The sequence below is a fragment of the Methylobacterium sp. B4 genome, assembly GCF_003201865.1.
GTDB lineage: Bacteria > Pseudomonadota > Alphaproteobacteria > Rhizobiales > Beijerinckiaceae > Methylobacterium.
This window is the reverse complement of the sequence record NZ_QJJJ01000008.1, coordinates 55370-112072: the sequence shown is the minus strand read 5'-3', so window position 1 is coordinate 112072 and position 56703 is coordinate 55370. Positions and strand designations below refer to the sequence as shown.

Sequence of the window (56703 nt, the reverse complement as noted above, 5' to 3'; positions counted from 1 at the left end):
AGGGCGATGGATCTCAACACGGTCGATGCGGTCCTCCGGCCCGGCGCGCGCGCCGAACTGCCCTCCTGGCGGCCGGGCGATGCGTGGCTCGGCGGCGGCACCTGGCTGTTCTCCGAGCCGCAACCCGCCCTGAATCGGCTGATCGACCTCGCCGGCCTCGGCTGGCCGCCGCTGACGGCGACGGAGGACGGCCTCACGATCGCCGCCACCTGCACCCTCGCCGGGCTCGATCGCTTCGAGCCGCCCGCCGCCTGGAGCGCGACGGGACTGATCGGCCCGTGCTGCCGGGCCCTGCTCGGCTCGTTCAAGATCGGCAACGTCGCCACCGTCGGCGGCAACCTCTGCCTCGCGCTGCCCGCCGGGCCGATGATCGCGCTCACCGCCGCCCTGGATGGGGTCTGCACCCTCTGGACGCCCGAGGGCGGCGAGCGGCGCCTCGGCGTCCTCGACTTCGTGGAGGGACCGCAGGAGACGGCCCTGCGCCCGGGCGAGGTTCTTCGAAGTATCACTCTCCCCGTACAGGCCCTGACCCGCCGCGCGGCATTCCGGCGGGTGTCGCTCACGCCGGGCGGGCGCTCGGGCGCGCTCGTCATCGGCACGCTCGACGCGGGCGGCGCCTTCGCGCTGACCGTCACGGCCTCCGTCCGCCGACCGCTGCGGATCGCCTTTCCGGCCCTGCCGGACGACGGCGCGCTGCGCGCCGCCCTCGACGACCACATCCCCGAGGACGCGATCTACGACGACGTGCACGGCGCGCCGGCCTGGCGCCGCCACATGACGCGGGAGCTCTCCCGCGCGATCCGCGGCGAACTCGCCGGGGAGAGCACTCCGTGAGGCTCACCGTCAACGGCCTGACCCAGGAGGCGGCGGCCCGGCCGGGCCAGTGCCTGCGCACGCTGTTGCGCGATCTCGGCTGGTTCGGGGTCAAGAAGGGCTGCGATGCGGGCGATTGCGGCGCCTGCACCGTCTATCTCGACGGCGAACCGATCCATTCCTGCCTCATGCCCGCCTTCCGGGCGGAGGGGCGCAGCGTCACCACCATCGAGGGTCTGTCCGGCCCCTGCGCGCCCGGAGAGGGCGTGCCGGCGCAATTCCATCCGATGCAGGCGGCGTTCCTTGCCGCGCAGGGCTTCCAGTGCGGCTTCTGCACACCCGGCATGATCATGACCGCGGCCGCCCTCGACCCGAGCCGGCGGCGGGATCTCGGGACGGCGCTGAAAGGCAATCTCTGCCGCTGCACCGGCTACCGGGCGATCCGCGACGCGGTGGCCGGGGTCACCCATGTCGATGCGGGGGCCGAGGGCGATCCGGTCGGCCGCAACCTGCCGGCACCGGCCGCCGCCGAGACCGTGAGCGGGCGCGCCCGCTTCACCTTCGACACGGCGGTGGAGGGCCTGCTCCACCTCAAGGTGCTGCGCTCGCCCCACCCGCATGCGCGCATCGTCGCCATCGACCGGGCGGCGGCGCTCGCCCTGCCCGGCGTGGTGGCGGTGTTCACCCATGCCGACGTGCCGGGCCGCCGCTTCTCCACCGGCCGCCACGAGGACCCGCGGGACGACGCCGCCGACACGCTGATCCTCGATTCCGTCGTCCGTTTCGTCGGCCAGCGGGTGGCGGCGGTGGTGGCCGAGAGCGAGGCGGCGGCGGAAGCCGGCTGCGCCGCGCTCGCCGTCACCTACGCGGTTCGGCCCGCCGTCACCGACCCGGATCTGGCGCTCGGCCCGGGCGCGCCCCTCGTCCATGACAGCGCCGACCGGCCCGGCGCGGACGCACCCCCGCTCCACGTCCATCCGAACCTCGCCGCGGAGGTCCACGGCGAGGTCGGCGACGTGGCCGCAGGCCTCGCGCAGGCCGACCACGTCTACGAGGGCGTGTACCATTCGCAACGGGTGCAGCACGTCCATCTGGAGACCCATGGCTGCCTCGGCCAGATCGACGCGGACGGGCGCCTGAGCGTACGCAGCTCCACGCAGGTACCCTTCCTGACCCGCGACGCGCTCTGCACCCTGTTCGATCTGCCCCGCGACTGGGTGCGGGTCTCCTGCGGCCGGGTCGGCGGCGGCTTCGGCGGTAAGCAGGAGATGCTGACCGAGGATCTCGTGGCGCTGGCCGTGCTGCGGCTCGGCCGCCCGGTGAAGTGGGAGCTGACCCGCCAGGAGCAGTTCATCGGCACCACCACCCGCCATCCCATGCGGGTCCGGGTGCGGCTCGGCGCCACCCGCGACGGGCGGCTGACGGCGATGGCGCTGGACGTGCTCTCGAACACCGGCGCCTACGGCAACCATGCCGGCGGGGTGATCCATCACGGCTGCAACGAGGTGCTGGCCGCCTATACCTGCCCGAACAAGCGGGTCGACGGCTACGCCGTCTACACCCACACCCTGCCGGCCGGGGCGTTTCGCGGCTACGGCCTGAGCCAGACCGTTTTCGCCATGGAATCCGCCCTCGACGAACTGGGGCGGATGGTAGGCCTCGACCCGTACGAACTGCGCCGCCGCAACGCGATCCGGCCGGGCGAGCCGATGGTCTCCAACAGCCTGGAGCCGCACGACGTCGCGATCGGTTCCTACGGCCTCGACCAGTGCCTCGATGGCGTGGAGGCGGCGATGAAGGCCGATGCGGGGCAAGCCCCGCCGGGGCCGGACTGGCGGGTCGGCACCGGCATGGCCATGGCGATGATCGACACGATCCCGCCCCGTGGCCACGTCTCCGACGCCCGCCTTCTCCTGGAGCCCGACGGCACCTACACCGGGCGCGTCGGCACCGCGGAGTTCGGCAACGGCACCGCGACGGTCCACCGCCAGATCGCCGCGAGCGCGCTCGGCGCCGCGCCGGAGCGGGTGCGGATCGTCGGTGCCGACACGGATCACGTCGCGCACGATACCGGCGCCTACGGCAGCACCGGCACGGTGGTCGGCGGTCAGGCCGTGTTGAGGGCGGCGCAGGCCCTCGCGCAGGCGATCCTCTCCGCGGCCGCCGCGCGGATGGGCGCCGACCCGGCCGCCTGCCGGCTCGCGGCGGATCGGGTCGAGACCCCCGCCGGGCCGGTGCCGCTCGCGGATCTCGGGCCGATCGCCGCGGAGGGCCGGGCCGAGGGCAGCCCGCGCTCGGTCTCCTTCAACGTCCAGGCGTTTCGCGTGGCCGTCCATCCACGCAGCGGCGCGATCCGCATCCTCAGAAGCGTCCACGCGGCGGATGCGGGCACCGTGATCAACCCGATGCAGTGCCGCGGCCAGATCGAGGGCGGCGTCGCCCAGGCGCTCGGCGCCGCGCTCCACGAGGAGGTGATCGTGGATGGCGACGGCCGCGTGGTCACGCAATCCTTGCGCGGCTACCCCATCCCGGCCTGCGCCGACGTGCCGGAGACCGAGGTGCTGTTCGCCGACACCCACGATCAGGTCGGGCCGCTCGGCGCCAAGTCGATGAGCGAGGCCCCCTTCAACCCGGTCGCCGCCGCGTTGGCCAACGCCATCCGCGACGCCACCGGCGCCCGGCTCACCGCCACGCCCTTCCGGCCGGACCGGATCTTTGGAGCGGTGATGGCAGCTTTGGGGGAAGATGCTTGCGCGTGAGGCGCCGAGCCTTCCCCACCGTCCGGGCAAGGTTGCCGGCGCGTGCGGGCCGCGCCGCACTGCCGCTTTCCGTCCTGCCGCTGGATTGCTTCGGCTTCGCCTCGCAAGGACGGAGAGGATGTCTCAGCTCCAGGCGTGGAGCGGCGGGTTCACCCCGTTGAGGGCGTGGTTGCCGATGATCGCGTATTTCCAGCGCACGGGGTCGTGAAGGGTGTGGGTCCGGGCGTTGCGCCAGTGGCGGTCGAGGTTGTGCTCGGCCAGCGTCGAGCGGGTGCCGGAGAGTTCGAACAGGGTGTTGGCGGCCGCCAGCGCGGTCTCGGTGGTCAGCACCTTGGCCTCGGCGACCGCGATCTGGGCCGCGGCCACGCTCTCGGCCGTCGGGTTCGCCACCGCCGCGTCGATGGCCAGCCCCGCCCGGTCGAGCAGCGCTTCCGCCGCGTGCTGGCGGATCGTCAGGTCGCCGATGGCGCGGATGGTGTAGGGGTCGTCGGAGGCGCGCGCCTGCCCGCTGTCGATCCAGGGGCGGGCCTTCTCGCGCACGAAGTCGATGGTGTCGGCCAGCGCCTCGCGGCCGATCCCGGCATCGACGGCGGCCTGGATGATCTGGAAGATGGCGGCGTCCGCCCGCGGCGCCTCGTAGGCGCGGTAGCCCGGCACGAGATGGCTCTTTTCGACCCGCACGTCCTCGATGAGGACGGTGCCGCTCGCCGTGCCCCGCTGCCCGAAGGCCGACCAGTCGTCGATCACGGTGAGCCCGGCCGCGTCGCGCCCGGCGATGGCGTACCAGGCGCGGCCCTGCTCATCGAGGGCGACGACCGGCACGAGATGGGCGAGGAGCGCGCCCGAGGAATAGAACTTCTGCCCCCGCACGATGACGTGGTCGCCGTGATCGGTGAAGCGGGTCTCGAACTCGGCGGCGCGCCGGGTGCCGCGCTCCGAGAAGGCGTTGCCGAAGCGGGTGCCCTTCAGGACTTGCCCGAACAGAAGCGCCTGCTGCTCGGGGTCCGAGACGGTGCGGATCGCCGCGACGATGCCGAGATGGTTCTGCGCGATCTGCGCGATGGAGGGATCGGCCGCGGCGATGATCGCGATCACCTGCGCCAGCGTCCTGTAGGAGACCTCCGGCCCGCCATGGGCCCGCGGCACGTTGATCGACCAGAGGCCGCTCTGGGAGAAGGCGTCGAGTTCGGCGAGCGGGCGGGCGTTGGTGCGGTCGCGCTCGGACGCGCCCTGGCGGAATTCCTCTGCCAGTTCGTGGGCGATGCGGATCGCCTCGGCGTCGTCGCGGACGACGTGGGCCGGGGTCGCGGGGCGCGCAGGCCCCGGCACGCCCTGCGGCCGGCTGCCAGCCTCGGCCGTGGTGGGAATGACGGCGATGGTCATGGGCGGTCTCCGAAGGAAGGGGATCGGAAGGAATCGATCCCACCCTTCCCCCTCATCCCGAGGCGGCGGCGCGAAGCGGCGCCCTCGAAGGATCCTCCAGGGATCGCGCGGGATCCGGAGGATCCTTCGAGGCTGCTGCGCCGCACCTCAGGATGAGGATGCGGGTGGGGCGGGCGTGAAGGTCAGGCCGCCTCGGCCCGGCGCTCGCGGGCAGCCTCCAGCGCGCGCACCCGCGGGATCACCTGCTCGCCGAAAGACTGCACCTCCTCCTGGAAGTGCAGGAAGGCGAGCAGCGCGAGATCCGCGCCGGCATCCTTGAGGGCGAGGATGCGCTCGGCGATCTGGTCCGGCGTGCCGATCAGCCCCGTCTTGAAGCCGTCATTGTACTGCACGAGATCCTCGAAGCTGGACTTTGCCCAGTTGCCCTCGCCTTCGGGCGAAGCCTTGCCGGCGTTCTTCACCTCGTGGCCGAAGGCCTTCACCGCGTCCGGATCGGCGTTCTCGATGATCTCCTGAAGGACGGCGCGGGCCTCCTCCTCCGTCTCGCGGGCGATGACGAAGGCGTTGACGCCGACCTTCACGGAATGGCCGTTCGCCTGCGCCTTGGCGCGCAGATCCTCGACCTGCGTCCGCACGCCGTCGGGCGTGTTGCCGTTGGTGAAGTACCAATCGGAGACGCGGGCGGCCATGTCGCGGGCGGCGCGCGAGGAGCCGCCCTGGAAGATCTCCGGCAGGTTGGGCCCCGGCTTCGGCTTCAGGGTGTAGTTCGTGTAGCGGTAGAAATCGCCGCGGAAGCTGAAGGCGTCCTGCGTCCAGATTCCGCGCAAGGACCGGATGAACTCCTCCGAGCGGCGGTAGCGCTCGTCGTGGTCGAGCCAGGGCTCGCCGATCGCCCTGAACTCGCCGGAGAACCAGCCCGAGACGATGTTGACCGCGATCCGCCCCTCCGTGAGCCCGGAGATCGTGGCGATCTGCTTGGCCGCGAGCGTCGGGTTCCAGGGGCCGGGCAGGATCGCGGCGATCACCGTCAGCCGGGTCGTGGCGGCGGCCAGCGCGTGGCTGAAGGCGACCGATTCATGCTGGTACTCGGCGCCGTAGCCGGCGGTGAAGCGGATCTGGGTCAGCGCGTAGTCGAAGCCCGCCGCCTCGGCGATCTGTGCGAGCTTGCGGTTATAATCCGCGTCCCAGCTCGTGCGCTGCTCGATCTTGCTGATGACGAGGCCGCCCGAGACGTTGGGCACCCAGTAGGCGAAGCGGATCGGCTCGGGCGAGGCAGGTTCGGTCCGGACAGGCATGGCGGCGCGTCGCTCGTCTTCGAGGAAGGTGATCTGAAGCAATCGGCGATCATTCTCAGTCTTGCTGCGATGTCGCCTTGGCGTTTCAAATCATCGCCGCGAAAAGATCCTTCGTCAAAGGAATGATCGGGCGTTTTTTCAGTCTGAAAGAAAACGCCCTTCTTCAGGGTGCGGCCGCCGCCGAAGATCGGTGTCGTTGGATACGATCCACCAAGCCAGGGCCTCGAAACGAAAAGAGCCGCCCGGGTGGGGGCGGCTCCGTTTCGATGGGTCGGGTCGGTTCCGTCAGTAGACCCCGCCGGCCTGGGCGGCGGCGCCGGCATCCGGCGGCACAGCCGCGGGGGCGGCCGGGGCGACGTAGGCGTCCGGCGGGGCGGTGCCGGGCTTGAACGCCTCCAGGATGGTGCCGCCGCCCTCGCCCGAGCCGGCGCGGGTGCCGGACGCGACGTTGACGCGGATCAGCTTGATCCCCGGCGGCACGCGGAAGGGCGTCGGCGGCTTGTCCTTGAGTGCGACCTTCAGGAAGTCGAGGGCGATGGGCGCGGCCAGCCCGCCGCCGGTCGCCCGGTCGCCCAGCGAGCGCGGCTTGTCGAAGCCGAGATAGACGCCGACCGCGAGATCGGGGGAGAAGCCCACGAACCACGCATCCTTGGCGTCGTTGGTGGTGCCGGTCTTGCCGGCCAGCGGCTTGCCGACCTGCTTGAGGATCGTCGCGGTGCCGCGCTGGACCACGCCCTCCATGATCGAGACCATCTGGTAGGCGGTCAGCGGGTCGAGCACCTGCTCGGATTCGTCCACGAGCTTGGGCTCGTCCTGGCCCGACCACTTCTCCGCGTCGCAGCCGACGCATTTGCGGTTGTCGTGCCGGTAGATCGTCTCGCCGACCCGGTCCTGGATGCGGTCGATCAGGGTCGGGCGGATGCGCCTGCCCCCGTTGGCGAGCATCGAGTAGGCGGTGACCATGCGCATCACCGTGGTCTCGCCGGCACCGAGCGACATCGGCAGCACGGGGAGCAGGTCGTCGTAGACGCCGAAGCGGCGGGAATACTCGGCGATCAGCGGCATGCCGATGTCCTTGGCGAGCCGCACCGTCATCAGGTTCTTCGAGTGCTCGATGCCGTAGCGCAGGGTGTGCGGGCCGCCGGCCTTGCCGTCGTAGTTCGAGGGCGACCACGCCTCCTGGCCGGGGCCGGCCTCGATGGTGATCGGCGAATCCTGCACCACCGAGGAGGGGGTGTAGCCGTTGTCGAGCGCCGCCGAGTAGACGATCGGCTTGAACGACGAGCCGGGCTGGCGCATCGCCTGCGTGGCGCGGTTGAACTCGGATTCCTCGTAGGAGAAGCCGCCGACCATGGCGTGGACGCGGCCCGTATAGGGGTCCATCGCGACGATGGCGCCCGACACCTCGGGCTTCTGGCGCAGGCGGTAGGTGCCCTTACCGGCGTCGATCGCCTCGACATAGACCACGTCGCCGGGCTTGACCGCGGTGGCGACGGCGCGGCCGGTCCACTTCACGCCCTCGGCGGTGATCGAGCCGGTCTCGCGGTCCTTCGAGACGGTGCCGGAGGCCTCGCGCCGGGGCTGGAGGCCGATCTGCGCCACGCCGCCATTGGTGTTCAGCACCACCGCGAGCCGCCAGGGGGCGATATCGCCCAGCGCCGGCATCTCGGAGACGGCGAGGCCCCAGTCGCGGCCGGTGAGATCGACCTTGTGCTCGGCCCCGCGCCAGCCGCGGGCCTGATCGTAGCGCACGAGCCCGTCGATGAGGGACTTGCGGGCCCAGGCCTGCATCTTCGGATCGAGGGTGGCGCGCACGGAGAGGCCGCCCTCGTAGAGCTTGGTCTGGCCGTAGCGCTCGGAGATCTCGCGGCGGACCTCTTCCGTGAAGTAGTTGGCGTTGGCCGCGTTCGGGAAGGCGACGCGCGGGTTGACGCCGAGCGGCAGCTTCTTGGCCTCCGTGCCCTCCTCGGCGGTGATGTAGCCGTTCTGGGCCATCAGGCCGATGATCTCGTTGCGCCGCGAGAGCGCCGCCTGGGTCTTGCGGTAGGGGTGGTAGTTGTTCGGGCCCTTCGGCAGGGCGGCGAGATAGGCCGCCTCGTTGATGGTCAACTCGTGGACCGATTTGCCGAAGTAATCCAACGCCGCCGCGGCGACCCCGTGCAGGTTGCGCCCCGGGACGATGGTGCCCAGAAAAATCTCGTTGAGGTAGAGTTCGAGGATCTTGTCCTTCGAATAGGCCGCCTCGATCCGCAGGGCGATCAGCGCCTCCTTGATCTTGCGGTCGTAGGTCTGCTCGTTGGAGAGCAGGAAGTTCTTGGCGACCTGCTGCGTGATCGTCGAGGCGCCCTGCTTCTTGCCGGACTGGGCGTTGGTGAGGATCGCGCGCACGATGCCTTCGGGATCGATGCCGCCGTGCTTGTAGAAGTTCTTGTCCTCCGCCGAGAGGAAGGCGGCGACCACGATCTTGGGCATCGCCTGGATCGGCAGGTAGAGGCGCCGCTCGTGGGCGTACTCGGCCAGCAGCGAGCCGTCGGAGGCGTGGACGCGGGTCATCACCGGCGGCTCGTAATTGGCGAGCGCGGCGTGGTCCGGCAGGTCCTGGCTGTACTTCCAGTAGAAGAACGCGCCGACCGCGGCGGCGATGCAGAACACCACCGCACCGGCCGAGAACAGGAAGGCGAAGAATCGCAGGATGAAACGCATCCGGGGTCCGTTCCGTCGCTCGTCCGCTGCGCACCGATGGGCTCGGCAGGGAGCCTTATCGGCAAGAAGCCACCGCGGCGAGGGCTTGCCGAGGGCTCCGGTGAGGCCCCGCGCGGCCGCGCTTTTCGTTCAAGCGGACGGGGGGCTCGTCGAGCCCCGTATCGACACCGGCTCTATGGTGAAACTGGGGCGATGGCCGCGGCCTTGCGCGGCGGGACCGGCGCGGGGCGGGAGAGGGTGGCGCGGCCGGAGAAGAACAGGTCCACGGCCTTGGCCATCGATCCGGTCACCCGCATGCGCCATTCCTCCGATTGCAGCTTCTCCAGATCGCTCTTGCTCGACAGGTAGCCGAGTTCGATCAGCACGGAGGGCACGTCGGGGGAGCGCAGCACCTTGAAGCCCGCCTCGCGGTGAGGCTTGGCACTCATCTCCATCACCGGCGAGAGCTGGCCCATCAGGCGGCCCGCGAAGCCCGTCGAGAAGCCGCGGGTCTCGCGCAAGGTAAGTTCCTGGAGGATGTCGGCCACATCCGCCGGGGCCTCGCCCGAATCCGTGCCGGCGGCGGCGTCGGCCCGGTTCTCGCGCTCGGCCAGCCGGGCCGATTCGCCGTCGGTCGCCTTCTCGGAGCCCGTGTAGATCGTGGCGCCCTTCACCTGCGGCGCGGCGGAGATCGAGTCGGCGTGGATCGAGACGAACAGGTCGGCCTTGGCGTCGCGGGCGATGCGCACGCGCTCGGCCAGCGGCACGAACACGTCCCGGTCGCGGGTCAGCAGCAGGCGGTAGCGGCCGGTCTGCTCCAGGCGCTCGGCGAAGGACTGGGCGAAGCCGAACACGATGTCCTTCTCGAACACCCCCGTGGCGGCGATCGCCCCCGGATCGGTGCCCCCGTGCCCGGCATCGATGACGATGAGCGGGCGCGTGTCGGCGCTCTCGCGGGCGGGCGCCGCCTTGGCCGTCGAAGGGCTCGGATCACCCGCCACCGCCGCCTTGCGGAAGGTGTCGCGATCGACCTTGCGGAAGGGGATGGAGAGCAGCACCGCGCCCTCGCGGGTCGTCGTCGTCTCGATGGCGCCGACCACGGCGGGGCCGGCGAGATCGACCACGATGCGCGAGCGGCCCGGCGCGAACAGCCCGTAGCGGAACGAGGCGATCAACTCCCCCCGCGCCGTCTCGCGCTTGCGCCCGGACTCGCGGCCCATCTCCTGAGGGATCTGGAAATTGACCTCGGGCAGGTCGATCACCGCCCGGTCGGGCCGCTCCATCAGGAAGGCGCGGGCTTCGACCGCCTTGGACAGGGTGAGAGTGAGCCGCGTCGTGCCGTCCCGCGCCGCGACCTCGGCGGCGATCGCCACCGCGGCCCCGTCCTGGGCCGGCGCGGGGGCCGCGGGCAGCATCGCGCCACCCGCGAGAACGAGGGCGACGTATCCGGTACGGAGCAGGCGGGCGCGTGGCTGCATCGGTCGGCCGAGTTTCCGGGAGCCTCCGATACGGGATACGAGCGGGATGGTTAACCGTTCCTCACCGCGCGCCCGCCGGTCCTGGTCCCGCTGTTGTGCGGGGGTGACACCGTCCGCGGCCGCTTCTGGGATGTCCGCTCGGCCGGCGCGTCAGACGCGGCCGTCGGGCGCCTCGCGTTCGGGCGTCTCCCAGGCCCGCTTCCAGACGGCATGGTCCTCGGAGCCTTCGGGGTAAGGGTTGGCGGTCGCCGGATCGCCGCGGTAGCGGGCTTGGCGCCCTTCCGTCGCGACCGATGCGAGCGATGTTTCGGGAAACGACATCGCGAAGCCCTCCCCTGCCGACCGGGCCGTTCCGGCGGTTTCCTCTCCTTCAAGCTCGCGGCACGCCCTCCGGTTCAGCCGCCCGATGCGGAGCGTGCGGGCCCGGCGGACGTGACGAAGTGTCGAGGGCTTTCACAGGGAACCCTTGCAATTCTCCCGCGACACTCTGTAATGATATCGACCCCATTCCCGAGTTGGCGCTTCGGCGGCCCTCGGGCGCGCCCGGGGCATGTCGGCGCCCACCTCGCTCGAATTGGCAGCGTCAGTCGGCGCCTCCCGGCATCCGGGCGGGTGTCACGGCATTCGCGGCCTTCCGATCGTACGGGGGCGCCGCGCCCATGAAATCTGCACGGGCCGCTTTCACCGGCCCACCATCTTCGCGAGGCCGGATCAGGATGGGAGGACGCACAGCATCGGTTGCCGCTGCTCGTGCCGAAGGCGCGCGGTTTTCGCGTCGCCCCGCCCCTCTCGTCGCCCCGGCCCTGTTCAACCCCCAAAGCGCCGAATCCCGGCGCGTCAAGGCGGTTGACGGCAATCCCCTCCCCGCACCATCCGCACCCTCGGCAACGAGGCCGGCGCGCGTCCTCTTTCCTCCGGCCTCGGGGCCGGGTGAGGCCCCGCCGGGACGACGCGGCGCATGCGTGAGGAGAACGACGTCGGCCGCCATGAACGAAAGTTCGTCATGGCCAACAACAAGATGCTCATCGACGCGATGCACCCGGAGGAGACCCGGGTCGTCACGGTCCAGGGTTCCCGGGTCGAGGAATTCGATTTCGAGGCGGCCAACCGCCGGCCTCTGAGGGGCAACATCTATCTCGCCAAGGTCACCCGCGTGGAGCCCTCGCTCCAGGCGGCCTTCGTCGAGTACGGCGGCAACCGCCACGGCTTCCTCGCCTTCAACGAGATCCACCCGGACTACTACCAGATCCCGATGGCCGACCGCCTCGCGCTCATCGAGGCCGAGGCGCGCGAGGAGGAGGAGCACCGCGAGCGCGAGGAGCGCCGTCCGCCGCGGGGCCGCCGCTCGCGCGGGCGCCGGGCCGAGGCCCGCGGCGCCCGGGGCGACGACACCGTCAAGTCGCAGGAAACGGCCGACGAGGTCGTCGAGGGATCGGTCTCCGCCGAGAACGTCATCCCGGGCGAGGGCCCGGCCGCGGACGCGCCCGCGCCGGAGGCCATCGAGGCCGTGCGCGCCGCGCTGATCGAGGGCCGGAGCGAGGGCGAGGCCGGCGACACCGAAGGCGCAACCGTCGAGACCGGCGGCGACGCCTCCGCGAGCCTGCCCGAGACGGCCCTGGAGCCCGGCGCATCCGCCGAGGCTCCCGCGCCGGACGCCGCCACGGCCGAGTCCTCCGACATCGCGGCGATCTCCGAGGCTCCCAATCCGCCCGTCGAGGCCGCGGAGGCTGCCGAGCCCGCTTCCGCCGAGTCTTCGCCCGCAGGGGCGGAGACGGTCGAGCCGCAGCCCGTCGCCGCCAGCGCCCCGCTCTCCGAGGCCGAGGCGACGGACGAGGATTCCGACGAGGACGAGTCCGAGGACGACGATTCGGAGGATGACGAGTCCGACGACGAGGACGAGGACGAGGATTCCGACGACGACGAGTCCGAGGATGACGACGAGGAAGAGGACGAGGAATCCGAGGACGGCGAGCCGCGCGTCGCGCAGGTCGGCGGCTCGGGCGACGCGCTCGCCGAGATCCCCGAGCGCCCGCGCGCCTATCGCCGCCACTACAAGATCCAGGAGGTGATCAAGCGCCGCCAGATCATCCTCGTCCAGGTCGTCAAGGAAGAGCGCGGCACCAAGGGCGCGGCGCTCACCACCTACCTGTCGCTCGCCGGCCGCTACTCGGTGCTGATGCCCAATACCGGCCGGGGCGGCGGCATCTCGCGCAAGATCACCTCGGCGGCCGACCGCAAGCGCCTCAAGGAAGTGGTGGCCGACCTCGACGTGCCGGACGGGATGGGCATCATCCTGCGCACGGCCGGCGCCTCGCGCACCAAGCCCGAGATCAAGCGCGACTTCGAGTATCTGATGCGCCTGTGGGAGAGCGTGCGCGAGCTGACGCTGTCCTCGACCGCCCCGGCGCTGGTCTACGAGGAAGGCTCGCTGATCAAGCGGGCGATCCGCGACCTCTACAACAAGGATCTCGACGAGGTTCTGGTCTCCGGCGAGGACGCCTACCGCGAGGCCAAGGACTTCATGCGGATGCTGATGCCCGGCCAGTCCAAGGTCGTGAAGCCCTACCGCGACCCGACGCCGATCTTCGCCCGCTACGGCGTCGAGCAGCAGCTCGACGCGATGTTCTCGACCCACGTCGCGCTGCGCTCGGGCGGCTACCTCGTCATCAACCCGACCGAGGCGCTGGTCTCGATCGACGTGAACTCGGGCCGCGCCACCCGCGAGCACGACATCGAGGACACCGCGCTCAAGACGAACCTCGAGGCGGCCGAAGAGGTCGCCCGGCAGGTGCGCCTGCGCGATCTGGCCGGCCTCGTCGTGATCGACTTCATCGACATGGAGGAGAAGCGCAACAACCGGGCGGTGGAGAAGCGCCTGAACGAGGCGCTCAAGAACGACCGGGCGCGCATCCAGGTCGGGCGGATCTCGCCCTTCGGCCTGCTTGAGATGAGCCGCCAGCGCATCCGCACCGGCGTGCTCGAATCCTCCTCGATCCCTTGCGCCCATTGCGGCGGCTCGGGCTTCGTGCGGGCGACCTCCTCGGTGGCGCTGCACATCCTGCGCTCGATCGAGGAGGTGCTGCTCAAGTCGGCGAGCCACAACGTCGTGCTGCGCACCCGCACCGAGACGGCGCTCTACATCCTCAATCAGAAGCGGGCGCACCTCTTCGACCTCGAGCAGCGCTTCTCGGTCACGGTCACCATCTCCGCCGACGACCGGCTCGTCGCGACTTCCGCCTTCCAGCTCGAGCGCGGCGAGCCCGCGGTGAAGCACGAGGGCCCGGTGACGGGCGTGCGCGCGGTGGCGATCTCGCCGGTCTACGAGGCCGAGGAGTTCGAGGACGACGTCATCGAGGCCGAGGAGGCCGAGAGCGAGGTCGAGACCGGGCCCGAGGCCGAGAGCGCGGCCGAGGAGCGTCCGGCCTCCGAGGGCACCGACGAATCCGGCGGCCGCCGTCGCCGCCGTCGCCGCCGCCGCGGCGGGCGTTCCTCCGGTGAGGGCGAGGCCCGCGCGGGCGGCGAGGACGGGGCCGAGGACGGCTCCGATGCCGAGGACGGGGACGAAGCCGAGACCGCCGATGAGGCCGTCGGGGCGGGCGCCGCGCGCGACGAGACCGCCACCGAGGCGGGCGAGGCTCAGGACGCGGGTGCCGACGCGAACGGGGATGCCAACGGGGACGATGCGGAGGGCAATCGCCGCCGCCGCCGCGGGCGCCGGGGCGGGCGCGGTCGCGGCCGGCCCGAGCGCAACGGCCGCCACGAGGCCGACGGCGAGGGGAACGAGGCGGACGAGGCCGGTGCGGAGGCGCATCCGGAGGAGACCGCCTCCGACACCCTCCCGGTCGGGCCCGAGGAGCCGGTGAGCAACGACGACGTGACCACGGTCTCCGTGGCGGCCGGCAACGGCGCCGCCGCCGAGCCGCCGCCGGTCGTGCCCGCGCCGGAGGCCGAGCCGATCCAGGCCGAGACCACGTCAGAGGTGACCTCCGAGCCCGCGCCGGAACCCGTCGCCGTGGTCCTGACGCCCCCCGATCCGAACCGCCCGAAGCGGGCCGGCTGGTGGTCGCGCACCAAGGCGGCCCTGGCCGGGGATTGAGGCGGCCGCGGGTCTCGCCGGCCCGCGCGTCGAACCCGGGTGCCGCCACGGCACCCACCTCATGAAATCGAAGCGGGGTCCGGCTCAGCCGGGCCCCGCTTTGCATGTTCGCCGGCTCTCAGCCCTCGTCCTGAGGTGACGCGTCGGACCGTTTCCACGCGATCGCCATCGTCATCGCGAGGCGGAGCCGAAGTCCTCCAGCGCTCCGAACGATCCGGAGAGGTCGCGCCCCTGGATCGCTCCGCTCACGCTCGCGATGACGGTTCGCGGTGAGTGCCGAGGCGGTCAAACGGAAACCGCGTCAGCCCGCGGCGTGCTCCGGTGGCCCGCGATGGACGCCGCGATCGGGTCCGCCGTCAGCGCAGCCAGCCCTTCAGCCGTGCCACCGCCTCGGTGCACTCCGCGTTCGAGCCGGCGAAGGAGAAGCGGATGTGGTGGCCGCCCTCCACCGGGTCGAAATCGAGGCCGGGGGTGGCCGCCACGCCCGCCTCGTCGAGCATGCGCCGGCAGAAGGCGCCGGCGTCGTCCGTGTGCCGGGCGATGTCGGCGTAGAGATAGAAGGCGCCGTCCACGGGGTGGATGTCGGTGAAACCCAGCCCTGGCAGCGCGTCGAGGAGCAGGGCGCGGTTCTGCGCGTAGCCGTCGCGGATCGTGGCGATCTCGGCGAGCGTGTCGAAGGCGGCCAGCGCGGCAACCTGCGAGAGGTAGGGCGCCGAGATGTAGAGGTTCTGCGCCAGCCGCTCGATTCCGCGCACGAGCCTGTCCGGCACCACCATCCAGCCGACTCGCCAGCCGGTCATGCAGTAGAACTTCGAGAAGGAGTTGATGACGACGGCGTCGGCATCGAATTGCAGGGCGGTCGCCGTCGGCACGCCGTAGCTGAGGCCGTGATAGATCTCGTCGGAGATGAACGGCAGCGCGAGTGCCCGGGCCGTGTCGCAGAGTTCGGCGAGGCGGGCGGGCTCGATCACCGTGCCCGAGGGGTTGGCCGGGCTCATCACCAGCAGGCCCGAGAGCTGTTCCGCGGCGTGGACCGCGCGCACCAGCGCGGGGGTCGGGGCGTAGCGGTCCTCGGCACGCAGGGTCAGCGGCTGCGGGATCAGGTCGAGGGCGCGCAGGATGCCGTCATAGGCCGGATAGCCCGGGCGCGGCACGCCGACCCGCGCGCCCGCATCGAACAGGGCGAGGAAGGCCAGCACGAAGCCCGCCGAGGAGCCCGTCGTCACCACGACCCGCTCGGGAGAGAGGCGCACGCCGTAGGTCTCGGCGTAGTGCCGGGCGATGCGCTCGCGCAGACGCGGAAGCCCGAGCGCCTCCGTGTAGGGAATGCGCCCGTCGGCGAGCGCGGCCTGCGCCGCCGCGATCACCGCCCGGGGCGCGGGCGCCGAGGGCTGGCCGACCTCCATGTGGACGACGCCCTCCCCGCGCCGCTCGCGGGCGCCGGCCGCGGCCATCACGTCCATCGCCAGGAAGGGCGCCACGCCTTGCGCGCGGCGCGAGAGGGCGGGGTCGGTGCTCAAGCGGGACTCCTGCGGCAGAGGCGGAATCCGGCTGCTGGTAGACCTTGCCGGCCTTCCGCTCAATCGCCGCGTCCCGCCCGCGCCCTCCCGAGAATACCCACCGCGCGGCTTGTGCCTCAGGGCGTGCCCTGAACCACCCGGCCGAAGGCCTGCACGAGGCCGCCCTCGAGCTTGCCGTCCATGCCCGACAGGATCGAGAGCGCGTCGCGGGTCGTCATCGGCGCCTTGTAGGGCCGCCGCTCGATCAGGGCGGCGTAGATGTCGCAGATCGTCAGCAGCCGCACGGGATCGCCGATCGCATCGGCGCAGAGCTTGTCCGGATAGCCCGAACCGTCGAGCATCTCGTGGTGGTGCCGCGCCACGGCCAGGGTGATCGGATCGCAGCCGCCCGACGCGCTCAAGATCTCGTGACCCAGCGGCGCATGGGTCTGCATCACCGCCCGCTCGTCGTCGTCGAGCCGGCCGGGCTTGTTCAGGATGGCGTGGGGAATGCGCGACTTGCCCACGTCGTGGACCAGGGCGGCGCGGGTCAGGAGCTGCTTGTCGGCGGTGGAGAGGCCGAGGCCCTGGGTGAAGGCGGCGGCCGTGCCGGAGACCAGCAGGCAGTGCTGGAAGGTCACGTCGTCATGGGTCCAGACCTCGTCGAGCCAGCGGGTCAGGCCGCCCTCGTGGATCGCGTCGAGCACCGGGGCGATGCCCTGCTCCACGCTCGGCATGTCGATCGTGCCGGTCTGGGCCGATTCGAACAGGCGCGTCATCAGGGTGCCCGCCCGCTCGGCCTCGCGGGTCACCACGAGGTCGGCCACCGACTTGTCGGGCCAGACCTCGCGCACGAGCGAGCCCACCACCATGCGCGGCTCGGCCAGGGCCGACAGGCACAGGGTGGCGCCGAGATTGCGGGCCTCGGTGAAGGCGGTTTGTCCGCTGCCGCGGGTCAGGCAGATCAGCGGCGTGCGGGCGCGTGCCGGCCGGGTCGCGAGCAGGCGCAGGCATCGCTTCGCCTCTGGCCGGCCCAGCGTGACGTCGGCGATCACACCGCGGAAATCGCCGATCCGGTCCCAGGTCTCGCCGGTGCCCACGACGCGGCACTCGGCGACCGAGAGCACGGCGTCGACGAGGGCCTTGCTCCGATCCGGACGGTCGCTCACCACGACGATCACGTTGCGCCCCTCCTTCCGGATGATCGCCCGAAAGCGATCGTCCCGCGTTCCCCCGGTGCACGGGCGATGGCGGCCGTCGTCGCGGCCGGCCTTCCGCTGGAGCCGGGATCACTCGTAATCCCGGCTCTTTCGCGTGGATGCAGAATTTGGGGCCAAGCATTTAGCAAATCTATAATTCCGCGCCGCCAACGCCCGCGTTTGATGACGATTGGTTGCATCGGTTCCAGCACGCCGTGAAAACGCCGCAGCCCCCCGGCACAAGGCCGGTCGAACCCGCGGCGCGCCGTCGGCATGAGTCGCATCGGCGCGCCGGGCGCCCCGTGCCATACTCCCGGCCCCGGGGCCGGCCTCAGGATCCGTTCCCGTCCTTCACGTTCGAGGTATCGATGCAACTCCTCCGCTCCGTTTCCGCCCTCGCCCTCGCCGGCTCTCTCGCACTCGGCGCGGCCGCGGGCGCCCGTGCGGAAGAGGCCGCCCCCTTCACCGACGCCCAGCGCAAGGCCATCGAGGGGATCGTCAAGGACTACCTCGTGAAGAACCCGGACGTGCTCCAGGAGGCGATCGCCGAGGGCGAGCGCCGGGCCCAGGAGACGCAGAAGCTGGCCCAGGCCGCCGCCCTCAAGGACTCCCGCGAGGCGCTGGTGAACTCGCCGCACGGCATCGTCGCCGGCAATCCGAACGGCGACGTCACCGTGGTCGAGTTCTTCGATTACAATTGCGGTTACTGCCGCAAGGCGTTCACGGACGTGCAGACCCTGATCAAGTCCGATCCGAAGCTGCGCGTCGTGCTCAAGGACTTCCCCGTGCTCGGCGCCGAGTCGCTGGAGGCGAGCCGGATCGCGCTGGCGGCGAAGTTGCAGCTCAAGCCCGAGAAGATGTTCGACTACCACGCCAAGCTTCTGGAGACGAAGGGCCGCATCAACGGCGAGCGGGCGATCGCGGTGGCCAAGGAATTCGGCGCCGATGTCGAGCGCCTGAAGAAGGACGCCCAGGGGCCGGAGGTGAAGGCCGCGCTCAGCGAGAACGTGGGGCTGGGCGACAAGCTCAGCCTGTCGGGCACGCCCGCCTTCGTGATCGGCGACGAGATCCTGCCCGGTGCCGTCGGCGTCGAGCCGATGCGCAAGACCATCTCCGACATCCGCCAGTGCGGCCACGCGAGCTGCTGAGCGGACTTCCCCGCAAGGCGCCCGCAAGGCGGAAGAGAGGGGTCCGGTGCGGCATCGACCGCACCGGACCCCTTGTTCGTTCAGGCCGCCGCGGCGCGGGGATCGCCCCGGGCCGGGCGCTCGCCGCGCAGGCCAGGCTCGTGGCCGGCCCTGGGCGTGATCTGGCAGTCGGGATAGGACGGGTCGGGGGTGACCCATTCCGCCCGTTGCCGCGGCAGGGCGGAGGGGTGCTCCTTCTGCAGGAAGCCGATCATCTTCTCGCGCACCTCGCAGCGCAGGTCCCAGGTCTGGGGCGCGTTGCGGGCGCTCGCCAGCATCCGCAGCTCGATCACGCCCTCCCGCGCATCCGAGACCTGCAGGTTGACCACGTTGCCGTCCCAGAGCCGGGACGCTCCCGCGATCCGCCGCAATTCCTGCCGCATCGCCTCGATCGGGGCCCTGTGATCGACGTAGAGGAAGACGGACCCGATCAGCGAGGCGCCCTCCCGGGTCCAGTTCTGGAACGGCTTCTGGATGAAGTAGGTCAGCGGCAGCACGAGGCGGCGCCAATCCCACAGGCGCACGACCACGTAGGTCGCCGTGATCTCCTCGACCCAGCCCCACTCGTTCTCGACGATGACCGCATCCTCGATCCGGATCGGCTGGGTGATGGCGATCTGGATGCCCGCCACGAGGTTGGAGAGCACCGGCTGCATCGCTAGACCCAGGATCAGGCCGGCGGCGCCCGCCGAGGCGAGCAGGCTCACCCCGTATTGCCGCACGGGCTCGAAGGTCATCAGCGCGATGGCCGCGGTGACGAGGGCCACCAGCGTCAGCGCCGCCCGCTCCAGGATGCGCATCTGCGCGAAGTGCTTGCGGGCGAGCAGGTTGTCTTCCGCGTCCAGCTTGAACCGGCGCAGGTAGATCACGGTGGCGATGTGGATCGCCGTGGCGCAGGTCCAGCCCGCCAGCGTCACGAAGGCGACGAGCAGGACCTGATTGAGGACGAGCCGGATCTGCCAGGTGAGGGGTGCGGTCGAGACCGCGAGCGCCAGGGTCACCACCAGCAGCGCGAGCCGGCTCGGCCCCCGGGTGCGGGCGACCAACGAGCGCCAGAACAGGCTCTTCCCGCTCACCGCCCTCTGCGCGAAGCGGTAGGCCACCCCGTGCAGGGGCAGCACCAGCGCGCAGCAGCCGGCGATCAGGATCGGGCTCGCCACCCACCAGGGCCACTGCACGATCCAGCCGATCAGCTCGTCGAAGAATGCGTGGGCTTGCGCCATCGATATCCTTTTCGCGGCCGATCCTGCCGGCGAAGGACGCGAGCCGGACGAGGCCCCCGCGTCGCCCGAGATCCCTTCGCCGGTAGGACCACATCGGGGGCAATGATCGCTGGCGGGCGCGGTTCCGCACTGCACAATAGCCCGGATATCCGCTTCGGCGGGACGCAGTTTTCTGCCTGACGCAGCCCCTGCGCGGCCTTCGAGCGTCCTCACTGCGAAACTGCTCGTGCAAATTTTCGCAAGATTCCACAGAATGTTAAGCGACGTTTCCGATGTCTTGCGCGAGGCCGCGCCGGCATGGACCGCGCCCGGATTGTCCATCCGGGCGGCGCGCGGTTAGGCTGGAGGGCACGGAGATTCGGGAAGGGAGTGCGGATGCCGGTCCATCTGCCCCGGCGAGGCGTCGGAGCGTCGCTGGCCGCCATGGCGATGCTGATGCTCGGCGCGACGGCGTTCGCCTCCCCGTCCGGGACGGCCGCGCCGCCGCCCGACGAGAGCCTCGCGCGGGCCGAGACGCTTCACCCGGCCGAACTCTATCGCGTCGCGGCGCAGTTGCTCGGCCGGCCGGACCGGGCGGACGAGGCGGTGATGTGGTTCTATGTCGGCCAACTGCGCTACCGCTTCCATCTGGCCGCGACCAAGCCGCCGGCGGGCGCCAACGACCGGGTGCTGTTCTCCGCGCTCTCGGAGAGCGTCGGACGCCCGGTCAACACCTACGCTTTCGGCGATGTCGATGCGGCGGTGGCCCGGATCGATGCGGCGCTCGCCTGGGACGCGGCGCACGACAACCCTCTCACCTCCAAGACGGCCTTCTCCAAGGAATGGGAGGAGGTCCGCCAGGGGCTGCGATCACTGCGCGACAAGATGCTCGCGAGCAAGGACGAGATCCGGGAGACCCGGCGGCGCAATGGCTTGGCGAATCGTTGAAGGCCTTCCCGCGGCGGGGCTCCTCACGGTCGGCCTGATGGCCGGCCTCGCCCGGGCGCAGGAGGCGCCGCCGCCGCTCGTCGCCAACGGCCCCCGCGCCGAGGCCGGGCTGCTGCATGTCGGCGAGACCGGCATCCGCTGCCTTCGCCTGCCCTGCCCCGGCCGGGGCCTGTACGTGCCCGGGGCGCGGGGGCAGGCCGAGCGGCAGAACCTGCTCTACGCCGACCGCGACGGCCGCGATCCGCCGCCGCCGATGATCGGCGACCCGGACGCCCGCGCTGCGATCGCGAAGGCCTGGGACGAGCGGCGCTGCCTCGCCGTCATGGGACGGCTGATCCCCGGCGAGGACGACCGCCCGGTGCTGCGGGTCGACCGGATCGTCGGCGCATGCGGCCGGGGCTGAGCGCTCAGCCGGCCCCCACCCCGGTCTCCCGCAGCGCCCGGCGCAGCACCTTGCCGACATTGGTCTTGGGCAGGCTGTCCTGCAAGGACATGGCGCGTTGCGGGCTCGCCCAATGAACCGGTCCGACGGACAGTGATGACGCGGGGGACGGATTCGTTTGCAGGCTTGCAGGATGGCCTGCACGATGCGAACCAATCTCTATATCTATGCTATCCGTGTGCAGGTCGTTGCTCGTTCGATCAAAGCGGTCGGCGGCTCGGACCTCGGTAGGGCGTGCTGCTGTTCCTGGCCTGCCTTTGCTTGATGTGAGCAAAATATCTATGGTGTTGGGTGTAGTAAAACAACAAAAGAAGCACCGTCCTGCGAGTTATTCGCTCGCAGGCCTGAGGCTGTTGTGCCGGACCACTGAGCAGACGTTGCAATTGGGTGGCCGCGCCGACGGCAGGACGCCTCGCTGTCTCGCGCCGAACCCATCCGTTCCATCTTCTCAGATTGGATGGGCGACTCCGATGACCCTCGCAAAGGGTCAATCCTGAGGAATTTAACTGATGACCGCAGAAAAATTCGACGTTGATCGAGATCTTGCATTTTCAGACATCCAATTTGCAGACGTCGCGAGATTTTTTACGGCAAAAAATATTCCTCCACATTGTGAAATGTGCCGTTCTGAAGACTGGAATACGCATGATTCGGAAGATGGGACGATTCCTGTGATTGCATATGTGCGAAAGGACGGGCAGTTCGACGTTATTGGAGCATCTTCAATCTATATGATGAGTTGTGATAATTGCGGAAATACTAGAATATTCAATCGGCATAAAATCTCTGAATGGCTGAACTTCAATAAGGAAGTAATTTCAGAAAATGGCTGATCATATTCGCTTAGCCTCAAATAATCCCTCGGTCCAGATGCGCTCTGCTAGGCAGAGTAAAGGTAATCATGCAGGGTCTGGTAATGGAGGAGGCTCGGACGATATGGATCAGCGCGTCGCCGCCCTGGAAAAGGGCCAGGAACTCATCATCAGCAAGCTCGATGGCATTGCGAAGGGTATCGCCGACAGCCGGCTCGAGAGCGAGAGGCGCTTCGGATCCATCGAGAGCCGCCTGACCGGACTTGAGGCGAAGCTGGACACCAAGGCCAGCGGTGAGGCTCTGGCGAAGGTCGGCGGAGAACTCGGGGGCCGCCTTCAGGGCGTCGAGGGCAAGATCTCGAACATTCCCGACGTTCGGGCAACGATCACACTCACGCTGACGACCATCGCGCTTTGCTTGGGCGGCGTCTCCGTGCTGGCCTTCACCCTGTTCAAGCTGTTTGGGCACACGCCGTAGGAACGTCGCTTGCGCGGGGCGCCGGTAGCGGCGGCTCAAGCCGCCGCGGCGGGCGCAACTCGTCCCCGCGGATGATTGCCGACCAGGCCGTGTGGGCCGAGTCGACGATTTCAGCCGGCCCCCACCCCGGTCTCCCGCAGCGCCCGGCGCAGCACCTTGCCGACATTGGTCTTGGGCAGGCTGTCCTGGATCACGATCCGCCGGGGCACCTTGTAGCCGGTCAGGCTCGCGCGGGCATGCGCCCGCAGCGCATCCGGCTCCACCGAGGCGTCGCGCAGCACCACGTGGGCGACCACCATCTCGCCGCTCTCGCCGCAGGGCGCGCCGACCACGGCGCATTCGAGCACCGCCGGATGGGCGGCGAGCACGTCCTCGACCTCGTTCGGGTAGACGTTGAAGCCGGAGACGAGGATCATGTCCTTCATCCGGTCGACGATGCGGATCTGCCCGTCCGGCGTCATCACGGCGACGTCGCCGGTGCGGAAGAAGCCGTCGGCGGTTGTGGCTGCCCGCGTCTCCTCGGGGCGGTTCCAGTAGCCGGCCATGACCTGGGGGCCACGCACGCAGAGTTCGCCCGGCACGCCGAAGGGCAGCACCGTGCCGTCCTCGGCCCGGATCGTCACCTCGGTCGAAGGCAGGGGAAAGCCGATCGTTCCGGTCCAGTCCTTGAGGCCGAGCGGGTTCACGCTCACCACGGGCGAGGTTTCCGAGAGGCCGTAGCCTTCGAGGATGGTCTGGCCGGTGATCGCCTTCCAGCGGGCGGCCACCGCCGACTGCACCGCCATGCCGCCGCCCACCACGTACTCGACCTTCGAGAAATCGACCGTGCCGATCTTCGGGTGGTTGTTGAGCGCGTTGAACAGCGTGTTCACCCCGGCGAAGTTCGTGAAGCGGGTGCGGGCGAGCGTCTTCACGAAGCCGTCGATGTCGCGCGGGTTCGGGATCAGCAGGCAGCAGCCGCCCATCCGGAAGAAGAACAGGAAGCAGGCCGTCAACGCGAAGATGTGGTAGAGCGGCAGCGCCGTCACCGCCACCTGCTGGCCGCCCCCGTCGTCATCGCCGCGGAACCAGAGCCGGCTCTGCTCGATATTGGCCATGATGTTGCGGTGGGTCAGCATCGCCGCCTTGGCGATGCCCGTGGTGCCGCCGGTATATTGCAGGAAGGCGATGTCGCCGGGTTCGACCGCGACGGCGGGGCGCTTCAGGCCGCGCCCGGCCCGCAGCACCGCCTCGAACCGCAGGGTGCTCGTCGCCGGCAGGGCGTAGGGCGGCACCGCCCGCTTCACCCGGCGCGAGACGAGATCCACGACCCGCCCCTTCAGCCCGAGCAAGTCGCCGGGTCCGGCCAAGACGATCCGCTCCAGGCTCGGCATGTCCGGCAGGGCCCGCTCGACCGTGTGGGCGAAGTTCTCGAGCACGAACAGGACGCGGGCGCCGGAATCGTTGATCTGCGCGGCCAGTTCGCGCGGGGTGTAGAGCGGGTTGACGTTGACGACCGTGCAGCCGGCCACCAGCACGCCCAGCAGCGCGACGGGGCAGGCCGGGACGTTGGGCATCATCACCGCCACGCGGTCGCCGAGGCCGTCGGCGCGTTTGCCGAAGCCGTTGGCGGCGAGCCAGGCCGCCACCGCCTGGGCCGCGGCGCCGACCTCCCGGTAGCGCAGGGTGGCGCCGAAGCAGGTGACCGCCGGGCGCTCGGCGAAGCGCAGCACGCTGCGGTCGAACAGGTCGATCACGGTGCCGAGCGCGTCCGCGTCGATCTCGGGCGGTATTCCGGGCGGATAGGCGGCCAGCCAAGGGCGCTCCGCGCTCCGGTCCTGCACCATCCTGGATCCTCCCTGCCCGTCGCGGCGGGCGCTTGGCGACCGGCTTCGGGCCGGCTCCGCCGAGGCTTAAGCGGTTACGACCGGTTCGATCAAGCCGCGCCCCCGGCCGGTCCCGGGCGGGCGTGACGTTGGCCGCGCAGCGTCAGCGCTGGCCGGCGCGCGGCCACGAGGACCATGTGCGGCAGGGCGGCGACCGTCAGCAGGGCCGCGGCGACGACGAGGTCGCGGGCATCGAGCAACCGCCGCGGCCAGGGGCCGAACCCGGCATCGCGGGCCAGCCCGATCACCGCCGCGGCGAACCACAGGGCGAGGAAGGCGGTGAGACCGTTCAGGAGCGCGCGCCCCGCGCCGCGCAGCCGGCTGCGTGCCGGCGGCGCGGGCGCCCGGCCGGTCAGCAGCACGCCGAGCCCGAGGGCGAGCCCGAACACGCCCGCGGCGGCGGCGGCGCCCATCGCGTAGGCCAGCGTCATCGGCGTGCCGTTGAGGAAGGCACCGCTGCCCGTGCCGAAGCCGGCGCGCAGCACCATCCCGCCGAAGGTCGGGTGCAGGCTCACCCCCAGCAGCAGCGCGAGGCCGATCGCGGCCCCGATCAGCCGCCGCGGCACCGAGGCGGGGCTCGGCGCGAGCGCCGCGGCGAGGACGCGGGCGAGCCCGTAGACGAGGGCGAAGGCGAAGAGCGGGTAGCGGTCGAGGAAGAAGCCGTAGAACCGCGCGGCCACGTCCGGCGGCATCGCGCTGCGTTGATCGAAGCCGGTGAGGAAGACGGCGAACAGGGCGGTCAGCGCCGCGAGGAGCGGCGCCGCGGCAACGGTCCAGCCGGCCCGCACCGAGGTCCCCTCTCCCGCCGGGCCGGCTCCCGCCCCCGCGGAGAGCGCGCCGGTGCGGCTCACCGCTCGTAATGTTCGCGCACGAGCCGGTCGAGCAGGCGCACGCCCCAGCCCGCGCCCCAGCTCCGGTTGATCTCGGAGGGGGTGGAGGCCATGGCCACGCCGGCGATGTCGAGATGGGCCCAGGGCACGTCGTTGACGTAGCGCTTGAGGAAGGCCGCCGCCGTGGCCGCGCCGCCGTGGCGCCCGCCGGTGTTCTTCATGTCGGCGAACTTCGACTCGATCGCCTTGTCGAAGGCCGGGATCAGCGGCATCCGCCACACCCGCTCGCCCGCGGCCTCGCCCGCCGCGGTGATCTTGGCGGACAGGTCGTCGTCGTTGGAGAACAGGCCGGCGATGTCCTGGCCCAGCGCCACGATGATTGCGCCGGTGAGCGTGGCCAGATCGATCATGGCCTTGGGCTTGTAGGTCGCCTGCACGTGCCAGAGCACGTCGGCCAGCACGAGCCGGCCTTCCGCGTCGGTGTTGATGACCTCGATGGTTTGCCCCGAGAGCGAGGTGACGATGTCGGAGGGGCGGTAGGCGTTGCCGTCGGGCATGTTCTCGACGATGCCGATGGCGCCGACGACGTTCGCCTTGGCCTTGCGGGAGGCGAGCGCGTGCAGGGCGCCGACGACCGCGGCCGAGCCGCCCATGTCGCCCTTCATGTCCTCCATGCCGCCGGCCGACTTGATCGAGACGCCGCCGGAATCGAACACCACGCCCTTGCCGATCAGGGCGAGCGGCGGCTCGGAGGCGTCGTCCGCCCCGTTCCAGCGCATGATCGCCACCCGCGGCTCGCGGGCCGAGCCTTGGGCCACCGCGAGCAGGGCGCCCATGCCGATCTCGCGCATGCGCGCCACGTCGAGGATCTCGACCTCGATGCCGAGGCTCGTGAGTTCGGAGACCCGGCGGGCATATTCCTCCGGGTAGAGCACGTTCGGCGGCTCGTTGACGAGGTTGCGGGCGAGGGTCACGCCCTCGGCCACCGCGGCGGCGTCCCGCGCCGCGGCCTGCGCCGCGGCAGGGTCGGCGACCCGCAGGGTCAGGGCGGCGCCGGCCTCGTCCTCGTCCTTCTTCTTGGTCTTGTAGCGGTCGAAGCGGTAGCTGCGCAGGCGCGCGCCCAGCGTGAAGTCGGCCACGTCCCGGGCGCTGCCGGAAAACCCCGGCCAGTCGAGCAGGACCCGGGCGGAGCGCCCGCCGACCTTGCCCGCGGTGAAGCCGCCGAGCAGCGTCCAGTCGAGCTTGGCCCGGTCCTTCTCGGAGCCGAGCCCGATCACCACCAGCCGCTCGGCCTCGACACCCTCCGGGGCCGGCAGGCTCAGCGCCGACTGCGCCTTGCCCTTGAAGCGCTCGCTCGCCGCGGCCCGGGCCACCAGCTCGGCACCCGCCCGTCCCAGGGCTTCGGAGGCCGCGCCCGAGAGCGCGAGATCGTCGCCCGCAAACACGACGAGGTCGCCCCCGCCACCGCGCGACGTCAGCGGTTCAAAGGCGATTTCGATCCCACCGGCCATGATGCTCTTCGCTCTCAACCCGTCTGCCGCCGACCCTCCGCGTGCCTCGCGAAAACCGGCGAACCTGTGTAGCCGCTGAGGCGCAGAACGCAACGCGGGGCGAGGCCGCGGGACCGGGCCGGCCGTCGGAGCGGCCGACCGATGGCCCGGTGTCCTTAGCTCGCGGGCAAGCTTCCGCTCCGTCGGATCCCAAGAGAGACAACGCGCGTGCCGCGGACCGCGACGAGACCGAATCCCGCCGGGCGTCCGGAGCCGTCGCCCGGTCGCAAGGCTGGCCGAGATCGCCGAGCGGGCGGCGCGGGGCCGGGAGAGCCGGTGCAAGTCCTTGTCCGGGGCTGGCAATCCGGGGCTGTCCACGCTGCCCGGTGTGCTGACGCGCGCTCGACCGGCGGATGGCGGTCGCCGTCGCCTGCCCGGAGCCGGAGGCGGCTTGACGCCCTCTCCACGGGTTCTCGCCGGCTCCTCCCCGGTCACTCCCGGCACCCAAAGGCCCGCGCCGCGAAACGGCCTCATTCCGGGCGCCCCGAGACTTGGCAGTCCGGCCGCGATCCGGGCCGCTTGGCCCGGTCGCCGCGACCGGCGACAAGGGGACGCCGCCTCGGCGGCCAGCAGGGGTGGTTCGGAGCCGGACGGCGCGGATGACGCAGATCGAGCGCTACATATTCAGGATCGCGCTCGGGGCCTTCCTCACCTGCCTGATCGGGCTCACGGGCACGATCTGGGTGACGCAGGCCCTGCGCGAGCTCGACCTCGTCACGGCCAAGGGCCAGACGCTCCTCGTCTTCCTGTTCATCACCGGCCTGTCGCTGCCGACCCTGATCACGGTGATCGCCCCGGTCGCGCTGTTCATCGCCTGCGTCTACGCGCTGAACAAGCTCAACGGCGATTCCGAACTGATCGTGATGTCGGCCGCGGGCATGCCGCCGCGGCAGCTGCTGCGGCCCTTCGTGACGCTGGCCTTCGCCATCAGCGTGGTGGTCGCCTTCCTGACGATCCAGGTCATGCCCTCCTCCTTCCAAGAGCTGCGCGACGTGCTGACGCGGGTGCGCGGCGACTTCGTCGCCAACGTCGTCAAGGAGGGGCAGTTCACCTCGCTGGACAGCGGCATCACCTTCCATTTCCGCGAGCGCGGACCCGACGGTTCGCTCCAGGGGCTGTTCATCCAGGACAAGCGCGAGCCCGGCAAGGCCGTGGTCTACCTGGCCGAGCGCGGCCGCGTCAGCGAGGTCGATGGGCAGACCTACCTCGTGCTGGAGAAGGGCAGCATCCACCGCCAGCAGAAGGACAGCCGCGATTCCTCGATCGTGAGCTACGAGCGCTACGCCGTCGATCTGGCCGCCTTCACGCCCCCGGATTCCGAGACGATCTACAAGCCGCGCGAGCGTTCGACGGCGGCTTTGCTCTTCCCCGACACGAGCGAGGGCTATTACCGCCTGCAGAAGGGCCGCTTCCGGGCCGAACTCCACGACCGGCTCTCGGCCTGGCTCTACCCGCTGGCGCTCGCCTTCATCGCCTTCGCCGCGCTGGGCGATCCGCGCACCACCCGCCAGGGCCGGGGTCTCGCCGTGGCCGGCGCCGTGATCGGCGTCATCGCCCTGCGCATCGCCGGCTTTGCCGCCAGCAGCGCCGCCGTGCGCAGCCCCGGCGCCGTGGCGGCGATCTACGGCGCGCCCCTCGGCGCCATCGCGCTCTGCTGCCTCATGATCTTCGGCGGTGCCCGCACCCGCGCGCTCGGCGAGCGCCTCGGCCGGCCCTGGCGGGCGCTGGCCGCCGCCCTGCGGCGCCGGCCGCAGGCCGGGCGGGCCTGAGGGAGCGATCATGCTCATCGGCGCCACCCTCGGCCGCTACTTCGCGTGGCGCTTCGTGCGCACGATCCTGGGCGTGTTCCTCACGGTCTTCGCGCTGGTCTACACCCTCGACTTCGTCGAGCTCTTGCGCCGCGCGGGCGAGTCGGAGGGGGCCTCGACGGGGCTGATGGCCCAGCTCGCGCTCTATCGCACGCCCGCGGTGGCCGAGAGCGTGCTGCCCTTCGCGGTGCTGTTCGGCTCCATGGCCGCCCTGCTCCAGCTCTCGCGCAAGCTCGAACTCGTGGTGGCGCGGGCCGCCGGCATCTCGGCCTGGCAGTTCCTCCAGCCCGGCGCCTTCGTGGCACTCGCCATCGGTGCGCTCACCATCGGTGCCTACAATCCCCTCTCGGCGGCGCTCAAGCAGCGCTCCAGCGAGATCGAGGCGAAGATCTTCGCCAAATCCACCAAGGCCGGCACCGGCAAGGACCTCTGGCTGCGCCAGCGCAGCGTCGACGGTCAGGCGATCATCCGCGCCGAGACGGCGATCGAGGGCACCACCACGCTGGCCGGCGTCACCGCCTTCCTGTTCGACGAGGCGGGCGTCTTCTCCGCCCAGGTCGAGGCGGCGCGGGGAATCCTGCACGACGGCTGGTGGGAGTTCCAGGATGTGCGGGTTCTCACACGGGATCAGCCGCCCGAGAGCCACGAGATCTACCTCGTGGCCTCCACTCTCGACCCGAGCCAGATCCGCCAGCGCTTCACGCCCCCGGAATCTGTGCCCTTCTGGCAACTTCCACAGACGATCGCGCGCCACGAGCGGGCCGGGCTGGATGCCACGCGCTACCGGCTCCAGTACGATGTACTGCTGGCAACGCCCCTGCTCTACCTCGCGATGGTCCTCGTGGCGGCAACGGTTTCCTTAAGATTCTTCCGGTTTGGTGGGGTCGGCAAGCTGGTGCTCGGCGGGGTGGCGGCAGGCTTCGTGCTCTACGTCGCGCGGCAGGTCATGGAGGGCCTGGGCGCGTCCGGCATGGTCGCGCCGACAGTGGCGGCGTGGTTCCCCGCCGTGGTAGGGAGTCTGCTCGGTACGCTCACGCTTCTCTACCAGGAGGACGGCTGATGCAGGGTCTTCCGGGGAAGCGCGGTGCCGGGCCGTGTCGTCGTGCAGGGGGCTGCACAGGGTTCGAGGGACGCGTTGCGTAAGGTCGCCGACATCGCGATCACGGTCTCGATGGCCGCTCTGCTCACGGCAGCCTTCGGGCTGACCGCGCAGCGCGCCCATGCCCAGGCCGGACTCGAGAAGCTCGCCGGAGGCGGCAAGGGCGAGAAGCCCGGCCAGCGCCTGCTCGTGGAAGCCGACGAGCTGATCTACGACAACGACCGCAACACCGTGACCGCGCGGGGCAATGCCGAGCTGCATTACGGCGCCCGCACGCTCCAGGCTGACCGGGTCCGCTACGACCGGGGCACCAGCCGCGTCTTCGCGGAGGGCAACGTCCGCCTGACCGACGAGACCGGGGCGCTGGTCACCGGCGAGCGGATGGAGCTGACCGACGACTTCAAGAACGGCTTCGTCGATGCCCTGCGCATCCAGCAGACCGTCCAGATGAAGGGCGAGACCGTGCGCACGCGCATCTCCGCCCCGCGGGCGGAGCGGATCGCGGGCGAGCAGTCGAGCTTCGACTACGCCACCTACACCGCCTGCGAGCCCTGCAAGGACAACCCGACGACGCCGCCGCTCTGGCAGATCAAGGCGTCCAAGATCGTCCACAACAACCAGACCCACACGATCACCTACGAGGATTCGACCCTCGAACTCGGCGGCATTCCGGTCGCCTACCTGCCCTATTTCGAATCCGCCGACCCGACGGTGAAGCGCAAGACCGGCTTCCTGACGCCGCGCTTCATCACCTCGACGGCGATCGGCACCGGCGTGGCGACGCCGTACTTCATCAACCTTGATCCGAGCTACGACCTGACGATCTCGCCCGCCTTCGTCTCGCGCCAGGGCGTGCTGGGACAGGCCGAGTTCCGCCAGCGGATCGACAACGGGTCGTACAACCTGCGCCTGTCGGGCATCTTCCAGTCGACGCCCTCGGCCTTCCTGCCGGGGCCGCTGGGCGCAGCCGACCGCGACTTCCGCGGCTCGATCGAATCGCGCGGGCGCTTCTACATCAACGAGAACTGGCGCACCGGCTGGGACCTCGTCGGCGTCACCGACAAGTGGTTCCTCGACAATTACCGCATCCGCAACCAGAACATCACCACGGATTACTTCCGCGAGGCGGTGTCGAGCGCCTACCTCGTCGGCCAGGGCGACCGCTCCTGGTTCGAGATGCGCGGCTACTACTTCAAGGCCCTGTCGAGCTTCGATTGGCAGAAGGAGCAGCCCGTCGTCCTGCCGGTGATCGACTACGACAAGCGCATCGATGGGCCCAAGCCGCTCGGCGGCGAGGTGCGCTTCGAGGCCAACGTCACCAGCCTCACCCGCGAGGCCACCGACTTCCAGGGCATCCCGCGCACGGGCAGCTACCTGTTCGCCCCGAGCGTCAACGGGATCAGCTACCCGCTCTATGAGACCTGCACCACCTTCGTGCGGGAGCGCTGCATCGTGCGGGGCCTCGGCGGCACCAACACCCGCCTCTCGGCCCAGGTCTCCTGGCGGCGCAGCTTCATCGACGATTTCGGCCAGGTCTTCACGCCCTTCACCTACCTGCGCACCGACGCCTTCTTCGTGAACCCGAGCCTGTCCGGCTTCCAGAACGCGCTGGTGAACAACATCACCACGGTCGATGACGGCTTCTCCGGCCGGGTCATGCCGGCCATCGGCATCGATTACCGCTACCCCTTCGTCGCCGATTTCGGCGCGCTCGGCGTCCACACCCTGGAGCCCATCGCCCAGGTGATCGCCCGGCCCTCCGAGACCCGGATCGGCCGCCTGCCCAACGAGGACGCGCAGAGCCTCGTCTTCGACGACACCTCGCTCTTCGAGTGGGACAAGTTCTCCGGCTACGATCGGGTCGAGGGCGGCGTGCGGGCCAATCTCGGCGCGCAATACTCGGTCGTGACCCCGACGGGCTGGTACGCCAACGTGATGTTCGGCGAGTCGATCCAGATCGCGGGCGTGAACTCGTTCCGCCGCGGGGATCTGGCCAATGTCGGCCTCGATTCCGGCCTGGAGAACCGCCGCTCGGACTTCGTGAGCCGCTTCCAGCTCTCGCCCAACCAGAACATCAGCTTCATCGCCCGCGCCCGCTTCGACCAGCGCGATCTGGCGGTGAACCGGTTCGAGGCCGGCGTGACCGCGCGCTTCGCGCCGTTCCTGCCGCTCGAGACCTCGCTGTTCTACTCCTTCTACGAGGCGCAGCCGGCGCTGGGCTTCTCCCACCGCCGCGAGGGCGTGACGGCCTCGGCCACCTACCGCATCACCCCGAACTGGTTCGTCACCGGCTCGGCGCTCGTCGACCTCACCCACTACCTGGACACCCGCGACACCTTCGCGGACTACTACACCGCCTACCTCGCCAACCCGGTCGGCCTCGCGCCGGTCTACAGCAATCCGGGCCGGGCCTATCTCTCGGGCATGAGCCTCGGCGGCGGCTATCAGGACGAGTGCACCACGGTCTCGCTCAACTACATCGTCTCGCCCATCGCCACCGCGATCGGCGTGCGCGAGCGCAACCAGACCGTCCTGCTCCGGCTGGAGCTGAAGACGCTGGGCGAGGCGGACCTGCGCCAGAACGTCAGCACCTCGACCACCGCCGACGGCATCGCCACGGTGCGCTGACGATGCTGCCACGCGCCGCGGCGAGGAAGCGATGCTGAAGACGCACGGCCGGCGCGCTCACCCGCGCCTACGGCGCCCTGGCGACGCTGCCCTTCGCCTTCCGCCGGGACCGGATCGCCCCGCCGCGGGATCTGGCCCACGGCGCCTGGATCGACAGCCTGTCCGAGCGCTTCGACCGGCCGGGCCTGCGCGTGCTGGAGGTCGGCTCGCGCAACGTCACCGGCGCCAATTTCCGCCATCGCTTTTCCCGGGCCGAGTATGTCGGCTTCGACTTCTACGCCGGCGAGAACGTCGACGTGGTCGGCGACGCCCACCGGCTCTCCAGCTATTTTGCGCAAGACGAGCGCTTCGACCTGATCTTCTCCTCGGCGGTGTTCGAGCACCTCGCCATGCCCTGGCTGGCGGCGGTCGAGATCGGTCGGCTCCTGAAGGTCGGCGGCCACGTCTTCGTCGAGACGCACTTCTCCTTCCGCTCCCACGAGCGGCCGTGGAATTTCTTCCAATTCTCCGACATGGGCCTGCGCGCCCTATTCAACGACGCGCTCGGCTTCGAGCTGATCGAGAAGGGCATGAGCAGCCCGATCGCCGGCTACTTCACCGCCGCCGCCCGGCCGGGCCTGCGCTTCTCGCCCATCACCGAGATGTACGGACACAGCGAGATCCTGTGCCGCAAGCGCGCGGAGCCGCCGGCCGGCTTCGACTGGAGCCGGGTTCCCCTCGACGCCGTCGTGGACGGCACGCGCTACCCGGAGCCGACGCGGTAGGCGGCCGCGCCCGCGCCCGCTCGCGCGCGGCCTCGGACATCGCCGCAAAGGCTGTATAAGTCCCGGCCATGGCTTCGGACGACAAACCCCTCGCGCTCACCCTCGGCGACCCCTCCGGGATCGGGCCGGAGATCGCGCTCGCCGCGTGGCGCCTGCGCACCGAGCGGGGCGTGCCGCCATTCCAGCTCGTCGGCGACCCCGATTTCCTGGAGCGGACCGCCCACCGGCTCGGCCTGTCAGTGCCCGTGGCCGAGGTCGAGACCGAGGATGCCTGCGCGGTGTTTCCCCGGGCGCTGCCCGTCCTGCCGCTGCCGAGCGGGGCCGGGGTGACCGCCACGCCCGGCGCGCCGGATTCGGCGAATGCGGGCGCGATCGTGGAATCGATCACCGCCGCCGTCGATCTGGTGCGCTCCGGCGCGGCCTCGGCCGTGGTGACCAACCCCATCGCCAAGTTCGTGCTGACCCGGGTCGGCTTCGCCCATCCCGGCCATACCGAGTTCCTGGCCGCGCTCGCGGCCAAGGAGGGCCGCGAGCCGCCGCTGCCGGTGATGATGCTGTGGAGCGACACGCTCGCCGTGGTTCCGGTGACGATCCATGTCGCCCTGCGCCGCGTGCCGGACCTGCTGACGCAAGGTTTGGTCGAGCGTACCGCCCGCATCGTCCACGCCGACCTGCGCGCCCGCTTCGGCCTCGACAACCCCCGCCTCGTCCTGTCGGGCCTGAACCCCCATGCGGGCGAGTCCGGCACCATGGGCACCGAGGATCGCGACGTGCTGGCCCCCGCCGTCGCGGCCCTGCGCAGCGAGGGCATCGACATCCGCGGGCCGCTGCCCGCCGACACCCTGTTCCACGAGCGGGCGCGGGCGACCTACGACGTGGCGCTGACCCCCACCCACGATCAGGCGCTGATCCCGATCAAGACGCTCGCCTTCGACGAGGGCGTGAACGTCACCCTGGGATTGCCCTTCGTGCGCACCTCGCCGGATCACGGCACCGCCTTCGACATCGCCGGCAAGGGCGTGGCCAAGCCCGACAGCCTGATCGCGGCCCTGCGGCTGGCGCACCGCCTCGCGCAGCGCCCGGCCGCCACCGTTACGCCCTTCCCCGTCCGCGCCTGAGCCTCTTCGCCGATGAACACCGAAGCGTTGAGCGCCGACGGCCTGCCGCCCTTGCGCGAGGTGGTGCGGCGCCACGGGCTGGAGCCGAAGAAGGCGCTCGGCCAGAATTTCCTGTTCGATCTCAATCTTACCGGCCGCATCGCCCGCTCGGCGGGCGCGCTCGACGGCGTCACCGTGGTGGAGGTCGGCCCCGGCCCCGGCGGGCTGACCCGGGCGCTGCTGGCGGCGGGTGCCAAGCGCGTCGTCGCCATCGAGCGCGATCCCCGGGCCCTGCCGGCGCTCGCCGAGATCGCCGCGCACTACCCCGGCCGGCTCGACGTGATCGACGCGGACGCGGTCGGCTTCGATCCGCGTCCCCTCGTCGGCGACGGGCCGGTGCGGATCGTGGCCAACCTGCCCTACAACGTCGCCACCGTGCTGCTCACCGGCTGGCTCGGCGCCGAGACGCGGGACGACAGCTGGCCGCCCTGGTGGGACTCGGCGACCCTGATGTTCCAGCGCGAGGTGGCCGAGCGCATCGTCGCCGACGAGTCGGACCGGGCCAATTACGGCCGGCTCGGCGTCCTGTGCGGCTGGCGCACGCAGGCGACCATCCTGTTCGACGTGGGCGCTAGCGCCTTCGTGCCGCCGCCGAAGGTCACCTCCAGCATCGTCCACCTGCGCCCGCGCCCCGAGCCCCTGCCCTGCCGCATCGCGGATCTGGAGCGGGTGACCCGCGCCGCCTTCGGCCAGCGCCGCAAGATGCTGCGCCAGAGCCTGAAGGCCGCGACCCCCGACCCCGCCCGCCTGCTCGCCGCCGCCGGGCTGCCGGAGACGGCGCGGGCGGAGGAGATTCCGGTGGCGGGGTTCGTGGCGCTGGCGCGGGCGCTGGAGACGGGGGGATAGGCGGGAGCCCAGCCTGACCGCTTGCGATCGAGCCCGGCGGGTGCAGACCCGGAAGCCCGGAGGCCTTGGCTCAGCGCAGCGTCATGACATCGTCGATCGCGCGCTCGACCTTCAGCCGCGCGGCGTAGTGCGTCATGTGGCCGATGCCGGGCAGGAGCCGGAGGGTGCTTCCGGAGATCGTCGTGTGCAGCCGCACCGAATGGTCGCTCGACTTGACGATGGCGTCCGCATCGCCGGCCACGATGGAGACCGGCAGCGTCAGGCCCGCGTAACCACGCTCGAGCGCGGTGACGGCGGCGTTCATCGAGGCGGCGTCTTCCGCGACGGCGCGGGCTTGCGTCGCGGCCGCGGCGATCTCGATCGGGAAGCGCGCCCTGAAGCGGGCCGGCACGGGTTGGGGCCAGAACACCTGCCGGAACGACTGTTCGGTGAGCGCCGCACTGAGCTTCGCCGGCACCATCGCCCGCGCCGCGTCGCCGATCCCCGGCATCGCCAGCGGTGCGAGCATGGCCGCGTCGCCGCGGCGTCCCGGGAAGTAGGAGCCCGACAGCAGCACGAGGCCGCGCAAGGCGCGCCGCCCCTCGGCCGCGAGCGCCAGGGCGACGATCGTGCCCCAGGAATGCCCCACCACGAGGGGGCGCTCGACGGAAAGCTGGTCCAGCACCCGGTGCAGGAGCACGGCCTGGGCTTGCGCCGTCCAGATGCGGTGGCGGGGGCGGGCCGTGTAGCCGAAGCCGGGCCGGTCGATCGCGATGACCCGGTAGCGCGTCGCCAGCCGGTCGATCAGTCCGCAGATCGCGAAATCCTCGGCCATGGTGCCGTTGCCGTGGACGAGGACCACCGGCCGCCCCCGGCCGCGCACAATGACGTGCACGGGCAGGGAATCGACCGTCACGAACTGGCCGGGCGGCTTGCGGACGATCCCTCTCCCCTGCGGGGCGAAGGCGGCCGCGACCACTTTCTCGGTGTGGCGGACCGACCGCTTCACGGTCCGGACCGTCGCCTTCTTCGTCTCCCGGATCGCCTTCTCGGTCGACCGGGTCACGGCCTTGCCGGCGGCGTCGACGGAGCGCGTGACCTGCCGCGTGGTGCGGGCGAGGCTTTTGCGCACGAGGCGCCGGGCCTGACGGGAGGGGTCGAAGGGAAACACGGCGCCTCGCGGAGCAACGGGCCATCGTCGGGGTCCCGCCGCGATGCGCCGGCCTGTCCCCGGACGATACTACCGAGTTTCCGCTGCACTGCACAACCAGGGCGGGCGCGGAAGGTGCCGGCCGGTCCTCTCCGTCACCGTGCCCGTCAATGCACGGGCAGCGAGGCGCCCGCCTTGTCGTGTTGCCCGAAGCGCTCGACCAGGGTGGCGCTGGCCTCGTTGAGGCCGATCACCTCCACGATCCGGCCGGCGGCGCGGGCCTTCATCACCACGCGGTCGAGGGCGCCCACCGCCGAGATGTCCCAGAAATGGGCCGCGTGCACGTCGATGACGAGGCGCTCGACCGGCTCGCGCCCGTCGAAGCTCTCCGCGAAGGTGCCAGCGGAGGCGAAGAACACCTGGCCCGAGACCCGGTAGGTGCGGGTGCGCCCGTCCGCCGACAGCTCCGAGACGACCCGGCTCATCCGGGAGACCTTGCCGGCGAAGAACACGCCCGACAGCAGCACGCCCACCAGCACGCCGATGGCGAGGTCGCGGGTGGCGACGACGACCGCCACGGTGGCGAGCATCACCACCGAGGAGGGCAGCGGGTTGCTGCGCAGGTCCAGGAGCGAGCGCCAGGAGAAGGTGTTGAGCGAGACCATGATCATCACCGCCGTCAGCGCCGCCACGGGCACGATGGCGAGGAGATCCTGCAGCAGCACCAGCAGCAACAGCAGGAAGGCGCCCGCCACCAGGGTCGAGAGCCGGCCGCGGGCGCCGGACGAGACGTTGATGACCGACTGGCCGATCATGGCGCAGCCGCCCATGCCGCCGAACACGGCCGAGCTCATGTTGGCGAGCCCCTGGCCCATGCATTCGCGGTTCTTGGAACTGCCGGTATCCGTCATGTCGTCGACGATCTGCGCGGTGAGCAGGCTCTCCAGGAGGCCGACCGCGGCGAGGGTCGCCGAATAGGGCAGGATGATGCGCAGGGTTTCGAAGGTCAGCGGCACGTCGGGCAGGGCAAAGCTCGGCAGGGCGCTGGGCAGGGCGCCCAGATGCGCGACCGTGCGCACGTCGAGACCGAGGAAGGCTGTGAGCGCGGTCAGCACCGCGATGGCCACCAGCGGGGACGGCACGGCGCGGGTGATTCTAGGGAAGCCGTAGATGATGGCGAGTCCGAGCGCGATCAGGGCGTAGGTGGCCGGGGTCACACCGGTGAGTTCGGGCCACTGCGCCAGAAAGATCAGGATCGCCAGCGCATTGACGAAGCCCGTCATCACCGAGCGCGAGACGAAGCGCATCAGCCGCCCGAGCCGGGCGAGCCCGGCCAGGATCTGCAGCACGCCCATCAGGATGGTGGCGGCGAAGAGATACTGGACGCCGTGGTCGCGCACGAGATCGACCATCACCACCGCCGTGGCGGCGGTGGCGGCCGAGATCATGGCCGGGCGCCCGCCCGCGAAGGCGATGGTGCAGGCGATGACCACGGAGGCGTAGAGGCCGACCTTCGGATCGACCCCGGCGATCACCGAGAAGCCGATGGCCTCCGGGATCAGGGCGAGCGCGACCACGAGGCCGGAGAGGATGTCGGCCCGCGGTTGGGCGAGCCAGGGTGAGAGCCAGGGCGGGAGCCGGGACGGGGCGGACCGCCGGCGGGCGGTTGTCGGCAGCGATGACATCGAAAATGAATCCGCAGAGGGACGCAGGCCCCGCGACGAAGGCGCGGAGGACAGAAGGCGTCACGAATGCGTGGTCCGGCGGATCGGCGGCCGGAAGAGCCACCCGGGCTTGCACCGGGTCCAGGCGAATGTCCGGCTTGTAGAGTGTCGGGTATTGCGGCGCAACACGGTGGCCGAAGGCCGGGCGCCGCTCAGGCCGAGGCTGCTGATTCTCGCGGCACACCCAATTCGGCCTCCTGCCGCCTGGGCTGAGGCACGTAGTCCGGCGCTGCCGGCTTGCGCTCGGCTCCGGCACCCGCACGATGGCTCGACGCGCCGGCGGTGACCGGCGCGCGCATCTCCGTCAGCGCATGTACGGCCATCGTCTCGCGACGGCCCCGCAGACGGTACCCCCCGAGCGCCTCGGCGGCGATGCCGTCGGGAAGGGCGGGCAGCCTGGTCAGGACGGCGTCCGAGATCAGCACGCTCCGCCCGGTCTCCCGGCACAGACCCTCCAACCGTGCGGTCGCATTCATGACGTCGCCGAAATAGGCGATCTTGTGCCGGTCGACGCCGACTTCCGCCGTCACGACGCCGCCGCCATGCAGGGCCGCGCGCAGCTCGGGAACGAAGCCGAAGCGCGCGAGCCAGCCGTTCCGGTCGCGTTCGAGGGTTTGACGGATCGCGAAGACGCAGGCGACGCAGCGCGCCCGCTCGATGCCCCGGGCGAGGGGCCATGAGACGATGACCTGATCGCCGACATAGTCGTCGACCTGCCCGCGATGGCGCCGCACCGGCTCGGCGATCGCGGCGAAGACGGCCTTCAAGAGTTCCTGCGCGGCGAGGTCGCCCTGCTTCTCCGCGTAGGCCGTCGATCCGACGAGATCGAGGAACAGGAACACGCGCTCCTCGCTGATCGGGCGGTGGTAGCGCCCCAGGATCAGGCTCGTGAACGTCTCGCTGCCGATCAGGTCGCGAACGCGCAGGACGGCGACGATCAGCGCCGAGACCACCAACGCGAACGGGATCGTGGAGAGCTTGGGCGTGACGGCCTCGGCGAAGGTCTTGTCCGCGATGCCGAGCGCCCAGAGGATCGAGCCCGTCAGCGACATCCCGGTCACGATCACGAGAACCAAGCTGCTCTCGGCGGCCGCGAAATAGGCGAGCGTCGGCAATCGTCGCAGGCGCCGGCTGTAGCCGGCGAGGAAGAGGCCGCGCTCGTAGGCGATCACCAGGAGTCCGACACCCGTGCCGTAGAGGACACCGGCGAGCGTCGGCCCGTCGCCGAACAGAAGGCCGTGCAGCGCGCCGAAAGAGGCGCTGACGACGGCCATCGTCATCCAGAACGTCAAGGTGCCGTTCGACATTGTCTTCGTCGGCTCCGGGCGCTGCCGAAAGGATGGACGGGCCATCGCAGCGACGGCGTGAGCTTAGAAGACTTTCCGAAGTCCTCCACCGCATCGTCGTGCGGCACCGCACAGACCCCGAAGACGCAGCGCCGGATCGGGCTCGCGGCGCGGGCATTCTTCTCGATGTTCGTCCGCGACGTATCGGCCGGCAGGGCCTCACCGCAAAAACCTACCGCAGAAAACTCACCGCCACCGGCACCAGTATCGCGGTCAGGAACGCATTCAGCCCCATGGCGATGCCGGCGAAGGTGCCGGCGACCTCGCTGACCTGGAAGGCGCGGGCGGTGCCGAGCCCGTGGGCGGCCAGCCCCGCCGCGAAGCCGCGGGCGCGCATGTCCTCGACGCGCAGCAGTCGCATCAGCGGCGTGACGATGACCGCGCCGGCCATGCCGGTGAGCATCACCAGCACGGCGGCCAGCGTGGGATCGCCGCCGAGCGCCTCGACGATGCCCATGGCCACGCCCGTGGTCACCGATTTCGGGGCCATGGCCAGCATCACCTCGTAGGGGATGCCGGCGAGCGTGGCGAAGGCCAGCGCCGAGGCCATCGCGGTGACGCAGCCGACGAGGAGGGCGGCGAGCATGGGCAGGAGCGCGCGCGTCACCGTCGCGCGCCGCTCGTAGAGGGGCACCGCCAGCGCCACCGTGGCCGGCCCGAGCAGGAAGTGCACGAACTGCGCGCCCTGGAAATAGGCCGGATAGGGCGTGCCCGTGAGCGTCAGCAGCAGGCCGATCATCCAGATCGAGTGGATCACCGGGTTGGCGGCCGGGTGGCGGCCCGCCGCCTGGAACAGCCGGTCGGCCACGGCGTAGGCGAGCAGCGTCACCGTCAGCCACAGCAGCGGCGTGTGGGTCAGGTAGACCCAGAGGGCGAAGTCGCCGTTCACCGCCGGTCCATGAGCCGCGAGACCGCGACGAAGGTCAGCACGGTTGCCGTCAGCGTCAGGGTGACCGAGAGGACGAGCACGAGCGCGAGCGCCAGCCCGTGGCTCGCCAGCACGTCGAGCTTGCCGACGATGCCGACGCCAGCCGGCACGAACATGATTGAGAGATGCGCCAGCAGCCCCTTGGAGGCGTCCTCCAAGCCGCCGTCGACCAGCGGCGGCGGCAGCCAGCGGTTCGAGACCGGCCGGGCGCGGTCGCGCAGCACGAGGAAGACGAGCAGCAGCGCCATGCCGATCACCGGGCCCGGGACGGGCAGGCCGGCGGCGCGCGCGGCGACTTCGCCCGCGAGCTGCGCGAGCAGGATCACGGTGAGGCTGACGATCATGAGAGCACGCGGGATTCCGAAGGGATCATCCCTTCGGCGGGGCGCCGGGGCGGATCCTCGGTCTTCCTCCAGGGCTGCGCCCCGAACCCGCGAAAGGGCGCGCCCTCCCGAAACCCCGGCCTTTCCGCGCAGCGGAGCGTCATGTGCCGGCGGGGCTCGCCGCCTCGCGGGCGCCCCGGAGCCGGGCGGCGTCGATCGCCGCCTCGTCGAAGCCGAGCAGCTTGCCCAGGCGCCAGACCAGCGCCTCCTCGAACTCGTGCACCGCGCCGTCCGCGCCCGCCACGGCCCAGGCCATGGCCAGCAGCCGCTCCCGCTCGCCGGGCGCGCCGTCGCCGCCGATCTGCTCGACGAGGCTCGTCATGTCGCGGGTCTGTGCGTCGAAGGCGGCGGCCCGCTCGATCAATCCTTCCGCCTCCGCGTCGCTGGCGGCGTAGCGGCCGCGCACGAGGCGCACCAGCCGCGCGGTCTCGGCCGCGTCGAGCAGGCCGTCGGCGCGGGCGACGTGGACGAGGAGCGCCGTCGCCGCGAGATGCTCCTCGCTGCCGTCGGGCATGGGCTCAGCCGGGGCCGGCAGGCCGAAGGCCGAGGAGGCGTAGGAGAGGAGACGCTGCAGAAGGGCCATGTCCGGGTTCCGTCCGGTTTCGGCGCCACCGTCGGGGCCGCGCGGGACAAAGGTCAAGCGAGGAGCGGAGCGGGCCGGACCCGGCCGCGTCGTTTCGGGCGCGGGCGTGGCGCGGCTGCACCGGAGGACGCCGGCCGGCCGTCCTCAGATCTCGATCCGCCCCTCCCCGGCCGCGGTGCCCGCATCCAGCGCGACGCTCTTGACGATGGCGTAGACCGGCCGGCCGACCGCGAGCCCGAGATCGCGTGCGGAGGCGCGGGTGAGGCGGGCGGCGAGGATCGCCTCGCCGCAGGCCACCTCGACGAGGCAGGCCGGCCCCTCCTCCGCGAGGCGCGCGACCCGGCCGGCCAGGACGTTGCGCGCGCTCAAGGCCCGCGGCGGCTCGGTGGCCAGCAGCACGTCGCGGGCGGGAATGCGCAGGTTCAGCCGGCGGCCCGGCGGCAGGGCCAGGAGCGGCACGTCGAGCCTCAGAGCGCCGCCCTCGCCGCCGGCGAGCCGGGTCAGGCCGGCCGACGGGTCGTGGCCCTCCACGCGCAGCGCCAGCACGCTGCCGGCTTCCGCCCCGTCGGGGATCAGCTCGGGCCGGCGCAGCACGGCGTCGACCGGGCCGCTCGCCGCGACGCGCCCGCCCTCCAGCACCACCACGGTGGAGGCGAGACGGGCCACCTCCGCCACGGAATGGCTGACATAGACGATGGGCAGTCCCGCCTCGTCGCGCAGCCGCTCGATATAGGGAAGGATCTCGCGCTTGCGGGCCTCGTCCAGCGCCGAGAGCGGCTCGTCCATGAGAAGCAGGCGCGGGCGCGCCAGCAGAGCCCGGCCGATCGCCACCCGCTGCCGCTCGCCCCCCGAGAGGCCGGCCGGGCGCCGCTCCATGAGCGGGGCGATGCCGAGGAGATCGGCCACCGCGTCGAGGTCCGGCCCTCCCGTTCCGCGCGTGAAGAAGCGGCCGAAGCGCAGGTTCTGGCGCACGCTGAGATGGGGCATCAGCCGCGCCTCCTGGAAGACGCAGCCGATCCGGCGCCGATGCACCGGCACGCGGATGCCGCGCTCCGTGTCGAGCAGCACCGCGCCCGCGATCGCGATGCGCCCGCGTTCGGGTAGCGCGAGCCCGGCGATCAGGTCGATCACCGTGGTCTTGCCCGAGCCGGAGCGCCCGAACAGGGCCGTGAGCCCGGCCCCGGCCGTGAAGGCGACCTCCAGGGCGAAGGCGCCGCGGCGGAGCGAAACGTCGATCTCGATCGTCATGGCGCGTCGGTCCGGGAGGCTCGTCCGTTCGAGGGGCGAGGCGGCTTGCGGGGGCCGGCTTGGCAGAAAAGCCGAGGCGGACACAAGTCGCGGGCCCGATGCGCCGCCCGCCGCGTTGTCGGCGCGAGGCCGCAAGGGAGTCCCGATGATCACCGTCCACCATCTGGAGAACAGCCGCTCGCAGCGGGTGCTGTGGCTCCTCGAAGAGCTGGGGCTCGCCTATACGGTGAAGCGCTACGACCGCGACCCCGACACGATGCTGGCGCCGCGCGAACTCAGGGCCGTGCATCCGCTGGGCAAGTCGCCGGTCGTCGAGGCGGACGGGCAGGTGATCGCCGAGACCGGCGCCATCGTGGAATTCCTCACGGCGCGGGTGGGCGGCGCCCTGGTGCCGCCGCCGGACACGCCGGAGGCCCTGCGCTACACCTACTTCCTGCACTACGCCGAGGGCTCGGCCATGCCGCCGCTGCTGCTGAAGCTGGTGTTCTCGCGGCTCGCGCCCGGCAGCCCCGCCCTGCTGCGCCCCCTGGTGCGCGCCATCGCCGCCCGGGTCACGGCCGGCTTCGTCGATCCGGAATTGCGCCGCCACGCCGCGTATTGGGAGGCGGAGCTGGCCGGGCGCCCGTATTTCTGCGGAGCGGACTTCACCGCCGCCGACATCATGATGAGCTTTCCTCTCGAAGCCTTTTCCGCCCGCGGCACCGGCGCCGGTCCCCACCTCAAGGACTGGCTCGCCCGCATCCACGCCCGACCCGCCTACGGGCGGGCGCTGGAGCGGGGCGGGCCTTACGCCTACGCGTGAGAAGGCCTGCGCCCGAGACGGGGAGGCAGGAGCGCCCCGGCTCCCCTCACCTCTCCGCCCCGATCCGCCGGCTCATGCGCCGGGCCAGCGCTTCGGAGGCGAGGAGCGCCAGCATCGAGACCGCGACCGAGATGAGGGTGAGGCGCAGGGCCCCCGCCTCCCCGCCCGGCACCTGGGTCAGCGTGTAGATCGCCGAGGGCAGGGTCTGGGTCTCGCCGGGGATGTTGGAGACGAAGGTGATCGTCGCGCCGAACTCGCCCATCGCCTTGGCGAAGGCGAGCACCGCGCCCGCGAGAATCCCGGGCAGGCTCAGCGGCAGGGTGACGGCGAGGAAGACCAGCGGCGGGGGCGCGCCCAGGGTTTCCGCTGCCTGCTCCAGCCGGCGGTCGACCGCTTCGATCGACAGGCGCATCGCCCGCACCATCAGCGGGAAGCCCATCACCGCGCAGGCGAGCGCCGCGCCGGTCCAGCGGAACGAGAACACGATGCCGATCTCGGCGAGCCACGCCCCGAACAGGCCGCGCCGGCCGAAGGCGAGGAGCAGCAGGTAGCCCGTCACCACCGGCGGCAGGATCAGCGGCAGGTGCACGAGCCCGTCGATCAGGGCGTGTCCGGGAAAGCGCCGCCGCGCCAGCAGCCAGGCCACGAGGAGGCCGGGCGGCAGGCTCGCCAGCGTCGCCACGGCGGCGATCCGCAGGGAAAGGAGAAGGGCCGTGGTCTCGTCGGGGCTGAGGCCGAGGGCGCCGGCGAGCAGGTCGGCGGTTCCGCTCACGGCACCCCTTCCCGCCGAGCAGGGACGAGACATGGCGGAGGCGAAGGCCCTCTCATCGCGCGCGCATCTCGGGTCCGGCCCGGGTCGGCGTCTTCGATCGGCGGCTCAGAGCCCCGCCGCGGCCTTGAGCGCGGCGTTGATCCGGTCCTGCCAGCCGGGGCCGTCCTTCTGGAAATGCTCCAGCACGGCCCGGTCGATGCGCAGCGAGACGGTCTCGCGGGCGCCGGGAACGAGCGGGGCCCGCGGCGCGACCGGCGCGGCCTCGGGGGCCTTCTTCGTGGTCACCGCCCGGAAGGCGGCTTCGGCCGCCTGACGCGGGTCGCTCGGACGGCGGGTGCGGTCGATGGCCATCGCGGTCAGACCGTCGCCTTCTTGCGGCTGCGCTTGGGCGCGGGCGGGTTGGCGGCCTTCTCGGCGGCCTCCTCGGCCTCCTTGGCGAGGCGCAGGGCCCGCAGGCGCACGGTGCGCTCGTCCACGGCTTTGACGGCGGCCAGATGCTCGGCCATCGCCTGCTGACCCTCACGAGCCATGCGTTCGGCCCGCTCCGCGCGCTCCGCGGCCCGGGTCTTGGCGTCGATGTCGTCGCTCATGGAAAAATCTTTCGATGAGGATCGCGCCGCACGAGGTCCCGCGGCGGCGCGCGGCGTCCCGACGCGGCAGTCAAGCGAGTGCGGAACGGCAGAAAACCCCGAGCAGGACCGTCAGGGATTTCCGAAGGCTTTAGCACGAAAGCGCGCGCAAAGACCAACCCGGTGGGGGCATGGGAGGTTTTCCCCCGCTCTTCGTCGGCCCTGCGCAAGGCAGGCGCACCGCCGGCCCGAACGGCGCCCCGCGCCGGGATCGCGGATAGGCAGATGTCCTGCCCGCGCCCGCGTCGGGACGACTTGAGATCGTCCGGTTCGGATCGAACGACAGCGCAAACCTCCGCATCGCGATCGGTGACGTGTCAGGAACGTCGCCGATGGATGCAAGACAGCCCGGCCGCCTCGAGGTCTGCCGCGCGTCTTCGCGCACGAGTTTTCGCGAATACGCAGCATCGGACCGCGCGATTAGGCTTTTCGCGCACGGTCCGCGGGCGGATTAAGTTTCGAAAAACGATCATCTGTTAGTCCATCCGACAGTCCGCCGGCTCAAGGCGGCTCGGGGTTGTTCCATGCGCGCGTCCATCAAAGTCGCCCTCACCGGCCTGTTCGGAGTAATGGCCATCCTGTCGGTCGGGCAGGGCGTTTCCGGCCTCACGAGTAATGCGGCCGTCGAGACGAAGGTCTCCGACATCACGACGAACTGGATGCCCTCGCTCGATCTCGTCCGGCAGATGCAGGCCACCTTCTCGGACGTGCGGACCGCCCGCCTCGGCTTCCTCCTGAGCGAGAGCGACGCGGAGCGGGTCGCGGCGCGCCGGCAGATCGATGCGGTGATCGCCCGGATGCAGGACCAGATGCGGCGCTACGAGCCCCTGGTCAGCTCCGCCGAGGAGCGCGCGCTCCTCACGGCCTTCCGGGAGAAGTGGACGGCGAATACCGGCCTGTTCGACCGGGTGGCGAACCTCGTCGAGCAGGGCCGCGCCCCGGAGGCCCGCCAGTTGTTCCAGACGGAGGTGCGCGACAACTTCACGAGCGCCGGCGCCATCCTGAACCAGGATGCCGAGCTGAACCGAAAGGGCGCGCTCGAGGCCGCCGCCGCGGCCGAGGCGGCCAGCGCCTGGGCGCGCGGCGTCACCTGGCTCGCCCTCGTGCTCGTGGGTCTGGCCGCCATCGGCGCCCTGGCCTTCAGCTTCTTCCGGATCGCGCGCCCGCTGCAGGCGATGACGGCTGCGATGAACACGCTCGCGACCGGCCAGACCGGCATCGTCGTTCCCGGCACCGGGCGGCGCGACGAGCTCGGCGCGATGGCGGCGGCCGTGCAGGTCTTCAAGGACAATCTGATCCGCACCCGCGCCCTGGAGGATGAGACCGCGCAGGCTCGCGCCTCGGCCGAGGAGCAGCGCAAGGCCGGCATGCGCCAGATGGCCGACCGCTTCGAGGCGGCCGTGGGCGGCATCGTCGGCAGCGTCTCCGCCTCGGCCACGCAATTGCAGGCGACTGCCCAGCAGATGACCTCCACCGCGGGCGAGACGGCCTCGCAATCCACCGCCGTGGCCGCCGCCGCCGAGGAGGCCGCCTCCAACGTCAACACCGTGGCCGCGGCGGCCGAGGAACTCGGCGTCTCCGTCTCGGAGATCAGCCGTCAGGTCGCCGGCTCGGCCGGGCTGGCCCAGGCGGCCGTGGGCGAGGCGGACCAGACGGCGCATCTGGTCGAGGAGCTGTCGCAGGCGGTGGTGACGATCGGCGACGTCGTCGGCCTGATCTCGACCATCGCGGGCCAGACCAACCTCCTGGCGCTCAACGCCACCATCGAGGCGGCCCGCGCGGGCGAGGCGGGGCGCGGCTTCGCGGTGGTCGCCTCGGAGGTCAAGGAACTCGCCTCCCAGACCGCCCGGGCCACCGAGGAGATCGGCCGGCATATCGGCCGCATCCAGGGGGTGACGGGGCAGGCGGTGAGCGCCATCGGCTCGATCACCCTGCGCATCCGCGAGATCAACGCCGTGGCCGCCTCCATCGCCGCGGCGGTGGAGGAGCAGGGCGCGGCCACCCAGGAGATCGTGCGCAACGTCTCCCAGGCCGCCACCGGCACGGGCGAGGTCACGCAGAACATGACCGGGCTGGCCCAGGCCTCGGAGGATACCGGCGCGGCGGCCACGCAGGTGCTGGCTTCCGCCTCCGAGCTGTCGCGCCAGTCCGAGCACCTCTCCGCCGAGGTGCAGCGCTTCCTCGACACCGTGCGCGCGGCGTGAGGCGCGGCGGCGCCCCTTGAGGGGGGCGCCGCTCCGCTCAGGCGTTCAGGCCGCCATCGACCGTGACGACGGAGCCGGAGATCTGCCGCGCCGCGGGGCTGATGAGGAAGGCGACCGCCGCGGCCACGTCGTCGGGCGTGCCGTAGCGGCCGAGCGCCGTCAGGCTGCGGATGCCGTCGGCCTGCGCGCCCTCGGCCGGGTTCATGTCGGTGTCGGTCCCGCCCGGCTGGACGAGATTCACGGTGATGTCGCGGGGGCCGAGTTCGCGGGCAAGCCCCCGGGTGAAGGCGAGCAGCGCGGATTTCGTCATCGAATAGACCGTCACGCCCGGAAAGGGCACGCGCTCGGCGAGGCACGAGCCGATCGAGACGATGCGGCCGCCCGCCCCGAGATGCGGGATGGCCGCCTGCGAGGCCAGCACGACCGAGCGCACGTTGACGTTCAGCAGCGCGTCGATGTCGGACAGGCTCATGCTCTCGACGGTGCCGCCCCGGGCGATGCCGGCATTGTTGACGAGGATGTCGAGGCCGCCGAGCCCGTCGACCGCCTCCGCCACGGAGCGCGACACCGCCGCCGCGTCGGCGCTGTCGGCCTGGATCGCGAGCCCGCGCCGGCCCCTCCCCTCGATGCTCCGCACGACCTCGGCCGCGCGGTCGGCCGACCGCTCGTAGGTGATCGCCACATCCGCCCCCCGCTCCGCCAGCCCCAGCGCGATGGCGGCGCCGATGCCGCGCGAGGCACCCGTGACCAGGGCGCGCTTGCCAGCCAGATCCTGCATGGTCCGTCCTTTTTGTAACGATCGACACAGAAATGGCTAGGCGTGTTGGTGGGAGCGGTCAAGGAGATTATATATCGATCGATGCAGAAATCGGGACGCAGACCGGAGGCCGAGAGCGACCCCGGGGAAGCAGCGCGCAGCCGCGGGCGGCCGCGCGCCTTCGACCGCGAGGCAGCCCTGGCGCATGCGACGCGGCTGTTCTGGCTGAAGGGCTACGAGGCGACCTCGATCGCCGACCTCACGCAGGCCATGGGGATCGGCTCGCCGAGCCTCTACGCGGCCTTCGGCTCGAAGGAGGCGCTCTATCTGGAGGCCCTGCGCCACTACTCCGAGCGCTACGAGGCCTCGGTCTGGGGGGGATTCGGGGCCGCGGGGACCGCGCGCGAGGCGGTCTCGACCTACCTCCTCGACTCGGCCGCCGCCCTCACGGGATCGCTCGGCGACCAGCCCCTCGGCTGCATGGTGACGCTCTTCTCCGTCGGCGGCGCGGGCCACGCGGATCTCGGCGAGCGGATGCGCGCGGCGCGCGCCGTGACCTTGGAGCGCCTCGAAGCGCGCCTCGCCCGCGCCGTGGCGGAGGGGGAGATTCCGGCCTCGACCGATCTGCGGGCGCTGGCCCGCTTCGCCCAGACCGTTCAGAGCGGCATGTCGATCCTGGCCCGCGACGGCGTCGGGCGCGCCGAGCTGGAGGCGGTGGCCGCCCTCGCGATGCTGGGGTGGGACGCCCGCCTCAGGCCTCACGCGGACGGGCCGGCCTGAGGGCCGCGGTCGCGCGCGATCACCTGGAAATCCCGTCGACGATCGACGTCGTGGGATCTCGCACGGCGAAAGAGGCGCCCATCCGAAGCGTGTCGCGGCGAGCGCGGTGTTACAGCGCGCGGCATTCGCTCGATCGGACTACGAAAGATTAACCTAGGATTCTAAAATTACAGTTATATTGCATAGTCAGCGCGCGCATTTTCAGTCGTGCTCTGAGGGTATCACTATAATGCTGGGTTCGTTCTCTCTCAAAGCAAAGCTCATTGCTTGCTTCTCGATCATGCTCGCGCTCGTCTGCGGTCTCGCCGCGCTGGCCTATGTCCAGATGGAGACGATCAACCGGACGATCACCGAACTGCGCACGCAGCGGTTCCCCGCGACGCAGGCGCTCGGAAACATCCAGACCGCGACGCTGCGCATCCGGATCAACGGCGGCCGGATCCTGTCGGCCAAGACGCCCCAGCAGAAGGCCGATGCCCTCGGCTCCATCCAGCAGCGGCAGGCCGAGCTGCGGGCCGCGCAGGCGCGCTATGTCGGCCTCGTCGAGTCGCCCGCCGCACGCGACCTCTTCCAGACCTTCGAGCGCCAGTGGGCCGCCTATCTCGAGCAGCAGGCCGAGGGCTTCGTCCAGGCCGAGCGCGGCGATGCCGCCGCCGCACAGGAGCACTTCAACACGGTGATGTCGGACGCGATCCGGGGCATCACGGCGACGCTGAGCAAGCTGGCGGAGGTCGAGGTCGCCGCCGCGAGCGCGAGCGGCGCCGAGGCGCAGGCCGCCCACGAGCGGGCCCGCCAGCAGATCGTGGGCTTTCTCGCCTTCGCCGCGATCCTGGCCGCCGCCGCGGTGGCGATGCTGGTCCTGACGATCAGCCGCCCGCTCGAGCGCATGACGGCGGCCATGCGCCGGCTCGCGGCCGGCGACACCGGGACCGCCTCCGCCATCGGCCGGCGCGACGAGGTCGGCGCGATGGCGGAGGCGGTCCAGGTCTTCAAGGAGAACATGATCCAGGCCCGGCGGCTGGAGGAGGAGACCGTGCAGGCGCGGGCCTCGGCCGAGGAGCAGCGCAAGGCCGGCATGCGCCAGATGGCCGACGCCTTCGAGCAGGCGGTCGGCGGCATCGTCGGCACGGTGTCGGCCTCCGCCACGCAATTGCAGGCGACCGCGCAGACCATGACGGCGACGGCCTCGCAGACGGCCTCGCAATCGACCGCCGTGGCCGCCGCGGCCGAGGAGGCCGCCACCAACGTCAACACCGTGGCCGCGGCGGCCGAGGAACTCGGGGTCTCCGTGCAGGAGATCGGACGGCAGGTCCTGGGCTCGTCGGACCTGGCGCAGCGGGCCGTCGGCGAGGCGGACCAGACCGCTCGGCTGGTGCAGGACCTCAACGGCGCGGTGAGCCGGATCGGCGACGTGGTCGGCCTGATCTCGAACATCGCGAACCAGACCAACCTGCTGGCGCTCAACGCCACCATCGAGGCCGCGCGGGCGGGCGAGGCCGGACGGGGCTTTGCCGTCGTCGCCGCCGAGGTGAAGGAACTGGCGAGCCAGACGGCGCGTGCCACCGGTGAAATCTCCGACCAGATCGCCCAGATCCAGGGCGCGACCGGCGAGGCGGTGGGCGCGATCGGCTCGATCATGGCCCGGGTCCGCGAGATCAACGGGGTGGCGGCCACGATCGCGGCCGCCGTGGAGGAGCAGGGTGCGGCCACCCAGGAGATCGTGCGCAACGTGGCCCAGGCCTCGACGGGCACCTCCGAGGTGACGGGCAACATCGCGGGCGTGGCGCGGGCCTCCGAGGAGACCGGCGCGGCCGCCTCCCAGGTGCTCGCCTCGGCCTCCGAGCTGTCGCGCCAGTCCGAGCATCTCGGCGCCGAGGTGCAGCGCTTCCTGGCGGGCGTGCGCGCCGCCTGAGCGCGGGGCGGGCGACGACGAGGAGGGCCGCCGCCGAGGCGGCCTTTTCGCGTGACGGAGGCGGCATCCCGCGCTCGCGATCGGGCCGTCTCGTCACGCCTCCCGGGCAAGCCGATCCCAGAGCGCGTCGGCGGCCTGGTTGCGGCATGCGAGGGATCGGAACAGCCTGATCTCGATCGGGATGTCGAACGCGTCCGGACCCGCCCGCACGAGGCTGCCGCGGGCCCGGTCCTCGGCCGCCATGGTCTGCGGCAGCCAAGCGATGCCGTGCCCGTCGCGCGCCATCGTCATCAGCGTCGCCGCCAGATGCGAGGTCAGCCCCGTCGCCATGTGGGTGCGCGCTCCGTCCCGGCAGGCCGCGAGGATGCGCCCGAGCCCGGAGGCCTGGCTGTAGGCGAGATGGGGGACCGGCGCCGTCGGCGTCCCCGGCAGCGACCATATCGGCCGGCCGGCCGCGTCGGGCGCGCAGAGCGGCACGAGCACGTCGTCCCCCACGCAGAGGCTCGGGAAGCGGTCCGGCTCGAAGCGCGTCGGCGCCTCCGGATGGACGTGGCAGAGCAGGAAATGCACCTCGTCGGCCAGCAGGATGGCCTCGCAGGCCTCCATGCTGTCCGAGACGAGGTTGAGCGCGCCGAGCGCCTGAAGCTGCAACAGGCCGCGGATCCAGTGCGGGAAGAAGGTGAAGGAGAGGGCGTGCGTCGCCGCCAGCGACAAGGTCACCGTCTCCCGGTCGCCGACCGCCCGGGTCGCGCGGCGGGCGCGCTCCAGGCCGCGCGCCAACGCGTCGGCGGCCGGCCGGAAATGGGCGCCGGCCGCCGTCAGCGCGGCCCCTTGCGCCCCGCGCAGGAACAGGGGCGTGCCGACCCAGTCCTCCAGGGCGCGGATGCGGCGGCTGAACGCCGGCTGGGATACGTTCCGGGCCTCGGCCGCCCGGGAGAACGTCTTCAGCTCCGCCAGGGCGAGGAAGTCCTTGAGCCAGTCGAGATCCATGCCGATGCCGTTTGCGCATAGCCCGAACCGAACATGGCATTGGCCGGACCGGCCGGTCCAGACCTATGGTGTCGGCAAGATCCCGCGAGAGGAGCCGTGCGCCTCGACTGTCGGGCGAGACCACTGGGAGAGACGAAGCCGTGAAAGACTGGTCGGGCCGGCTCTCTATTCCAAGTCTTCGTCGCCGTCATTCCCGGCGGTCCGATCGGGGATGTCCTTCCCCATCTCGGCCTCACGCTGCAGCCCCTGGCCGACGGCTCTAGAATTCGCGCCCGCCCGATCCCGTCCCATCGAACCCACCCGACACTCTTGAGGAGAACCACGATGCGCATCGTCGACGTCTGCGAGGTTACCAAGCCGATCGCGTCCCCCATCCGCAACGCCTATATCGACTTCTCGAAGATGACCGCGAGCCTCGTCGCCGTCGTCACCGATGTGGAGCGCGACGGCCGCCGCGTGGTCGGCTACGGCTTCAACTCGAACGGTCGCTACGGCCAGGGCGGCTTGATCCGCGAGCGCTTCCGGAACCGCATCCTGGAGGCCGATCCCCGGCGCGTCCTCGACGAGGCCGGCGACAACCTCGACCCGCACAAGCTGTGGGACGTGATGATGGCCAACGAGAAGCCCGGCGGCCACGGCGAGCGCTCGGTAGCCGTCGGCACCCTCGACATGGCGATCTGGGACGCGACCGCCAAGATCGCCGGCAAGCCGCTGTTCCGGATGCTCGCCGAGCGCAACGGCCGCGAGGCCGACCCGCGCGTCTTCGTCTACGCGGCCGGCGGCTACTACTATCCGGGCAAGGACGACACGCAGCTGCGCGCCGAGATGCGCGGCTATCTCGATCGCGGCTACAACGTCGTGAAGATGAAGATCGGCGGCGCGCCGATCGAGGAGGACCAGCGCCGCATCGAGGCGGTGCTGACGGAGATCGGCTCCCAGGCGCAGCTCGCGGTGGACGCGAACGGCCGCTTCAGCCTGGAACAGGGCATCGCCTACGCCAAGATGCTGCGCCAGTATCCGCTGTTCTGGTACGAGGAGGTCGGCGACCCGCTCGACTACGCGCTGCAGGCGGCCCTGTCCGAGTTCTATCCCGGCCCGATGGCGACCGGCGAGAACCTGTTCTCGCACCAGGATGCCCGCAACCTGCTGCGCTACGGCGGTATGCGCGCGGACCGGGACTGGCTGCAATTCGACTGCGCCCTGTCCTACGGACTGGTCGAGTACCTGCGCACCCTCGACGTGCTGCACCAGTTCGGCTGGTCGCCCAAGCGCTGCATCCCGCATGGCGGCCACCAGATGTCGCTCAACATCGCGGCCGGCCTCGGCCTCGGCGGCAACGAGAGCTACCCGGACCTGTTCCAGCCCTATGGCGGCTTCCCGGACGGGGTGCGGGTCGAGAGCGGCCACATCGTCATGCCCGAGCTGCCCGGCATCGGCTTCGAGGGTAAGTCGGACCTGATCAAGGTCATGCGCGAACTGGCCGAGTGAACCGGCCGAGCGAGGCGCCGGAATGATCGCGGTCGGGCGGAACACGGGGGTTGCGGCGCGGGCTCAACCCTGCGCTGAAGACGGGCAGGCCAACGGCACGAAAGGACACCCTCGCCCATGAAGGTCCGCTGCGATCACGTCCACCTGCGCAGCCGCGATGCCGTCGCCGCGGCGCAGTTCTACGTCGCTCTCTTCGAGGCCCGCGAGATCCGCCGTGACGGCGATCCCGTTGTCAGCCGCGTGACGATCGATCTCGGCGGCCTCACCGTCTTCATCGAGCAGGCGCCCGAGGGCACGACGCCCGCCTCGGCTCAGCCCCATCTGGGCATCGAGCATATCGGTCTGGCCGTCGAGGATATCGAGCAGGCCTACGCCCACGTCCAGCGACACGGGGTCGAGATCATCTCCGGCATCAACGAGGTGAATCCCAGCCTGCGCACGATCTTCATCAAGGGGCCGGACGGCGCCATCATCGAGTTGCTGCAGCGGTCGGCGCGATCTCCGGGCTGAAACCCGGCCGGTCGGGCATCATGGCGGGCTACGGAGCGTGGAAGGCGGAGATCGGCCTGAACCGGGCACTGCCTGCCGCATTGACATCGATACGCGGTCCTGACCGGCTGCCCCTCGCTTCCCGACAGGCCATGCCCAGCATCATGCCCACCCGCTTCAACACCTCCGCCGCCCTGCATCCTCGCGCGTTCGGCTCGGCCTACGACCCCGTCTTGCAGGGAGTCGCGGATGGTTTGGCCGCGCTGTTTCCGCCGGTCCACACGCCTCGGCGATCCGAGACCGAGACGCGAAGCGAGGTGAGGACCGAGACCGTCACCGGGGCGGCGGCCTGAAGCGTTCGGGATGGCGCAGACCCTTGTCCCGGATCGCACCTGCGGCTCTTGCACCGTCTGCTGCCAGGCTCTGGAGGTGCAGGCCCTCGCCAAGCCGGCCGGCGTCCTGTGCGAGCACAGCACGGGCGCGTCCTGCGGCATTTACCGCGATCGCCCGCGGGCCTGCGCCCAATGGTACTGCCTGTGGCGCAAGATCGGGGCGCTTCCGGACGAACTGAGGCCCGACCGATCGGGCGTGATGCTCTCCCTCGAGACCGACCCGGCAGCCGACGATCCCTTTCTTCGCGCCCGTATCGTGTGCCGGGCGGTGTACGGCCCTGATGATCTCGATCGGTGGGAGGCCGTCGAAGCCGTCGCCATGTTCACGCGCGAAGGCTCGCTGCCGGTGTGGACCGCCATCGACCGGACGGCCTGCCTGATCTATCCGCAGGAGGTGCATGCGGACCATCTCCGGAGCGCCATCATGGGCGCGGCAACGCAGGCGCTGCGAGACCCATCCCACGAGCGGGAGGCTGCAGCCTGGAGGCGCAGGCTCGGCTACGAGCACGATCGTGCAAATTGTTCAGGAGACGGCGAGCCCCCGGATCGGTTAAAGCGCATCACCATCAACGGAGGTACATCCATGGCAACAGGTACGGTGAAGTGGTTCAACGGAACCAAGGGCTTCGGCTTCATCCAGCCCGACGACGGCGGTCAGGACGTGTTCGTGCATATCTCGGCGGTCGAGAAGGCCGGCCTTCGCGACCTCGCGGAAGGGCAGAAAATCTCCTACGAGGTGGTGGTCGACCAGCGCCGCGGCAAAGCCTCCGCCGAGAATCTGAAGGCCAGCTAAAGCGCGTTCCGACGAACGGGAAACCGGTTCGTCGAAACAGGCGCGTCGCACCCGGGATCTAGAGACGCCGACCTGATGCGATCAGGTCGACGGCTCCGGGAGAGCGCTCGGTCCGGCGGCTGACGAAGCCGCCGGGGTCCGCACACGACGAACGATCCCACTGCATCATCCTGTGCCTTGGGCAGCGGAACAGAGGCCCACCATGGCAGGATCGAATCCGACCGGTCGCGCAACGACCATGTCGATGGCCGACTTCAACGAGCGTGCGAAGCGCGCGGCGGCCAACATGCCGACGATCGAGAAGCCGCCCACGAAGCGACGCAATGCACCGCGGCCGAGCAAGCCGCCGCTCGCGGCCAAGCCGGACGGCGCAGGCGAGGACGCATAGGCCTCCGCTCGCTCCCGGCGCGGGGGACGGCGGAACTGCGCCGAGGTGAGGCTGGGCCCGATCACGAACAGGGATCGGCGCAGCCTCGGCAGCCTTCATAGCCATCGGTCGGCACCGCGCACGGACAGCGCTTCTGATGGGGCGCAGCCCCGTGCGGGCCGCGTCTCTGCCACTGTCTTGGCCACTGTCTCGGCCACTGTCTCGGCCAGTCTCGCTGTTTCCCTCGATACCACCCTTTGTCGTCGAGCGAGGCGCGGGCCTTGACGTCATGATGCCGGCCGGAGAACTCGCCATGAAGCGTCCCCGCACCACCGGCCACCTTGCCGCCCCGTCGCCTGCGCGCGTCGCCCCTCCTCCGCAACCCGTGCAGGGCGCGGCGGTCGATGCGGCCGTGACGGCTCTCCTCTCGCTGGTCGCGGCCGTCGAGACACAGCCCGCGGGCCCGGCCACCAAGGCCTACCGGGCCGCGATCCGTCGGAAGGGCGAGGAAGCGGCCGCCGCAGGCGGAAGCGAGGTTCTGGAGGCAGTGCTGCGCCAGGTCTGCGACGCGACGCCCGACCGCGCCGAGCGCCGCGGGCGGATCCTCACCGAGGCATGGGCGGGTCTGATCGAGGAGAAGCCGTGACCGGACGCGAACGCGTTGGTTCTTCTACCGCGGCCGTGACGCTCGGAGTCGGCGCCACCGCACGCATGTCTTGCCTCAAGACGCTCATCAGACAGGAATGCCGACCATCGTGACCCAAGCACCCCCGAACGCGCCCGCGACGGATCGGCTCGCGGACGAGGCCTCTCGACACGACGCGACGCAGCTCGCGCGGGAGGTGGCCCGGCACTGCGCCGCGTTCCGCGAGCCGATCCTCCGGCTGGCTCTTCGGCAAGTCGCCGACACGCTGCTGCCGTATCTGATCCTCTGCGCCCTGATGCTCGGCTTGGCGGCGAACGGCCACGCGCTTCTCGCCCTGCCGCTCGCCGTGCCGGCGGGCGGGCTTCTGGTCAGGCTCTTCATCATCCAGCACGATTGCGGGCACGGCTCGTTCCTGCCCTCACGCCGCGGCAACGACTGGCTCGGCCACGCCCTGAGCCTTCTGACGGTGACGCCTTACGACAGCTGGAAGCGGGCGCACGCCCTGCATCACGCCTCCACCGGGGATCTCAGCCGCCGCGGCACCGGGGATATCCATACCTTGACCGTGCGCGAGTATCTCACCCTGTCGCGCTGGGGGCGGCTCCGGTACCGCCTCTACCGCAACCCGCTCATCCTGATCCTGCTCGGTTCGCCGATCAATTTCCTCGTCCTGCAGCGCTTTCCCAACGGCGTGGGACTGCCTTGGCGAACGGCCTGGCGCAGCGTGCTCGCGCTCGATGCCGTCCTTCTCGTCGTCCTGGCGGCCCTCGCGTTCGCGACCGGAGGCCTCGGGCCGGTGCTCTGGGTGTTCCTGCCGGTGATCAGCGTCGCCGCCTGGATCGGGGGTTGGCTGTTCTACGTCCAGCACCAGTACGAGGAGACGATCTGGGAGGAGGCCGACGCCTGGGACTTCCACCGCGCCGCGCTCGGCGGCAGCTCGTACTACGTCCTGCCGCGCGTGCTGCAATGGTTCACCGGCAATGTCGGCCTGCACCACGTCCACCATCTGAACAGCCGCATCCCGAACTACCGCCTGCAGGAATGCCTGGACGGTCACGCGATCCTCGGCCGAGTGGGCCGCTTGACGCTGCGCGAGAGCCTGGGCTGCCTGAAGCTGGCGCTCTGGGATGAAGAGGCGCGCAAGATGGTCGGATTCGCGCGTCTGCGGAGGCTTCAGGCGGCGTGACGCGGCTGCCGCCGGTCGTTCGACGACGGGCGCGCCGCCGAGCTACTTCGAAGCGCCCGCCGTGCAGGTCTCGGGCCTCGGCGGGAAGGCGAAGGCCACCGCCTCGTTGAGCGCCTCCGGCAGCACGCTCATATGGGTGCGGCCGGGGATCAGCGCGAAGCGGCTCGTCACGCCGGGGTGACGGCCGAGCCGTTCCGCCATGGCATGCGCCCGCTCGACCGTGCCCGCCTCCCGCAGGCGGGCGAGGCGCTGCTCGCGGTCGGGCAGCGCCAGCTGGAACGGCGCCAACTCCGCCTCGTAGGCGCCGGCCAGGAGCAGCACCCGGGCGCAGACCG

The 56703-nt window shown here is 71.0% G+C and carries 49 protein-coding genes and 1 other annotated feature (1 of these 50 running past the window's edge); of the genes, 25 read left to right on the top strand and 24 right to left on the bottom strand.

Annotated elements, in window-relative coordinates:
- Positions 1 to 6: 6 nt before the first annotated feature.
- On the top strand, positions 7 to 834 hold the full coding sequence (locus tag BY998_RS12455) for an FAD binding domain-containing protein (protein WP_110351934.1): 828 nt from the start codon (positions 7 to 9) through the stop codon (positions 832 to 834).
- Positions 831 to 3572, top strand: a complete 2742-nt coding sequence (locus BY998_RS12450; RefSeq protein ID WP_110351933.1) for a molybdopterin-dependent oxidoreductase — start codon at positions 831 to 833, stop codon at positions 3570 to 3572. The genes BY998_RS12455 and BY998_RS12450 overlap by 4 nt, the downstream gene beginning before the upstream one ends.
- A 123-nt stretch (positions 3573 to 3695) precedes the next feature.
- On the opposite strand, the gene BY998_RS12445 is transcribed toward BY998_RS12450, so the two are convergent.
- The 5 genes from BY998_RS12445 to BY998_RS24360 form a co-directional block, all read right to left on the bottom strand.
- A complete protein-coding gene (locus BY998_RS12445) occupies positions 3696 to 4955 on the bottom strand; it encodes an SfnB family sulfur acquisition oxidoreductase (RefSeq protein WP_110351932.1) in 1260 nt (419 codons plus the stop codon).
- A 182-nt stretch (positions 4956 to 5137) separates the two neighbouring features.
- Complete coding sequence (gene sfnG, locus BY998_RS12440) at positions 5138 to 6250, bottom strand: dimethylsulfone monooxygenase SfnG (RefSeq protein WP_110352027.1); 1113 nt, start codon at positions 6248 to 6250, stop codon at positions 5138 to 5140.
- 285 nt (positions 6251 to 6535) lie between these two features.
- A complete protein-coding gene (locus BY998_RS12435) occupies positions 6536 to 8953 on the bottom strand; it encodes a penicillin-binding protein 1A (RefSeq protein ID WP_110351931.1) in 2418 nt (805 codons plus the stop codon).
- A 173-nt stretch (positions 8954 to 9126) separates the two neighbouring features.
- Positions 9127 to 10410 (bottom strand): N-acetylmuramoyl-L-alanine amidase, encoded by a 1284-nt coding sequence (locus tag BY998_RS12430; RefSeq protein ID WP_110351930.1) that lies wholly within the window; start codon positions 10408 to 10410, stop codon positions 9127 to 9129.
- A gap of 150 nt (positions 10411 to 10560) precedes the next feature.
- Positions 10561 to 10731 (bottom strand): hypothetical protein, encoded by a 171-nt coding sequence (locus BY998_RS24360; protein WP_181425507.1) that lies wholly within the window; start codon positions 10729 to 10731, stop codon positions 10561 to 10563.
- A 682-nt stretch (positions 10732 to 11413) separates the two neighbouring features.
- Between BY998_RS24360 and BY998_RS12425 the strand changes: the two genes are divergently transcribed.
- On the top strand, positions 11414 to 14506 hold the full coding sequence (locus BY998_RS12425) for a ribonuclease E/G (protein WP_110352026.1): 3093 nt from the start codon (positions 11414 to 11416) through the stop codon (positions 14504 to 14506).
- A 356-nt stretch (positions 14507 to 14862) separates the two neighbouring features.
- Here BY998_RS12425 and BY998_RS12420 read toward each other — a convergent pair whose 3' ends face one another.
- Together BY998_RS12420 and BY998_RS12415 are read right to left on the bottom strand one after the other, a co-directional pair.
- Positions 14863 to 16026, bottom strand: coding sequence for an aminotransferase class I/II-fold pyridoxal phosphate-dependent enzyme (locus BY998_RS12420; protein WP_110351929.1), 1164 nt, complete (start codon positions 16024 to 16026; stop codon positions 14863 to 14865).
- Between the two features lie 116 nt (positions 16027 to 16142).
- On the bottom strand, positions 16143 to 17186 hold the full coding sequence (locus BY998_RS12415; RefSeq protein WP_110351928.1) for an HD domain-containing phosphohydrolase: 1044 nt from the start codon (positions 17184 to 17186) through the stop codon (positions 16143 to 16145).
- Positions 17187 to 17572: 386 nt separating this feature from the next.
- Here BY998_RS12415 and BY998_RS12410 point away from each other — a divergent pair, with 386 nt between their 5' ends.
- A complete protein-coding gene (locus BY998_RS12410; protein WP_110351927.1) occupies positions 17573 to 18352 on the top strand; it encodes a DsbA family protein in 780 nt (259 codons plus the stop codon).
- Between the two features lie 80 nt (positions 18353 to 18432).
- On the opposite strand, the gene BY998_RS12405 is transcribed toward BY998_RS12410, so the two are convergent.
- Positions 18433 to 19614, bottom strand: a complete 1182-nt coding sequence (locus BY998_RS12405) for a mechanosensitive ion channel family protein (protein ID WP_110351926.1) — start codon at positions 19612 to 19614, stop codon at positions 18433 to 18435.
- A gap of 375 nt (positions 19615 to 19989) precedes the next feature.
- Between BY998_RS12405 and BY998_RS12400 the strand changes: the two genes are divergently transcribed.
- From BY998_RS12400 to BY998_RS12390, 4 genes are all read left to right on the top strand, one after another.
- Positions 19990 to 20541, top strand: a complete 552-nt coding sequence (locus BY998_RS12400; RefSeq protein WP_110351925.1) for a hypothetical protein — start codon at positions 19990 to 19992, stop codon at positions 20539 to 20541.
- Positions 20522 to 20944: a hypothetical protein gene (locus tag BY998_RS12395; RefSeq protein ID WP_110351924.1), complete on the top strand. Its 423-nt coding sequence runs from the start codon at positions 20522 to 20524 to the stop codon at positions 20942 to 20944. The genes BY998_RS12400 and BY998_RS12395 overlap by 20 nt, the downstream gene beginning before the upstream one ends.
- A 548-nt stretch (positions 20945 to 21492) precedes the next feature.
- A complete protein-coding gene (locus tag BY998_RS23970; protein WP_146221773.1) occupies positions 21493 to 21816 on the top strand; it encodes a hypothetical protein in 324 nt (107 codons plus the stop codon).
- A 103-nt stretch (positions 21817 to 21919) separates the two neighbouring features.
- Positions 21920 to 22273, top strand: coding sequence for a hypothetical protein (locus tag BY998_RS12390; protein ID WP_110351923.1), 354 nt, complete (start codon positions 21920 to 21922; stop codon positions 22271 to 22273).
- A 110-nt stretch (positions 22274 to 22383) separates the two neighbouring features.
- Here the strand turns inward: BY998_RS12390 and BY998_RS12385 are convergent, their stop codons facing one another.
- From BY998_RS12385 to BY998_RS12375, 3 genes are all read right to left on the bottom strand, one after another.
- Positions 22384 to 24099, bottom strand: coding sequence for an AMP-binding protein (locus BY998_RS12385; RefSeq protein WP_110351922.1), 1716 nt, complete (start codon positions 24097 to 24099; stop codon positions 22384 to 22386).
- A gap of 89 nt (positions 24100 to 24188) precedes the next feature.
- Positions 24189 to 24989 (bottom strand): hypothetical protein, encoded by an 801-nt coding sequence (locus tag BY998_RS12380; RefSeq protein ID WP_110351921.1) that lies wholly within the window; start codon positions 24987 to 24989, stop codon positions 24189 to 24191.
- On the bottom strand, positions 24986 to 26479 hold the full coding sequence (locus BY998_RS12375) for a leucyl aminopeptidase (protein ID WP_110351920.1): 1494 nt from the start codon (positions 26477 to 26479) through the stop codon (positions 24986 to 24988). Before BY998_RS12375 ends, BY998_RS12380 begins: the two co-directional genes overlap by 4 nt.
- A gap of 638 nt (positions 26480 to 27117) precedes the next feature.
- Between BY998_RS12375 and lptF the strand changes: the two genes are divergently transcribed.
- The 6 genes from lptF to rsmA all read left to right on the top strand — a co-directional run bounded on the left by lptF (position 27118) and on the right by rsmA (position 34820).
- Positions 27118 to 28287, top strand: coding sequence for an LPS export ABC transporter permease LptF (lptF, locus tag BY998_RS12370; protein WP_110351919.1), 1170 nt, complete (start codon positions 27118 to 27120; stop codon positions 28285 to 28287).
- A 10-nt stretch (positions 28288 to 28297) separates the two neighbouring features.
- Positions 28298 to 29386, top strand: coding sequence for an LPS export ABC transporter permease LptG (gene lptG, locus BY998_RS12365; RefSeq protein WP_110352025.1), 1089 nt, complete (start codon positions 28298 to 28300; stop codon positions 29384 to 29386).
- Between the two features lie 75 nt (positions 29387 to 29461).
- Positions 29462 to 32053 carry an LPS-assembly protein LptD gene (locus tag BY998_RS12360; RefSeq protein ID WP_181425506.1) on the top strand — a complete coding sequence of 864 codons (2592 nt, stop codon included), beginning with the start codon at positions 29462 to 29464 and terminating at the stop codon, positions 32051 to 32053.
- A gap of 77 nt (positions 32054 to 32130) precedes the next feature.
- On the top strand, positions 32131 to 32817 hold the full coding sequence (locus tag BY998_RS12355; RefSeq protein ID WP_110351918.1) for a class I SAM-dependent methyltransferase: 687 nt from the start codon (positions 32131 to 32133) through the stop codon (positions 32815 to 32817).
- Positions 32818 to 32885: 68 nt separating this feature from the next.
- Complete coding sequence (gene pdxA, locus BY998_RS12350) at positions 32886 to 33935, top strand: 4-hydroxythreonine-4-phosphate dehydrogenase PdxA (protein WP_110351917.1); 1050 nt, start codon at positions 32886 to 32888, stop codon at positions 33933 to 33935.
- Positions 33936 to 33947: 12 nt separating this feature from the next.
- A complete protein-coding gene (gene rsmA / locus BY998_RS12345; protein WP_110351916.1) occupies positions 33948 to 34820 on the top strand; it encodes a 16S rRNA (adenine(1518)-N(6)/adenine(1519)-N(6))-dimethyltransferase RsmA in 873 nt (290 codons plus the stop codon).
- A gap of 70 nt (positions 34821 to 34890) precedes the next feature.
- Here rsmA and BY998_RS12340 read toward each other — a convergent pair whose 3' ends face one another.
- From BY998_RS12340 to modC, 7 genes are all read right to left on the bottom strand, one after another.
- Positions 34891 to 35970, bottom strand: a complete 1080-nt coding sequence (locus BY998_RS12340) for an alpha/beta hydrolase (RefSeq protein WP_110351915.1) — start codon at positions 35968 to 35970, stop codon at positions 34891 to 34893.
- 146 nt (positions 35971 to 36116) lie between these two features.
- The gene (locus tag BY998_RS12335; protein WP_110351914.1) at positions 36117 to 37634 is read right to left on the bottom strand and encodes a SulP family inorganic anion transporter; all 1518 of its coding nucleotides are present in this window, start codon (positions 37632 to 37634) and stop codon (positions 36117 to 36119) included.
- 69 nt (positions 37635 to 37703) lie between these two features.
- Positions 37704 to 37759: a sequence feature (sul1 is cis-regulatory element that is thought to sense ions involved in sulfur or methionine metabolism; They are found in Alphaproteobacteria), on the bottom strand.
- A gap of 66 nt (positions 37760 to 37825) precedes the next feature.
- The gene (locus tag BY998_RS12330) at positions 37826 to 38980 is read right to left on the bottom strand and encodes an adenylate/guanylate cyclase domain-containing protein (RefSeq protein WP_110351913.1); all 1155 of its coding nucleotides are present in this window, start codon (positions 38978 to 38980) and stop codon (positions 37826 to 37828) included.
- Between the two features lie 211 nt (positions 38981 to 39191).
- Positions 39192 to 39908 (bottom strand): LrgB family protein, encoded by a 717-nt coding sequence (locus tag BY998_RS12325; RefSeq protein WP_110351912.1) that lies wholly within the window; start codon positions 39906 to 39908, stop codon positions 39192 to 39194.
- Complete coding sequence (locus tag BY998_RS12320) at positions 39905 to 40291, bottom strand: CidA/LrgA family protein (protein ID WP_110351911.1); 387 nt, start codon at positions 40289 to 40291, stop codon at positions 39905 to 39907. Before BY998_RS12320 ends, BY998_RS12325 begins: the two co-directional genes overlap by 4 nt.
- Positions 40292 to 40430: 139 nt before the next feature.
- Positions 40431 to 40913 (bottom strand): TerB family tellurite resistance protein, encoded by a 483-nt coding sequence (locus tag BY998_RS12315; protein WP_110351910.1) that lies wholly within the window; start codon positions 40911 to 40913, stop codon positions 40431 to 40433.
- A 144-nt stretch (positions 40914 to 41057) separates the two neighbouring features.
- Positions 41058 to 42161: a molybdenum ABC transporter ATP-binding protein gene (modC, locus tag BY998_RS12310; RefSeq protein WP_110351909.1), complete on the bottom strand. Its 1104-nt coding sequence runs from the start codon at positions 42159 to 42161 to the stop codon at positions 41058 to 41060.
- 145 nt (positions 42162 to 42306) lie between these two features.
- Between modC and BY998_RS12305 the strand changes: the two genes are divergently transcribed.
- Positions 42307 to 42963 (top strand): glutathione S-transferase, encoded by a 657-nt coding sequence (locus tag BY998_RS12305; protein ID WP_110351908.1) that lies wholly within the window; start codon positions 42307 to 42309, stop codon positions 42961 to 42963.
- A 46-nt stretch (positions 42964 to 43009) separates the two neighbouring features.
- On the opposite strand, the gene modB is transcribed toward BY998_RS12305, so the two are convergent.
- The 3 genes from modB to BY998_RS12290 form a co-directional block, all read right to left on the bottom strand.
- Entirely contained in the window at positions 43010 to 43735 is a 726-nt protein-coding gene (modB, locus tag BY998_RS12300) for a molybdate ABC transporter permease subunit (protein WP_110351907.1), read from the bottom strand.
- A gap of 105 nt (positions 43736 to 43840) precedes the next feature.
- The gene (locus tag BY998_RS12295) at positions 43841 to 44086 is read right to left on the bottom strand and encodes a BrnA antitoxin family protein (RefSeq protein ID WP_110351906.1); all 246 of its coding nucleotides are present in this window, start codon (positions 44084 to 44086) and stop codon (positions 43841 to 43843) included.
- Between the two features lie 5 nt (positions 44087 to 44091).
- Complete coding sequence (locus BY998_RS12290; RefSeq protein WP_110351905.1) at positions 44092 to 44325, bottom strand: hypothetical protein; 234 nt, start codon at positions 44323 to 44325, stop codon at positions 44092 to 44094.
- 563 nt (positions 44326 to 44888) lie between these two features.
- Here BY998_RS12290 and BY998_RS12285 point away from each other — a divergent pair.
- Complete coding sequence (locus tag BY998_RS12285) at positions 44889 to 46568, top strand: methyl-accepting chemotaxis protein (RefSeq protein ID WP_110351904.1); 1680 nt, start codon at positions 44889 to 44891, stop codon at positions 46566 to 46568.
- Positions 46569 to 46605: 37 nt separating this feature from the next.
- Here BY998_RS12285 and BY998_RS12280 read toward each other — a convergent pair whose 3' ends face one another.
- Entirely contained in the window at positions 46606 to 47346 is a 741-nt protein-coding gene (locus BY998_RS12280; RefSeq protein WP_110351903.1) for an SDR family oxidoreductase, read from the bottom strand.
- 81 nt (positions 47347 to 47427) lie between these two features.
- Here BY998_RS12280 and BY998_RS12275 point away from each other — a divergent pair, with 81 nt between their 5' ends.
- Entirely contained in the window at positions 47428 to 48105 is a 678-nt protein-coding gene (locus BY998_RS12275; protein ID WP_110351902.1) for a TetR/AcrR family transcriptional regulator, read from the top strand.
- A 229-nt stretch (positions 48106 to 48334) separates the two neighbouring features.
- The gene (locus tag BY998_RS12270) at positions 48335 to 50017 is read left to right on the top strand and encodes a methyl-accepting chemotaxis protein (protein ID WP_110351901.1); all 1683 of its coding nucleotides are present in this window, start codon (positions 48335 to 48337) and stop codon (positions 50015 to 50017) included.
- Positions 50018 to 50110: 93 nt separating this feature from the next.
- Here BY998_RS12270 and BY998_RS12265 read toward each other — a convergent pair whose 3' ends face one another.
- Positions 50111 to 51007 carry a LysR family transcriptional regulator gene (locus BY998_RS12265; protein ID WP_110351900.1) on the bottom strand — a complete coding sequence of 299 codons (897 nt, stop codon included), beginning with the start codon at positions 51005 to 51007 and terminating at the stop codon, positions 50111 to 50113.
- A gap of 324 nt (positions 51008 to 51331) precedes the next feature.
- On the opposite strand from BY998_RS12265, the gene BY998_RS12260 reads away from it, so the two are divergent.
- From BY998_RS12260 to BY998_RS12230, 7 genes are all read left to right on the top strand, one after another.
- Positions 51332 to 52495, top strand: coding sequence for a mandelate racemase/muconate lactonizing enzyme family protein (locus BY998_RS12260; RefSeq protein ID WP_110351899.1), 1164 nt, complete (start codon positions 51332 to 51334; stop codon positions 52493 to 52495).
- A 117-nt stretch (positions 52496 to 52612) separates the two neighbouring features.
- Positions 52613 to 53005, top strand: a complete 393-nt coding sequence (locus tag BY998_RS12255; protein WP_110351898.1) for a VOC family protein — start codon at positions 52613 to 52615, stop codon at positions 53003 to 53005.
- 131 nt (positions 53006 to 53136) lie between these two features.
- Positions 53137 to 53337: a hypothetical protein gene (locus tag BY998_RS12250; RefSeq protein ID WP_245421574.1), complete on the top strand. Its 201-nt coding sequence runs from the start codon at positions 53137 to 53139 to the stop codon at positions 53335 to 53337.
- A gap of 622 nt (positions 53338 to 53959) precedes the next feature.
- Positions 53960 to 54169 (top strand): cold-shock protein, encoded by a 210-nt coding sequence (locus BY998_RS12240; RefSeq protein ID WP_110352022.1) that lies wholly within the window; start codon positions 53960 to 53962, stop codon positions 54167 to 54169.
- 244 nt (positions 54170 to 54413) lie between these two features.
- The gene (locus BY998_RS24355) at positions 54414 to 54557 is read left to right on the top strand and encodes a hypothetical protein (protein WP_181425505.1); all 144 of its coding nucleotides are present in this window, start codon (positions 54414 to 54416) and stop codon (positions 54555 to 54557) included.
- Positions 54558 to 54849: 292 nt separating this feature from the next.
- On the top strand, positions 54850 to 55182 hold the full coding sequence (locus tag BY998_RS12235) for a hypothetical protein (RefSeq protein WP_110352021.1): 333 nt from the start codon (positions 54850 to 54852) through the stop codon (positions 55180 to 55182).
- Positions 55183 to 55291: 109 nt separating this feature from the next.
- Positions 55292 to 56368, top strand: a complete 1077-nt coding sequence (locus BY998_RS12230; protein WP_245421573.1) for a fatty acid desaturase — start codon at positions 55292 to 55294, stop codon at positions 56366 to 56368.
- Positions 56369 to 56410: 42 nt separating this feature from the next.
- Here BY998_RS12230 and BY998_RS12225 read toward each other — a convergent pair whose 3' ends face one another.
- A protein-coding gene (locus tag BY998_RS12225; protein WP_110351896.1) for an alpha/beta hydrolase-fold protein crosses the window boundary here: on the bottom strand, positions 56411 to 56703 show its end. Its footprint extends 703 nt past the window's final position; only the last 293 of its 996 coding nucleotides appear in the window; its start codon lies off the right edge, out of view; its stop codon occupies positions 56411 to 56413.

Excerpts from the sequence above, each read along its gene's own strand:
- BY998_RS12455 (WP_110351934.1), top strand. The coding sequence starts at position 7 with ATGGATCTCAACACGGTCGATGCGGTCCTCCGGCCCGGCGCGCGCGCC.
- BY998_RS12445 (WP_110351932.1), bottom strand. The coding sequence starts at position 4,955 with ATGACCATCGCCGTCATTCCCACCACGGCCGAGGCTGGCAGCCGGCCG.
- sfnG (WP_110352027.1), bottom strand. The coding sequence starts at position 6,250 with ATGCCTGTCCGGACCGAACCTGCCTCGCCCGAGCCGATCCGCTTCGCC.
- BY998_RS12435 (WP_110351931.1), bottom strand. The coding sequence starts at position 8,953 with ATGCGTTTCATCCTGCGATTCTTCGCCTTCCTGTTCTCGGCCGGTGCG.
- BY998_RS12430 (WP_110351930.1), bottom strand. The coding sequence starts at position 10,410 with ATGCAGCCACGCGCCCGCCTGCTCCGTACCGGATACGTCGCCCTCGTT.
- BY998_RS24360 (WP_181425507.1), bottom strand. The coding sequence starts at position 10,731 with ATGTCGTTTCCCGAAACATCGCTCGCATCGGTCGCGACGGAAGGGCGC.
- BY998_RS12425 (WP_110352026.1), top strand. The coding sequence starts at position 11,414 with ATGGCCAACAACAAGATGCTCATCGACGCGATGCACCCGGAGGAGACC.
- BY998_RS12410 (WP_110351927.1), top strand. The coding sequence starts at position 17,573 with ATGCAACTCCTCCGCTCCGTTTCCGCCCTCGCCCTCGCCGGCTCTCTC.
- BY998_RS12405 (WP_110351926.1), bottom strand. The coding sequence starts at position 19,614 with ATGGCGCAAGCCCACGCATTCTTCGACGAGCTGATCGGCTGGATCGTG.
- BY998_RS12400 (WP_110351925.1), top strand. The coding sequence starts at position 19,990 with ATGCCGGTCCATCTGCCCCGGCGAGGCGTCGGAGCGTCGCTGGCCGCC.
- BY998_RS12395 (WP_110351924.1), top strand. The coding sequence starts at position 20,522 with ATGGCTTGGCGAATCGTTGAAGGCCTTCCCGCGGCGGGGCTCCTCACG.
- BY998_RS23970 (WP_146221773.1), top strand. The coding sequence starts at position 21,493 with ATGACCGCAGAAAAATTCGACGTTGATCGAGATCTTGCATTTTCAGAC.
- BY998_RS12390 (WP_110351923.1), top strand. The coding sequence starts at position 21,920 with ATGGATCAGCGCGTCGCCGCCCTGGAAAAGGGCCAGGAACTCATCATC.
- BY998_RS12385 (WP_110351922.1), bottom strand. The coding sequence starts at position 24,099 with ATGGTGCAGGACCGGAGCGCGGAGCGCCCTTGGCTGGCCGCCTATCCG.
- BY998_RS12375 (WP_110351920.1), bottom strand. The coding sequence starts at position 26,479 with ATGGCCGGTGGGATCGAAATCGCCTTTGAACCGCTGACGTCGCGCGGT.
- lptF (WP_110351919.1), top strand. The coding sequence starts at position 27,118 with ATGACGCAGATCGAGCGCTACATATTCAGGATCGCGCTCGGGGCCTTC.
- lptG (WP_110352025.1), top strand. The coding sequence starts at position 28,298 with ATGCTCATCGGCGCCACCCTCGGCCGCTACTTCGCGTGGCGCTTCGTG.
- pdxA (WP_110351917.1), top strand. The coding sequence starts at position 32,886 with ATGGCTTCGGACGACAAACCCCTCGCGCTCACCCTCGGCGACCCCTCC.
- rsmA (WP_110351916.1), top strand. The coding sequence starts at position 33,948 with ATGAACACCGAAGCGTTGAGCGCCGACGGCCTGCCGCCCTTGCGCGAG.
- BY998_RS12335 (WP_110351914.1), bottom strand. The coding sequence starts at position 37,634 with ATGTCATCGCTGCCGACAACCGCCCGCCGGCGGTCCGCCCCGTCCCGG.
- BY998_RS12330 (WP_110351913.1), bottom strand. The coding sequence starts at position 38,980 with ATGTCGAACGGCACCTTGACGTTCTGGATGACGATGGCCGTCGTCAGC.
- BY998_RS12320 (WP_110351911.1), bottom strand. The coding sequence starts at position 40,291 with ATGATCGTCAGCCTCACCGTGATCCTGCTCGCGCAGCTCGCGGGCGAA.
- BY998_RS12315 (WP_110351910.1), bottom strand. The coding sequence starts at position 40,913 with ATGGCCCTTCTGCAGCGTCTCCTCTCCTACGCCTCCTCGGCCTTCGGC.
- modC (WP_110351909.1), bottom strand. The coding sequence starts at position 42,161 with ATGACGATCGAGATCGACGTTTCGCTCCGCCGCGGCGCCTTCGCCCTG.
- BY998_RS12305 (WP_110351908.1), top strand. The coding sequence starts at position 42,307 with ATGATCACCGTCCACCATCTGGAGAACAGCCGCTCGCAGCGGGTGCTG.
- BY998_RS12295 (WP_110351906.1), bottom strand. The coding sequence starts at position 44,086 with ATGGCCATCGACCGCACCCGCCGTCCGAGCGACCCGCGTCAGGCGGCC.
- BY998_RS12290 (WP_110351905.1), bottom strand. The coding sequence starts at position 44,325 with ATGAGCGACGACATCGACGCCAAGACCCGGGCCGCGGAGCGCGCGGAG.
- BY998_RS12285 (WP_110351904.1), top strand. The coding sequence starts at position 44,889 with ATGCGCGCGTCCATCAAAGTCGCCCTCACCGGCCTGTTCGGAGTAATG.
- BY998_RS12280 (WP_110351903.1), bottom strand. The coding sequence starts at position 47,346 with ATGCAGGATCTGGCTGGCAAGCGCGCCCTGGTCACGGGTGCCTCGCGC.
- BY998_RS12275 (WP_110351902.1), top strand. The coding sequence starts at position 47,428 with ATGCAGAAATCGGGACGCAGACCGGAGGCCGAGAGCGACCCCGGGGAA.
- BY998_RS12270 (WP_110351901.1), top strand. The coding sequence starts at position 48,335 with ATGCTGGGTTCGTTCTCTCTCAAAGCAAAGCTCATTGCTTGCTTCTCG.
- BY998_RS12265 (WP_110351900.1), bottom strand. The coding sequence starts at position 51,007 with ATGGATCTCGACTGGCTCAAGGACTTCCTCGCCCTGGCGGAGCTGAAG.
- BY998_RS12260 (WP_110351899.1), top strand. The coding sequence starts at position 51,332 with ATGCGCATCGTCGACGTCTGCGAGGTTACCAAGCCGATCGCGTCCCCC.
- BY998_RS12255 (WP_110351898.1), top strand. The coding sequence starts at position 52,613 with ATGAAGGTCCGCTGCGATCACGTCCACCTGCGCAGCCGCGATGCCGTC.
- BY998_RS12250 (WP_245421574.1), top strand. The coding sequence starts at position 53,137 with ATGCCCAGCATCATGCCCACCCGCTTCAACACCTCCGCCGCCCTGCAT.
- BY998_RS12240 (WP_110352022.1), top strand. The coding sequence starts at position 53,960 with ATGGCAACAGGTACGGTGAAGTGGTTCAACGGAACCAAGGGCTTCGGC.
- BY998_RS24355 (WP_181425505.1), top strand. The coding sequence starts at position 54,414 with ATGGCCGACTTCAACGAGCGTGCGAAGCGCGCGGCGGCCAACATGCCG.
- BY998_RS12235 (WP_110352021.1), top strand. The coding sequence starts at position 54,850 with ATGAAGCGTCCCCGCACCACCGGCCACCTTGCCGCCCCGTCGCCTGCG.